This window comes from Cellvibrio sp. (genome assembly GCF_039207905.1).
Lineage (GTDB): Bacteria > Pseudomonadota > Gammaproteobacteria > Pseudomonadales > Cellvibrionaceae > Cellvibrio.
This window is the reverse complement of record NZ_JBCECX010000014.1, coordinates 57,672-104,102: the sequence shown is the minus strand read 5'-3', so window position 1 is coordinate 104,102 and position 46,431 is coordinate 57,672. Positions and strand designations below refer to the sequence as shown.

General features: G+C 45.6%; 35 protein-coding genes and 1 tRNA gene (1 of these 36 cut by a window edge). 26 read left to right on the top strand and 10 right to left on the bottom strand.

The genetic code is table 11. The annotated features are described in order from the left end of the window. A partial coding sequence (locus tag AAGC78_RS10620; RefSeq protein WP_435784054.1) for a methyltransferase domain-containing protein occupies positions 1-386 on the bottom strand: 386 nt, incomplete at its 3' end. Between the two features lie 160 nt (positions 387-546). Here AAGC78_RS10620 and AAGC78_RS10615 point away from each other — a divergent pair. The 6 genes from AAGC78_RS10615 to AAGC78_RS10590 all read left to right on the top strand — a co-directional run bounded on the left by AAGC78_RS10615 (position 547) and on the right by AAGC78_RS10590 (position 7,470). Then, entirely contained in the window at positions 547-2,343 is a 1,797-nt protein-coding gene (locus AAGC78_RS10615) for an EAL domain-containing protein (RefSeq protein ID WP_435784053.1), read from the top strand. A 79-nt stretch (positions 2,344-2,422) separates the two neighbouring features. After that, entirely contained in the window at positions 2,423-4,069 is a 1,647-nt protein-coding gene (locus tag AAGC78_RS10610) for a response regulator (RefSeq protein WP_435784052.1), read from the top strand. A gap of 2 nt (positions 4,070-4,071) precedes the next feature. Beyond that, positions 4,072-4,794, top strand: a complete 723-nt coding sequence (locus AAGC78_RS10605) for a sensor histidine kinase (RefSeq protein WP_435784051.1) — start codon at positions 4,072-4,074, stop codon at positions 4,792-4,794. Between the two features lie 90 nt (positions 4,795-4,884). Continuing rightward, complete coding sequence (locus AAGC78_RS10600) at positions 4,885-5,766, top strand: FHA domain-containing protein (protein WP_435784050.1); 882 nt, start codon at positions 4,885-4,887, stop codon at positions 5,764-5,766. 74 nt (positions 5,767-5,840) lie between these two features. Further along, positions 5,841-7,160, top strand: coding sequence for a DUF5610 domain-containing protein (locus tag AAGC78_RS10595; protein ID WP_435784049.1), 1,320 nt, complete (start codon positions 5,841-5,843; stop codon positions 7,158-7,160). A gap of 61 nt (positions 7,161-7,221) precedes the next feature. Then, a complete protein-coding gene (locus tag AAGC78_RS10590; RefSeq protein ID WP_435784048.1) occupies positions 7,222-7,470 on the top strand; it encodes a glutaredoxin family protein in 249 nt (82 codons plus the stop codon). 24 nt (positions 7,471-7,494) lie between these two features. Here AAGC78_RS10590 and AAGC78_RS10585 read toward each other — a convergent pair whose 3' ends face one another. After that, positions 7,495-8,721 (bottom strand): EAL and HDOD domain-containing protein, encoded by a 1,227-nt coding sequence (locus AAGC78_RS10585; RefSeq protein ID WP_435784047.1) that lies wholly within the window; start codon positions 8,719-8,721, stop codon positions 7,495-7,497. Positions 8,722-8,946: 225 nt separating this feature from the next. On the opposite strand from AAGC78_RS10585, the gene AAGC78_RS10580 reads away from it, so the two are divergent. Further along, positions 8,947-9,885, top strand: a complete 939-nt coding sequence (locus tag AAGC78_RS10580) for a chemotaxis protein CheV (protein WP_435784046.1) — start codon at positions 8,947-8,949, stop codon at positions 9,883-9,885. A gap of 79 nt (positions 9,886-9,964) precedes the next feature. Here the strand turns inward: AAGC78_RS10580 and AAGC78_RS10575 are convergent, their stop codons facing one another. Beyond that, a complete protein-coding gene (locus AAGC78_RS10575; protein ID WP_435784045.1) occupies positions 9,965-11,950 on the bottom strand; it encodes a transglycosylase SLT domain-containing protein in 1,986 nt (661 codons plus the stop codon). 234 nt (positions 11,951-12,184) lie between these two features. Here AAGC78_RS10575 and AAGC78_RS10570 point away from each other — a divergent pair, with 234 nt between their 5' ends. Beyond that, positions 12,185-14,110, top strand: a complete 1,926-nt coding sequence (locus tag AAGC78_RS10570) for an ATP-binding cassette domain-containing protein (protein WP_435784044.1) — start codon at positions 12,185-12,187, stop codon at positions 14,108-14,110. Positions 14,111-14,145: 35 nt separating this feature from the next. Here AAGC78_RS10570 and AAGC78_RS10565 read toward each other — a convergent pair whose 3' ends face one another. Beyond that, positions 14,146-14,604, bottom strand: coding sequence for a universal stress protein (locus AAGC78_RS10565; RefSeq protein WP_435784043.1), 459 nt, complete (start codon positions 14,602-14,604; stop codon positions 14,146-14,148). A gap of 79 nt (positions 14,605-14,683) precedes the next feature. On the opposite strand from AAGC78_RS10565, the gene AAGC78_RS10560 reads away from it, so the two are divergent. Beyond that, positions 14,684-15,178: a hypothetical protein gene (locus AAGC78_RS10560; protein WP_435784042.1), complete on the top strand. Its 495-nt coding sequence runs from the start codon at positions 14,684-14,686 to the stop codon at positions 15,176-15,178. Positions 15,179-15,182: 4 nt separating this feature from the next. Here the strand turns inward: AAGC78_RS10560 and AAGC78_RS10555 are convergent, their stop codons facing one another. Beyond that, positions 15,183-15,893, bottom strand: a complete 711-nt coding sequence (locus AAGC78_RS10555) for a hypothetical protein (protein ID WP_435784041.1) — start codon at positions 15,891-15,893, stop codon at positions 15,183-15,185. 334 nt (positions 15,894-16,227) lie between these two features. Between AAGC78_RS10555 and topA the strand changes: the two genes are divergently transcribed. The 3 genes from topA to AAGC78_RS10540 all read left to right on the top strand — a co-directional run bounded on the left by topA (position 16,228) and on the right by AAGC78_RS10540 (position 19,665). After that, entirely contained in the window at positions 16,228-18,849 is a 2,622-nt protein-coding gene (gene topA, locus AAGC78_RS10550) for a type I DNA topoisomerase (protein WP_435784040.1), read from the top strand. A gap of 67 nt (positions 18,850-18,916) precedes the next feature. Next, positions 18,917-19,441, top strand: coding sequence for a DUF6586 family protein (locus tag AAGC78_RS10545; protein ID WP_435784039.1), 525 nt, complete (start codon positions 18,917-18,919; stop codon positions 19,439-19,441). Positions 19,442-19,580: 139 nt separating this feature from the next. After that, positions 19,581-19,665 (top strand) — tRNA-Leu (locus tag AAGC78_RS10540). Positions 19,666-19,806: 141 nt separating this feature from the next. On the opposite strand, the gene AAGC78_RS10535 is transcribed toward AAGC78_RS10540, so the two are convergent. Then, on the bottom strand, positions 19,807-20,247 hold the full coding sequence (locus tag AAGC78_RS10535; protein ID WP_435784038.1) for a hypothetical protein: 441 nt from the start codon (positions 20,245-20,247) through the stop codon (positions 19,807-19,809). A 431-nt stretch (positions 20,248-20,678) separates the two neighbouring features. Between AAGC78_RS10535 and tig the strand changes: the two genes are divergently transcribed. The 6 genes from tig to AAGC78_RS10505 all read left to right on the top strand — a co-directional run bounded on the left by tig (position 20,679) and on the right by AAGC78_RS10505 (position 29,334). Further along, positions 20,679-21,992: a trigger factor gene (tig, locus tag AAGC78_RS10530; RefSeq protein WP_435784037.1), complete on the top strand. Its 1,314-nt coding sequence runs from the start codon at positions 20,679-20,681 to the stop codon at positions 21,990-21,992. A gap of 176 nt (positions 21,993-22,168) precedes the next feature. Next, a complete protein-coding gene (clpP, locus tag AAGC78_RS10525; RefSeq protein WP_435784036.1) occupies positions 22,169-22,807 on the top strand; it encodes an ATP-dependent Clp endopeptidase proteolytic subunit ClpP in 639 nt (212 codons plus the stop codon). A 117-nt stretch (positions 22,808-22,924) separates the two neighbouring features. After that, positions 22,925-24,223 (top strand): ATP-dependent Clp protease ATP-binding subunit ClpX, encoded by a 1,299-nt coding sequence (gene clpX, locus AAGC78_RS10520; RefSeq protein WP_435784035.1) that lies wholly within the window; start codon positions 22,925-22,927, stop codon positions 24,221-24,223. Positions 24,224-24,366: 143 nt separating this feature from the next. Further along, positions 24,367-26,787, top strand: coding sequence for an endopeptidase La (gene lon, locus AAGC78_RS10515; RefSeq protein WP_435784034.1), 2,421 nt, complete (start codon positions 24,367-24,369; stop codon positions 26,785-26,787). Positions 26,788-27,000: 213 nt separating this feature from the next. After that, positions 27,001-27,273, top strand: coding sequence for an HU family DNA-binding protein (locus AAGC78_RS10510; RefSeq protein ID WP_039914522.1), 273 nt, complete (start codon positions 27,001-27,003; stop codon positions 27,271-27,273). Between the two features lie 192 nt (positions 27,274-27,465). Beyond that, on the top strand, positions 27,466-29,334 hold the full coding sequence (locus AAGC78_RS10505) for a SurA N-terminal domain-containing protein (protein WP_435784033.1): 1,869 nt from the start codon (positions 27,466-27,468) through the stop codon (positions 29,332-29,334). A gap of 56 nt (positions 29,335-29,390) precedes the next feature. On the opposite strand, the gene AAGC78_RS10500 is transcribed toward AAGC78_RS10505, so the two are convergent. Then, positions 29,391-30,356 carry a sensor domain-containing diguanylate cyclase gene (locus AAGC78_RS10500; RefSeq protein ID WP_435784032.1) on the bottom strand — a complete coding sequence of 322 codons (966 nt, stop codon included), beginning with the start codon at positions 30,354-30,356 and terminating at the stop codon, positions 29,391-29,393. A 14-nt stretch (positions 30,357-30,370) separates the two neighbouring features. Further along, on the bottom strand, positions 30,371-30,988 hold the full coding sequence (locus AAGC78_RS10495) for a histidine kinase (protein WP_435784031.1): 618 nt from the start codon (positions 30,986-30,988) through the stop codon (positions 30,371-30,373). A gap of 273 nt (positions 30,989-31,261) precedes the next feature. On the opposite strand from AAGC78_RS10495, the gene AAGC78_RS10490 reads away from it, so the two are divergent. From AAGC78_RS10490 to AAGC78_RS10470, 5 genes are read left to right on the top strand one after another with little or no spacing between them, the layout of a single operon-like run. After that, a complete protein-coding gene (locus AAGC78_RS10490) occupies positions 31,262-33,364 on the top strand; it encodes a M3 family metallopeptidase (protein WP_435784030.1) in 2,103 nt (700 codons plus the stop codon). A gap of 31 nt (positions 33,365-33,395) precedes the next feature. Further along, the gene (locus AAGC78_RS10485; RefSeq protein WP_435784029.1) at positions 33,396-35,033 is read left to right on the top strand and encodes a peptide ABC transporter substrate-binding protein; all 1,638 of its coding nucleotides are present in this window, start codon (positions 33,396-33,398) and stop codon (positions 35,031-35,033) included. 3 nt (positions 35,034-35,036) lie between these two features. Next, a complete protein-coding gene (locus AAGC78_RS10480) occupies positions 35,037-35,972 on the top strand; it encodes an ABC transporter permease (protein ID WP_435784028.1) in 936 nt (311 codons plus the stop codon). Between the two features lie 3 nt (positions 35,973-35,975). Beyond that, complete coding sequence (locus AAGC78_RS10475) at positions 35,976-36,866, top strand: ABC transporter permease (RefSeq protein ID WP_435784027.1); 891 nt, start codon at positions 35,976-35,978, stop codon at positions 36,864-36,866. A gap of 3 nt (positions 36,867-36,869) precedes the next feature. After that, the gene (locus AAGC78_RS10470; RefSeq protein WP_435784026.1) at positions 36,870-38,483 is read left to right on the top strand and encodes an ABC transporter ATP-binding protein; all 1,614 of its coding nucleotides are present in this window, start codon (positions 36,870-36,872) and stop codon (positions 38,481-38,483) included. Between the two features lie 44 nt (positions 38,484-38,527). Here the strand turns inward: AAGC78_RS10470 and glgA are convergent, their stop codons facing one another. Further along, positions 38,528-39,976, bottom strand: a complete 1,449-nt coding sequence (gene glgA, locus AAGC78_RS10465; RefSeq protein ID WP_435784025.1) for a glycogen synthase GlgA — start codon at positions 39,974-39,976, stop codon at positions 38,528-38,530. A 20-nt stretch (positions 39,977-39,996) separates the two neighbouring features. After that, positions 39,997-42,204, bottom strand: coding sequence for a 1,4-alpha-glucan branching protein GlgB (gene glgB / locus AAGC78_RS10460; RefSeq protein WP_435784024.1), 2,208 nt, complete (start codon positions 42,202-42,204; stop codon positions 39,997-39,999). A gap of 381 nt (positions 42,205-42,585) precedes the next feature. Between glgB and glgC the strand changes: the two genes are divergently transcribed. From glgC to malQ, 3 genes are all read left to right on the top strand, one after another. Next, a complete protein-coding gene (gene glgC, locus AAGC78_RS10455; RefSeq protein ID WP_435784023.1) occupies positions 42,586-43,851 on the top strand; it encodes a glucose-1-phosphate adenylyltransferase in 1,266 nt (421 codons plus the stop codon). Continuing rightward, a complete protein-coding gene (locus AAGC78_RS10450; RefSeq protein ID WP_435784022.1) occupies positions 43,844-45,571 on the top strand; it encodes a glycoside hydrolase in 1,728 nt (575 codons plus the stop codon). Before glgC ends, AAGC78_RS10450 begins: the two co-directional genes overlap by 8 nt. 84 nt (positions 45,572-45,655) lie before the next feature. After that, positions 45,656-46,431, top strand: partial view of a 4-alpha-glucanotransferase gene (gene malQ, locus AAGC78_RS10445; RefSeq protein ID WP_435784021.1) — the 5' portion only. It continues 745 nt past the right edge of the window; the window shows 776 of its 1,521 coding nt (coding positions 1-776); its start codon is at positions 45,656-45,658; its stop codon lies off the right edge, out of view.

Below are 46,431 nucleotides of genomic sequence, written 5' to 3'. Positions count from 1 at the left end.
GATGCATTCTGTAAGTGCACATCCTGAATCCGGGCTTCAATTAATTCGACCGGTACTTCACCGCTATCCGCAGAGATTACTTGTTGGCAGCGAGCGATCATTGCGGCGGAATTGTCCACACCAATAATTTTGCAGTCAGCAGCCTGGATGCGATGGCGCATTGCCAATGTGGCCGCACCTAGCGAACAGCCGAGATCATAGCAATGGCTATTGGCCTGTGCGTAACGCTCGGCGAGGTTGCCGATCATATTGATGATAGTGGCGTATCCCGGTACTGAGCGTTTGATCATATCGGGGAAAACATCGACCACGCGCTCATCAAATGCAAAGCGGCTGACCTCTGCCAGAGGATTGGCATAAATGGTATCGGGGTTGGTATCGTGCATATGGATGACTGGTTAATGGCGAATTGGGCGAGGAAAACTAAGTGCCCACATTGTAACCGTCATTGATTCTGACAACAAATTGAGAAATTCATAAAACTGTCATATTTCCGCAGGAATATTCATCGTACTTACCCTAAGTCGATATTTAAGTTGTTATTTTATGTCTTTGCAGAGCCCTGTATTTAATCAAATCACCCTGCAAAAGGAATTACGTCGCTTGATTGAATTCAAGCTGTTAACACCGGTATTTCAGCCAATTGTTGCTGTGGAGAATCCGCGGATTATTGGCTATGAGGCTTTGATTCGCGGCCCCAGCGATAGCCCTTTGCATAAGCCCGATGCACTTTTTGCTATCGCGCGCGAATCACGCTTGCTGGCGTTGCTTGAATTTGCTTGTCGGGAGGTGTCTTGCGAGCGGTTTGCCGCGTTAAACCTACCGGGAAAATTGTTTTTGAATATGAGCCCTATCAGTTTCACTGATAGCCAATATCGCGACGGTGTTACGCGCGAAATTTTACAGCGCGTCGGTTTGAGTGCTGAGCGTTTGGTATTCGAATTAACCGAAAGTCAGCCGCTTGATGAGCTGGATTTATTGCGCGTTGCGTCAGACCATTTTCAGCGGCAAGGTTTCGCCGTAGCGCTGGATGATTTGGGGGCAGGGTATGCAGGTTTGCGTGTATGGAGCGAACTCTGTCCGGATTATGTCAAGATTGACCGGCATTTTATTAGTGGTATTGATAAAGATCCGGTTAAGCGAGAGTTTGTGCGTGCGATGCTCGACATCGCTCATCGCATGGGACACAAAGCCATCGCAGAAGGGATTGAAACTGCCGCAGAATTTAGCACGCTGGTTACGATGGGCGTTGAATACGCGCAAGGATATTTTATCGCTCATCCGCAAGCGCTACCGCCAACCGAAGTGCCCGATGCAGTTACCGGCGGCCAGGGTAATTCCGTGCGACGCTACCAGGACCATTTTACTCATACGGTAGATGAGATTGTTGTTGATTCAGCGTTTGTGTCCCCAAATACAAATGCAGAAACAGTGGTAAAAATGTTCCGTGCCGATGTGCGCCTTGCCTGTGTGCCCGTAGTTGATGGCGATACTCCGCTGGGAATGATCAGCCGCGCAGAAATTCTCAACGTTTTTTCCCAACGGTTTGCGCACGAATTACACGCACAAAAACCAATCCGGGAATTTATTAGCCCATCATCAATTATTGTTGATATCAACACTGACCTTAAAGTGGTCGGCCAATTAATTAGTGAAGATCCGCAACAAAACCTGAGCGTCGATTTTATAGTCTGCGATAACGAGCGTTATCGTGGAGTGGGTAAGGTGCGCGATTTGCTGCGCTCCATAACCGAAGAAAAGCTCCGCATTGCACGACATAGCAATCCACTGACCCAGTTGCCGGGCAACGTGCCCTTATACGAATGCATCGATCATTTATTGTTGCATCGCAAAGAATTTGTCGTGGCCTACTGCGATATTAATCACTTTAAACCCTTCAATGATGCTTTTGGATACAGCGCTGGCGATGATGCAATTTTGAGCTTGAGCCAGATTTTGTGCAGCAGTGTTGATATGCAGAAAGATTTTGTCGGTCACGTGGGTGGTGACGATTTTATTCTGGTATTGCGCAGTGCTGACTGGGAGCAGCGTTGCGAACACATTTTACAGCGCTTTGCTGAAGCGAGTCGCAAATTGCTTCCGCCAGAATCCACCGAGTATTGGAGTGTTGACCGTCAGGGCCAACGGCAAAAATTCGGCGCACTGACATTGGCAATCGGTTGCGTTACACCGGATGTCGAATTTTGCACAACCCATCATCAGGTATCGCAATTACTGGCTGAAGCAAAGCACAGTGCCAAAAGCCAGGGGGGCAACCATCTCTTCCAATCTCGTCGCCGTAAACCACAAGTGACCAAGGCCGAAGAATTGCCAATAGAATAGGGCGGCCGTGCAGCAACGCAGGTAGCAGCCTTAAAATCATGGTCTATCCTTAGTCTAATTTCCCGCAGGAGGTGGACTGATGGCCGATCTTGGCTACTACAAAATGCACGCGCTAATTGTCGACGATTTTGAGAATTTTCGCGGAACTCTGTACAAAATGCTGATGGACTTGGGGATCGGTAACGCCGATTCCGCAGCCAGCGGCGAAGAAGCGTTGCGTTTTTGCAAGGCGCGCAGCTACGACTTAATTCTCTGTGACAACAACCTGGGTAAAGGTAAAAGCGGTCAGCAAGTTCTTGAAGAGCTGCGCACCACTGATAACCCCTGTTCAGACAGTTTATTTATTCTGGTTTCGGCCGAAAGCAGCAAAGGCATTATTTTGGCAGCTTACGATTATGAGCCGGACGCTTATCTCGCCAAACCAATCAATCCCAAGGCGTTGGATCAACGGCTTAGCCGGCTTATCGAGCAGCGGGTAGAGCTGAAAGCTGTGCGTGCCGCTCAAAAAGCAGGCGATGATGAGTTGGCGATCAAGCATTGCAAAGAGTTAGTGGCAAAAGGCAGTCGCTATGCAAATACCTGTCAAAAATTGCTCGGCCAGTTGTATCTGGCTAAAAATGATGTGGCAGCAGCAGAAGAAGTTTATCGAGCGGTGCTCGATAATCGTGAGCTTGAGTGGGCGCAATTGGGAATGGTGAAAACCAAGCTGGCACAAAATGATCTGATCGGCGCGCAGCAATGGCTGGAGAATATCCTGCAGGCTAACCCTTTGTGTATGAAGGCTTACGATTTACAAGCAGACTTGTTTAAGCTGCAAAACGATACCGAAAAACTGCAGAGCGTATTGCAAAAAGCGACCGATATTTCCCCATTATCAATTCTTCGCCAACAAGCTCTCGGTAATGTTGCGCAACAGAATAATGATTTGTTGACAGCAGCCAATGCGCTTAAGCGCGCAGTTAAGTTGGGTGAGCATTCCTGTTTTGATCGAGCTGATGTGCACTCACTCTTCGCGCAGGCAACAATTGATTTGTATTCGGTGGACAAAGAATCTGCAAAGCCATTGGTGCGTGAAGCGATTAGTTGTGTCAACAGTTTGGAAGAAAATTTTGGTAAAACCAGCTTGCGCAAGGTTGAGTCATTACTATTGGAAAGTCAGCTGCAAGTCTGTGCTGGCGATCAGCGTCGAGCGCAAGAAGCCTTAGCAAGTGCACAGTCGTCATTCGGTGATAACAAGGATGCATCAGCATTACCCATTCAAATTGAAATGGTGCGTGCACTTCGCTTGCTAGGTAAAGAAGATGAAGCTCAACAGCGATTGAATGATTTGTTGCAGCGTTATGCCAGTGATGAGGATCAGTTGCAACGTTTAGACGTGTTGTTGGATGAGCCACGCAGTGAGAAAAACAAACTGATGGTGGCGGAAATTAACAAAAAAGGAATCGCATCCTACAATGCGAAAGATTTTGCTGGCGCAGCAGAAGCCTTTAAAACAGCACTGCAAAAACTTCCCAATCACATCGGCCTGCGCTTGAACTATGTACAGGCAATGATTGATAAGCTGAAGACCCGTTTTGATTTGGGTGTTAATGAAAGAATCCAGCAAACGTTTACTAAAACCAATGCGATTATTTCCCAGCAGCACCCGCAGTATCAACGTTATCGCCAATTAAACGATGTATACAATAATCTGGTTAGAGCTTATGAAAAAGACAAGCGAGGTTAATTGTGAATCCTTCAATTAAACAAAAAAGCGATAACACCGAATACGGGAATGTTCCTATCGACTTTTCTTTTGTCTTGGCATCCAGTGTTCACGACATGAAAAATTCGCTCGGGATGCTGCTAAACACCTTGTCCGCCATGATGGAAAACTCCCCGCCGCGCGACGCAGACCAAGCGCGTTTTTTTTCCACACTTGAGTATGAAGCTGCGCGTATTAATGGAGAGTTGGTGCAGCTATTGTCGCTCTATCGTATGGATGAGCAGACAATGATGGTGGTGATTGATGAGCACCATACTATCGATATTATTGAAGAGCAGGTCGCACGTAATGACAGCTTGTTAAAATCCCGCCACATTGAAATTCAAGTGGATTGCGATATCGATTTGATTTGGTACTTTGACCACGAATTGGTGGGCGGTGTGCTAAACAATTTGATCGTGAATTGCGCGCGCTACTGTCGTAAGCAGCTATTGGTAAGCGCAACGGAGGAGAGCGGTTTTCTGTGCATTTCGGTGGCCGATGACGGGCAGGGTTATCCGGACAATATGCTGCTCGGCCCTTTGCCGCAGGGGTCTGTGTCATTTGGTTCGGGAAATACTCGGCTCGGTTTGCTATTTGCACGCAAGGTGCTGGAGCTTCATAAGTCCAAAAAAGGGCAGGGCTATATGACGATTGCCAACGATGGCCCACTGGGTGGCGGGATATTGAAACTCTATTTGCCTTGAGCTGTGTTGAACATATTGAAGTGTTGAAATCACTCGATACCTATTGCATTATCGCCGCTCATTTCTGTTTTCGTGTCCAGGTTAAATTTTATGCTTAAAATCCGCTTTAAAGATAATAAGTACAATGCGGTATGGTTGGTGGAACCCAAGATTACCATCGGTCGTTCAGCCACTAATGCACTGGTTATTGATGACCCTGTTGTCAGCGATGTTCATCTGGAAGTGCTCGTAGATAACGAACATCTCACATTACGCAATCTTATTCCTACACAGCCAGTAATTGTTAATGGTCAATCGGTCACTGGTGCTTGTGAACTTAAACCGGATGATCAAATAACCTTGGGCAAAGTTGAGTTGATCGTTATAGATCCTAAACGAGAAGCCAAGATCATTGCGGAGGAATCCGCCAATGTCACTCAATTACGTGCGCCTAAATCTACTGGCTGGTCATTAAAGGCAAATCATACTGCGTTGGCCAATCGGGTTTTTCCGTTGAAAGAAATTAATGTTGTAGGGCGCGCTCACGAATGCGACATCAGCCTTGCTGCCGCGCACTTATCTCGTCGTCATGCACAGTTACAAATCATTGATGGCATGCTATTTGTGAAGGATCTTGATTCTGCTAATGGCACTTTTTTAAATGGTAAGCGGGTTGCAGAAGCAAGAGTAAAGCGTGGCGATGAACTGAGGTTTGATGCGCTCACTTTTGGTGTAATGGGGCCATCGGATGATATGGCTAAAACCACTGTCCGCCCGACATCTGCAAAGGTTGAAGTGTCAGAGGCAAAGCCGAAAGCGGTTGTTCGCGAAAAGCATGTTGCCCCAACGCGGGCATCATCACCCAATCGATCAAACCTGAACCCTCAAGCTAAACCTGCGCCCGAAGCCCACTCAAGGGGTAAATTTGGGTTGATATTTATCGCCATTTTGGCTGCCGTAGTTATAACGACCCTCATTTTAACGCGCAAATAAGTATTTAAGCTTTGCGGAAACTGGTCGATAACCTGTGATGCAACAGACAGGTATTGCCGCCCAAAGGTGAATTTATGAATATTTCGTCGCTTAACAACCCTTCTGTTAATAACCAAACTATTAACAGCAATCTGCCGTCTCAGGCAAATGCCACCAATACGGCTACCCAAGGGGGCGCCGGTAAGGCACCTGAAGTCGCTCGCACGGAGACGACCAGCATTCAGGACAAGCGTCAGGCTGCATTGCAGATTGTTAATCGCACGCTTACTGCTGCCTATGAAAAAATCGCCTCGCGCGGTCAGGCTGCCAGTGCCGAATACGAAAACTTTGAGCCGCTAACCTCAGAAAAGGTGGCGAATAACATTCTTGGCTTTATCGAGCGTCGCTTGCAGATGGACGTTGCCGAAGGCGCTTCACAAGAAGATTTGCAAGCTCGACTGGAGGCTGGTTTGGCGGGCTTCAAGAAAGGTTTTGCTGAGGCGAGCGAAAAGCTTGAAGCGTTGAGTTTGTTATCTCCGGAAATTAAAAGTGATATCGGCAAAACCTACGACCTGGTATTGGAAGGCGTCGATGAGCTGCGCTCCAAATTTATCCAGTCTACCCAGCCAACCGAAGAAGCTCCCAAAACTGCACCAACCACAACAGATGTTATTAAGACAACTGATGGCAAAACCTCTGGTACTGGTAAGCCAGCCACCAAATTGGAAGTACCTGATTTTATACCCGCGACCAGCAATTATGTCGGTTATGGCAACTATGAATACGGTCGCGCACGCGAGTTTAGTTTTGAATTGACCACTAAAGAGGGTGATAAAATCACCATCAAAGCAAGCTCCAGTGAGGGCTTGGCATTGGAAGCAGGTCGCGCCGGACGTGGTAATAGTTCAGTTGGTGGCCTTAACGCCAGTTACAGCTCCAGCCAATCATTCTCGCTGTCTGTTGATGGTGATTTGAACGAAGCTGAGCTAACGGCAATTAATGATTTACTTGGCCGTGTAAATGATCTTGCTGGTCAATTCTTTAACGGTAATTTGGATGCTGCTTTCGATCAGGCGATGAACATGGGCTACGATGCTGAACAAATCGGCAGCTTTTCATTGAATCTTGCGCAAGTAGAAATCCAGCAAGTGACTCAGGCTTATCAAACATTCGAGCCTGGCCGTGCCTCTGGTGGTTCGGACACCAACAAACTCTTGGCTGATCAATTATTGCCGCTGGGTAATTTCATTAAGGATTTACTTGCCAGTTTGGATCGCGCCTCGGAATTTGGTGAACCTAAATCGCTACTGACCAATATGGCTGAAAATATCACTGGCGAAACAGAAGTCGATCAAGCCCAAGGCAAACGTTTCCGCGACTTTATGGAAGAAATGTTAGCACTCGAATTACGTTAACTTTTCAGTGAAGTTGCTCTTGCAGAACTGATAAACTGCCATTTTTCCCGGGCAGTGATCTATGAAAACTATTTACCTTTATTCAACCCCTGGCTGTCATTTATGTGAGATGGCCAGGGATATTGTTTCCCCGCTCTTAAATGACTACTCATTACAATTGGAAGAAATTGATATAGCAGAGTCAGATGAGTTGATCGAGCGCTACGGCGTAAGAATTCCTGTCTTAAAATCCCCTCACCATATCGACGAACTAGGTTGGCCGTTTGACTCTACGCAAGCTGCTGCTTTTCTTGTGCGGATTAACTGTTAATTATTTTTTTGAGAGTTTTGCGGCTTAACTAATACCCAGCGTATTCATAGTTTCAGCAACCCAATACAGTGAATCTACATATATTTCAGCCATTTTTTCTGTAGTTAAACCCAGTTCGGCAAGATGATCCCAATCGATTTCTTGCCAGTGGCCTTGTTCGTGAGCTTGTACAATCTGCAGCACCATCCCCTCTGGACCCGAATGATTTAGCATGGCCTGATTCAGTTGTTCGCTGAGTGAAAGGGTGCCCAGCAATTCTTCCAGAGGAGAATCCAAAAATGCATCCAGTGTCGACAGCAATCCAACCGTAAAGTAAGAATCTGGTCGGCTGCGTTGATTAATCACAGCGGCAATCTTTTCGCACATCCGCGCGCGCGTAAGCGCGGCAATACTTAATTCGTGTGGCTTACCGCTCAGGTTAGATAACGCAAGCAGGTTGACCCAGTTACGCAGCTTGTTCATGCCCAGCAACATAATTGCCTGACGCAAAGACTCAACGTTGCGGGACAGCCCAAACGCAGCTGAATTGACCAAGCGCAATAGTTTAAAGCTCAGTAATGTATCGCGCGCGATCATGCGTTCAATCTTGTCGATAGGCGCATCGGCATCATGCAGTGCCGATAATAATTGCAGTACCGATTGTTTATTCTCGGAAATTTTTCGGCCAGTAATGACACGCGGTTTCGCTAAAAAATAACCCTGGAATAAATCGAAACCCAATGCTTTGCATTGTTCAAACATCTCATAGGTTTCAACTTTTTCTGCAATCAGCGTTACACCAAATGGTTTTAGGTAGGTGATATGTTGTTGGAGTTTTTCTGGTGTAAGAGCTAGTACATCCAGCTTGATAATATCGGCATAAGCGACGAGGTTTTGGCTGTTCTCATCTAACTCAAAATCGTCCAGCGCGATGGTGTAACCCTGTTCGCGCAGCTGTTTCAATGAATGCAACATCGCCGCATCCACCTGCTGCCCCTCAAGTACTTCGATCACCAGTTTTTGCTTGCTAAAGGGCGGTGGTGAGTTCAGCAAAGTGCGAGTGAAATTAACAAAGGCTTTATGTTTGCCAACGACCTGCTCAATCGGCAGCTCGGTAAAAGCATTGAGCAGCACTTGGGAGCTGGCGGCATCTCCATCGGTAGTGGAGATAAATTTCAGATCGTTATTTCGACAGAGTAATTCATAGGCAACGACTTGCATGTTGCCATTGAAAATAGGCTGGCGAGCGAGAAGAGGTATGGCTTCGGTCATAATGTAAACGGATTGATTAATAGTTGTGTTTAGGAAGATCCGCTTTCACAGAAATCTGCGTATGTTAGGAGAGTGTAGCTGGCCGCAGCCAGGTTACAACCGCAATTCTGCACCTCGATTACATCTTTACCGGTCAATTCCCGATCCTTCGCCAAATCTTGCCTATACTCATAGTGTTTTTAAGCATGGGCTCCCGCTGGGAACCGCGAAAATTGATGGTGTTGTATGTCCAAACTATTAGATTCTATTGATCAGCGAACCCGTCTGGTGGGTGAAAACCGCCTTGAGTTACTGATGTTCCGATTAGGTGGTCGTCAGCTATTTGCGATCAATGTATTCAAGGTTCAGGAGGTGGTGAAGGTTCCTACCTTGCGCCATGTCCCGCACAGTCATCCTCATATTCGCGGTGTGGCACATTTGCGCGGCCAAGCAGTGCCAGTAATCGACTTGCGCGCTGCAATTGGCATGAGTGAATTGAAAGAGGCCGATAACGCGAATTTAATCGTTGCGGAATATAACCGTTCAGTACAGGCATTTTTAATTGGTGCGGTAGACCGAATCATAAACCTCAACTGGGAGCTTATTTTACCGCCGCCAAAAGGCACTGGTCGCAGCCATTTTTTGACCGCTATTACTCGCGTGGATGAGCAGTTGGTAGAAATTCTGGATGTTGAGCGCGTGCTTGCCGATATCATTCCCTATAACACTTCCGTCTCAGATGATGTGCTGGATTCAGATCTCGCAGAAGAAGCACGCAAACGTAAACTCAAAGTGTTGTTAGCGGAAGACTCACCTACCGCGGTTAAGCAGGTGCGCGAAACTCTGGGTAATATCGGAGTAGAGGTTTTATCGGTACAGGATGGCTTACAAGCGCTGACGATTTTGCGGCAATGGGCTGCGGCCGGTCGTAAGGTTACCGATGAAATTTTAATGCTGATAACTGATGCAGAAATGCCGGAGATGGATGGTTATCGTTTAACTGCTGAAGTACGGAAAGATCCGGCATTGGCAAACTTATATGTAGTTTTGCACACATCACTTAGCGGAAGTTTTAATAAGGCGATGGTGGAGAAGGTGGGTTGCAATGATTTTCTATCCAAATTCCAGCCAGACGAATTAGCGGCTGTTGTGCAGAAGCGGCTGCGAGAATATCTTAAAAAATAATCTATCTTCAGTTACAAAAAAAACCGCGCCTGAAGCTCAGGCGCGGTTTTTTTATTACACTATTATTTACCGCCGATTTTTACAGCTGACGATTAGCTTCCGCTGGAGTTACAAAACTGGTTTGTTCACCCAATCGGTAGGCATAAATCACCGAGAAAGACAGTATGTTTTGCACGTAACCGCGTGTCTCTTTGTATGGGATAGTTTCGATCCATACATCGTAAGGTAATTGCGCCTCTTTTTCTTTGTTCAACCATTTCTTCACACGGGTTGGGCCTGCGTTATAAGCGGCTGCGGCCAGGATCCGGTTGCCATCAAATACGCCGAGCAAATGGTTCAGATAGCGGCTTCCCAAGGCGATATTTTTCTCAGGTGTGATTAAGTCCTGCACGTTATAGCTAATGCCATTTTTCTGCGCAGTTTGTTTGGCAGTTGCAGGCATTAATTGCATTAACCCAAGTGCACCTACAGGTGATTTTGCATCGTGCATAAATGCACTTTCTTGCCGTGCAACTGCAAAAATCAGCAGCGGGTTAACGGAAGTTTGTTTTGCAGCTTTATTTACGTGCTCTTTGTAAACAACCGGGAAACGCACCTGTAAGTCATCCCAATATTGCGCATCTGCCATCACCTGGATGCCCAAGCGATACCAACCTAACTTTTCTGCAAGACGGCCAGCAATCACCATTTGTTCGGTTGTCATCCTGCGTGTAGTATGAAAATACTCGCGATTTGCAGCTGCAACTTCACCGCGCGCATAAAACTCGCGCGCGCGCAAAATGCCCTGTGCATTCTCTACATCGTGAACTTGTTTTTCGGTAAACGTCAGCGGGCGATCCAATAAGTGGTAGTTAATACCGGTCTTATCAGCAGCAAGGAAACCGTAGAAGCTGCGCGCAGGTGCAACACTGTTATAAATACTGTCTGCAGTCTCACCATTAATTTCTTTTATTTTTAATTCTTCCATGGTGCGCGCTTGCCAATAGCGCCAGCGCTCGGTTTGGCGAGTTTCATCAGGCAAACGGGTTAACCATTCGTTTACTCGCTCCCAATCCTGCTTGCGTAATGATTCGCGCAGCAACCATTCCAGCAAATCTGCACGAGTGAGGTTTGGTGTTGATGCAACCAGTTTTTCTGCTTCAAGATCGTGATTTTGATGGAGCAGGCGCAATGCAATTTGATACTTGATGTTGATTCTGTCTTCATCGCTAAACAATTGTTGCGCGTCATAACGATGCCACAACGCAAGCGCCTCTTTTGCATCAGTGCGGGCTAGCTTGTCCAGACCATACAGAATCACATCCTTCATGTAGGCGGTTTGTTTTGAGTAGTTACCGGTTTGTTTAAGCAGGCGCGGGTTTGCATCAACTTGCTGCAGCAAGGTTGCCATAGCGCGATCACCGCTTGGCAGTTGAGTGGTCAAATAACTGACCATGCCTTTATTGCCAGCCTTAACTGCTTTTTGATGCCGCTCCCAAATAAGCTCAGGTGTCATCAAGCCCGCTTTTCGCCATTGATCAAAAACCGGGTCGCAGGCTTTCGATTGTGCTTTATCGATATTCCAGAGTGGGGCTACATCAGCAAGCGCTGTTTTATCTCCTGTCGCCAAACGCGCGCGCAGGTTAAGGCAGGCAAGCTCTGGGTCAGTAAGGCGCTTATCGTAAAACTGGCGATAGTCCGCCCAGCGTTCGCGCTGTGCAAGGGTGCGCAGCCAGCGATGCATCAATCGCTCAGATAAAAAGGATTCAGGATAACTTCTGAAAAAATCCTGCACTTCGTCTTTAGGCAGTGAAATCAGTCGATTGGATAGTTCTTGATATTCGAGATAGGGCAGCAGCGGATAATTTTGTAGCTGTTTCACCAAGCGCGAATACTCAGGCATATTTTTGGCGTTGAGCGCCTTTTGTGCCTGCTCATACTTTTGCCGTTCCAGTTGGCGAGGTGTTGGTTTGGATGCGGTTTTTGCTGCGGTGTCTGCCGCTGCGTGGGCGCTAGTCAAGGCGATACTGCCGACGAATACGCTGGCTCCAACGACAAATGGCCAAAGTATTTTCGAAAACCTCATGGATACCTCAAAATTATTATCAAACCCTGGCGGGTTGGTTATGCCTTTCTGGTGGGATATGATGCGGCACTTTTTACTTTTGCCGGATTGTTCTCGCTTACTGATCGCTTCGATGCATATCACTAGCTACGCGAAGCACTTTAGTGGCTCGCTAAATCTACTTTGAGAATACCAGCCCATTGGTGCTTCTGCCAGTATCATTTTCGTTGAAAAATTACCTGAATTATTCCTTCTATGTCTTTGATTAAAATTGAAAAAGCCGGACTAAGCTACGGTCTGCAAGTACTTCTCGATGATGTTGAACTGACAATTGAGCGAGGCCAGCGCCTGTGCTTGATCGGTCGCAACGGAACGGGCAAATCCAGCCTGTTAAAAGTGATTGATGGTGAGGTCGATCTGGATAAGGGTGAAGTTGTTCGCCAGACCGGTATTCGCATCGCTCGTCTTGAACAGGATTTGCCGGAAGCGGACGACCGTTTAGTGTTTGATGCCGTCGCTGCCGGGGCAAAAGGCGTGGGTGAATTATTGGCGGAGTACCGTTTACTTTCACATGCGCAAGATATTAGCGACGAGCATTTAGCGCGTATGGCGCAGCTGCAGCATCAAATTGAAGCTAATGATGGTTGGGCGTTGCAACAAAAAGTTGATGAAATTATTTCGCGCCTGGATTTACCCGCTGAGCGCTATATGCGTGAGCTTTCTGGCGGCTGGCGTCGTCGGGTTGCATTGGCGCGAGCGCTGGTGATTGAACCGGATGTATTGTTGTTGGATGAGCCGACGAACCATCTGGATATCGCCGCAATTGAGTGGCTGGAAAAACAGTTGCTAAATTACAATGGCGCATTGGTTTTTATCACCCACGATCGTTCATTGCTGCAAGCACTGGCGACACATATCGCGGAGCTTGATCGCGGCCATTTGCGTTACTGGGCGGGAGATTATGCGAGCTTTTTGGTTTATCGCGAACAAGCCTTAGCGGAAGAAGCTCGTCACAATGAATTATTTGATAAGCGTCTTGCGCAGGAAGAAGTATGGATTCGCCAAGGCATTAAAGCCCGACGCACACGCAACGAAGGTCGCGTTCGTGCATTAAAGGCGCTGCGCGAAGTTCGTTCGCAAAGACGCGAGGTGGTGGGTAAAGCAAACTTCACGCTGGCATCCGGTGGTGACTCTGGAAAGCTGGTTGCTGATTTGGCTAATGTCTCTTACTCCTGGGGCGATAAAAAAATTGTCAACAATTTTTCTACTCGAATTATGCGCGGCGACCGCATCGGTTTGGTTGGTGCAAATGGAGCAGGAAAAAGTACCTTACTGAAATTAATTCTGGGCGAGCTACAACCACAGTCAGGTAGTGTCAAATTGGGCACCAATCTTGAGGTGGCTTATTTTGACCAACTGCGCGACCAATTGGATCTCGATAAAAATGCGGTGGACAATATTGCCGGTGGGCGAGAGTTCATTGATATTGATGGAAAGTCCAAACACATTTTTTCTTATTTAAGCGATTTTTTATTTAGCGGTGAACGGGCGCGTACACCACTGCGGGCATTGTCAGGCGGTGAGCGCAACCGCGTGCTGCTCGCCAAGTTATTCAGTAAAACCGCTAATCTTTTAGTGCTTGACGAGCCGACCAATGATCTCGATGTGGAAACGCTCGAACTGCTGGAAGATATCCTTACCGAATACTCAGGCACACTGTTGCTGGTAAGCCATGACCGGGCATTTCTCAACAATATCGTTTCCAGTGTTATTGCGTTTGAAGGACGCGGTAATGTGCTTGAATATGTTGGTGGTTATGACGATTGGATTCGCCAAGGCGGCAAATGGACGCAGGCCGATGAACTGCCTGCGGTGACCGAAAGCACAGAAACGCAAGAGCCAAAGGTAAGCAGCACTGTCGAAGTTGCGGCAGTAAAAGTTCCGCCAAAGGCGAAAAAACTGAGCTACAAATTTCAAAAAGAATTTGATGAGCTTCCGCAAAAAATTGAGCAACTTGAAAAACAACTGGAGGCGTTGCAAGCAGTCACTAATGCTGCTGACTTTTATAGTCAAAGCTCATCAACAGTGGAAAAAAAATTACAAGAGCTCACGCAAGTGCAACAACAACTTGATGACTGCTTCGATCGTTGGGCTGAATTGGAAGATATGCAGCAGGAATAAAAGCCCCTGCTATAAATGAAGGGGCTGCAGTGCGATTAAATTTCGGTGGGTGTTTTTTTTACCAGCACGGCTAGCACATCACATGTTGCGCCGTGTAAAACACTGTTAGGTGTAGAGCCAAGTAGTAGCGCAAAACCTTTCCGCCCATGGCTTCCCACTACGATCAAGTCAGCCGCTTCCTGTTCAGCAAGGTAATGTAATTCTGCCGCAGGTTGTCCAACCAACACATGCTGTTGCTGAATGGGATAATTAGTCGCTTTTGCAAGCTGCGCCAGCTCGGTTTCCGCTTTTTGTACCTGCTGCTCTTGGATGCCGGTTAAATCCACTGGCATATCACCGCCATACGCAAATGCAATTGGCTCAAGCACGTGGGCGAGGGTGAGTTTTGCATTACAGGCTTGTGCGATAGCGGCGGCACGATGAATTACGGGGGGGCAATCTTCGGAGAGGTCCACTCCCACAATGATATGTTTGTAGCTAATGGATTCTGTCATGGCGTCCGTCCTCGTCGAATGAGATGTGTCGTCTACCAATATAGACTAGTAGTTCTCCCTCAAAGTTTTAAGGATTCTGATGAATATTTGGTTTTTTGTTCTGCTACTGCTGGCTTTCGCTTTAGTGATTGGGCCTATCTCAATGCTGAAACCAAGCCCGGCGCAAAAACGTAAGGAGCAATTGCGCCTGTACGCTGCCAAATTCGGACTGCGCTTCAGCATGCGACAGTTGCCCAAGCTGAAAACCGAGATAGAACGGTCGCAACCAATGCCCGTGTACTATCTGCCGCCGCAAGATAAATCTCGTGCCATTCCAGAGTGGATACTGGTTCGCACCAGCTATGAACATGAGGGGAATTTTTATCGCGAATGGGATTGGCAAACTGATGTTCGGCCGGCAGAAAACATTTGCGCGCTGCTGAAAAACTATTTGCCTCAATTGCCCGCGTCAGTGTCCGCAATTAGCCAGGGAGGTTTAGGTACTTGCGTCTTCTGGACTGAAAAAGAGGGGGCAGAAACTTTGGACTTATTAGCGAAAATCCTGACTGAAATTCATCAGGTAGGCGACATGTAGCAGGCTACATGCTCATGGCGGCAGAGGAGGGCTCGCGCAGGTCACGGCTCAATCCCACCCGGCCTCCATCTACCATTTCGCTCAATTCCTTAATCATTTTCAAACGACGCGGATCTTGATGCATAGATTCCATCAATAACTGCTGTGCCTTGCGATAGAAAGCCTGTGCAGAGAACCTATCGCTAATGGCCATGGATTTATCACCTTGGCCAATGTATGACATTACCGACACCATCAAATGAGCCCAGCGCAGCTCGATCAGATAGGCATCCAGCTCAATCTCATTAATAGTACCTTGGGCAGCGAGCTGGGTAATGAGATGCATGGTTTCATTGATGTGTAACTGGGTTTTGGCAATCTGGGCATCGCTTTCGCGCTGGTAGCTAATGCTTTGGCGATTTTTCGGGTTAATCAGTTCTTCCGAGTAAAGCTCGCTTTTCTGGATCGCCGCCTCGATATGTTCTGGATGATTGTCCTCAAGCGCTAACATTTGCTGCTGCAGAGCAATAATCATATCGTTGATATGCTTGGTGATGGCGCGATTGGGTAGTGTTTGCTCCAGGCAAGCCACAACCTCGATGAGTTCTTCTGCTTGAATGCGCAAGCGGCGCTGCTGCAAACGACGAAGACGTTGGCGTTGCTGGATGCGGCCAATCACGCTCACGCCAAAAAGTGTTATCAGCATCAAAAAAACGAGAATCACAATCAGGGTCATGCGGAAATCTACTTGGCAAAGTAAGTTAAGGTTAGGGTTTTTATCAATTTCTTATCCCTAAGCTTTTTAAAAAATAAAACTCTTTATAAAACATCTAATTAGGTTGATATTTTAAAGTGATATCCGCACCGCCAAAAAGGTATTTTTTGCACTTGAGGCGCGCCTCTACTATAAGACATGTTGGAAATTATAGCTTGACCCCTAGAGATTCAAGACTTATATATGCGCACCTTCGCAACTAGTTTACCCCGTCTTGGGGGCGATGTTGCAATCATTTGGCGCATTTTTCAGCTTTCTACACAGCCTTCCTTATATAGAGATAGTTCTAACCACCATGGGTAAATCCTTAGTTATCGTTGAGTCGCCGGCCAAGGCGAAAACCATCAATAAGTATCTGGGTAATGACTTTATCGTCAAATCCAGTATCGGCCACATTCGTGATTTACCTACCAGTGGCGGCGCCAAGCCAGTCGATGCCAAAGAGCGAGCCAAACAAGCAGCCGCTACCCGTAAAATGTCAGCCGAGGACAAGGCTGTTTATCAGGCGAAAAAAAGCAAAAGCCAGCTGATAAACCGGATGGGAATTGATCCGGAAAATGGATGGGAAGCACAATACGAAATCCTGCCCGGCAAAGAAAAAGTGGTTGACGAGCTGAAAAAGCTCGCAGAGAAGGCCGATATGGTCTATCTCGCAACCGACTTGGATAGAGAGGGGGAGGCCATTGCGTGGCACTTGCGCGAGTCTATTGGTGGTGATGAATCCCGCTATCGTCGCGTAGTGTTTAACGAAATCACTAAAACTGCGATTCAAAACGCATTTAAAACTCCCGGTCCTATCGATCAAAATCGTGTTGATGCGCAGCAAGCGCGCCGCTTCCTTGATCGTGTTGTGGGGTACATGGTTTCTCCACTGCTTTGGGAGAAAGTTGCACGCGGACTTTCTGCCGGCCGCGTCCAGTCAGTTGCTGTGCGCTTGGTGGTAGAACGCGAGCGTGAAATCCGTGCGTTTGTACCTGAAGAATATTGGACATTGTTTGCAGACTTGCAGGCAGATAAGAGTCAAACCGCCAGTTTTGAAGTGAAAAAATTCGGCGATGAGGCTTTCAAGCCTGTGAATGAAATTCAAACGATGACTGCCGTCAATGCTCTGCAAGGCGCGGCTTATAAGGTTATTAGTCGGGAAGATAAACCAACTCAATCCAAACCTTCGGCTCCTTTTATCACATCCACCTTGCAGCAGGCGGCAAGCACCCGTTTAGGCTTCGGCGTGAAGAAAACAATGATGATGGCGCAACGCCTGTATGAAGCTGGTTACATTACATACATGCGTACCGATTCGACCAATTTGAGCAAAGAAGCTGTCGACTCTTGCCGGGAATATATTCTGGAAAATTTCGGTAAGCGTTATTTGCCTGAATCACCAACGTTGTACTCAAGCAAAGATGGTGCGCAAGAAGCGCATGAAGCGATTCGCCCATCCAATGTGAGCGTACAACCCAATCAATTAAGTGGCATGGAGCGCGATGCTGAGCGCTTGTATGGATTGATTTGGCAGCAATTTGTTGCCTGCCAGATGACACCAGCCGAATACACCAGCACCAGCGTGGTAGTAGCTGCTGGCGACTACGAGTTGCGTACTCGCGGTCGTGTTATCCGTTTTGACGGCTACACCAAAGTGACACCGCAAGTCGCCAAAAAAGATGAAGATGTTGTGTTGCCGGATATGAAGGTAGGGCAAGTTCTGCCTCTGGTAAAACTTAATCCGCAGCAACATTTTACTAAGCCAACTGCGCGTTACACAGAAGCAAGCTTGGTAAAAGAGTTGGAAAAGCGCGCTATCGGCCGCCCATCAACTTATGCATCGATTATCTCGACTATTCAGGAGCGCGGTTATGTTCGTCAGGAAAACCGTCGCTTCTACGCCGAGAAGATGGGCGACATAGTCACAGAGCGTTTGGTTGAAAGTTTTGATGACCTGATGGATTACGGTTTCACTGCAAGCATGGAAGAGGCTCTGGACGTAGTTGCCCAGGGTGGGAAAAACTGGCGCGCCTTGCTGGATGAGTTTTACGCTGGCTTCAGCAAAAAACTGACCCTGGCATCCAGCGCAGCTAAAGGCATGCGCGCAAATGATCCTACCGATACTGATATCGCTTGCAGCCTGTGCGGTCGACATATGCAAATTCGCACGGGAAGCACCGGTGTTTTCCTCGGCTGCTCCGGTTACGCATTGCCGCCAAAAGAGCGCTGCAAAAATACTATGAATCTTGTATCCGGTGATGAAGTCATCGACGCGGATGCGGATGAAGAAGCTGAATCCCGCCAGTTGCGCGCTAAACATCGCTGCAAAATTTGTAATTCAGCAATGGATTCCTATCTGCTTGATGAGAGCCGTAAGCTACATATCTGCGGAAATAACCCTGATTGCTCCGGATATGAAGTGGAGCAGGGCAGTTATCGCCTGAAAGGCTACGAAGGCCCAACAATCGAGTGCGACAAGTGCGGCAGTGAAATGCAATTAAAGACTGGCCGTTTTGGTAAATACTTTGGCTGCACTAACAGCGAATGCAAAAATACGCGCAAGCTACTTAAAAGTGGTGAAGCGGCACCGCCAAAAGTTGATCCTATCGTGATGCCGGAATTGCGTTGCGAAAAAGTCGATGATCACTATGTTTTACGCGATGGCGCTGCTGGATTGTTTTTGGCGGCCAGCCAATTCCCGAAAAATAGGGAGACGCGTGCGCCATTGGTTGAAGAGCTGCTGCCATACAAAGATCAAATTGATCCCAAATACCATTTTTTATTATCTGCCCCGGTAAAAGATCCGGAAGGTAACAAAGCCATTATTCGTTTTAGCCGTAAAACCAAAGAGCAATACGTGCAAACCGAAGTCAACGGTAAAGCGACCGGCTGGAAAGCATTTTACGAAAGCGGTAAATGGAAAGTGCAAAAATAGTACCCTTGGGCTAACCACCTCAAGTGGTTAGCCCAACTTCCCCTCTCAAGTATTTAATCAATGAATTATGTCTATCAATCATTTACAGCTAGTAAATCAAAAGCTGGCCTTTGCTAGTTCCATTATCGCTAGTCTGGTTGCTGACACATCAACAGATTCAAGTCTTCTGCAAAAGGCATTGAAAGATTCCGTCGTATTTCACTTGGCCACCGCTTTGCACTTTTACGTACGTGAACTTGCTGAGCATCAGCGTATAGTGAATATGCAGTCAATTAACTCAGTGTCCGATTTGGCATCAACTCTCAAGGAGCTCGACAAGTATTCGTCAGAGGTTTCAGAGTTAGTTGAGCTTGAGCAACTTAGCAGCTCCTGGTTGAATCAATTGACTCGCTATTACGAACAATTATTGAGCTCGCCCGCAAAGGAAAAAGAGAAAAAAGCGTTTGGCCAGGAAAACATAATCAATGTAGTTGAACTGGCTGATGCTGACGAGATTGCAATGCTAAATCTGACAACAGATGTATTGTCAGCTTGGGCATCTAGCTTTCGCTCGTTAATTGCCCGCCAGCGAGAAACATCAGCTGAGTATTGATAAAAGGTTGAACCGCAAAATCACCTGTGGCACAATTCGCACCCTCGCAATATGAGCTGTTGATAGCATAGAAATCAATAAGTTAAAGCTTGCGAGATTAGGTCAGTGTCTTCTAGCAACACAGTGAAGACAACCAAATGCGGACGTGGTGAAATTGGTAGACACACCAGGTTTAGGTTCTGGCGCCGCGAGGTGTGAGAGTTCGAGTCTCTCCGTCCGCACCATACATAGTTAAAGAAAAAGAGGCTTAGTAATAAGCCTCTTTTTTTTGGAAAATTTTTTAACTTTTGCCTCAGAAAAAGAAAACCCCATACACTCAAAATGCATGGGGTTTTCTTTTTTTGAGCTGAGCACCAACAACTTGATTACGACATATTTCTGATCTTGGACAGCGTCTCAATCATGTAAGGAAAGTTCTCGTAGTAGGTATCTGAGTTACAAGTATCCTGAACCTCCTTCATCGTTTTGATTAGCGCATCTGCCTTTTCCGGTTGCTCGCTCGCAAAATTAGGATTGCTAAAAATAAACTTCCTTTTGGCCTCGTACCACGTGATTAGCTCAGGGCATTTCGCAAATGTGTCCTTTAGGTAAGTGCTATTCATGATTTTGAGGTAATCATTACATTCAGCTGAGTTAATACCCTTTACTTTTCTGGCATCAAGCATCTCATCACAATGCAAACCCATCTGATTGGCATGAGCAAGCCTCGCTTTGAGCGCACTGACTTTTTTGTTTATGGGAGCAAGGTCTGTATTGGCGAATGCAATTGCAGGCAAGAGGGTGAGCAGGAGGGCTATCTTTTTCATTGCGGTACCACATTGATTTTCTGGATTTATCAGCTCGTTAACCTAACTGATTGGACTGAATAAGTATTACTGTTTAATTCGGCAACAGCAATACGAGTATTAATCTTTGAAAATCAACACACGGCAAAGTGATTTATAAGTGCTTGAATCAATACAAAAACTGGCTATTTGAACTGGGTGGGTTATCTGTGTATCATTCGCGCCCTGTTTGCCTTACTTTCGGCCTTTTAATTGGCGAAATTGGGGCTTAGTAGACTGAGCACGGAAGATATACAAGCTATAAAAATCAATGAGTTATGTTCCCTTGTGGTTCTTTTCGGATTCTGTGCTTGTAGTTCAAATCTCTCGGTTCATATCATATTTTCACGACACCCTGCCTGCAGGGTGCTTGTTCAACCGCTACATATTTTAAGTTATTTTACGAGGCATATATGCAGGTTTCACTCGAAACGACTTCTGGTTTGGAACGCCGCTTGACTGTAGGCGTACCCGCGGAGCAAGTAGAAAACGAAGTTGAGAATCGCTTGAAGCAAGCGGCGCGCAATGTAAGCCTTAAAGGCTTCCGTAAAGGCAAGGTTCCAATGTCTGTTGTTAAGCAGCGTTTCGGTGCCGGCATTCGTCAGGAAGTGGTGGGCGATGTAATCAGCCGCTCTTTCTACGCAGCAGTGCAGAAAGAGAACGTGAAACCAGCAGGTCAGCCATCCATTCAGCCAAAGCAGTTGGCTGCAGGCAAAGACCTTGAGTACGTTGCTACATTTGAAGTTTATCCAAGCGTTGCTTTGAGCGACTTATCTGCATTTGAGATAACCAACTTCAAAGCAGAAGTGACTGAAGCCGATGTGGATAACATGATTGAAGTGCTTCGCAAGCATCAGGCAACCTGGTCAGTAGTGGAGCGCGCTGCAGCTGAAGGCGACCAAGTAAACATCAACTTCGTTGGCACCAAAGATGGTGTTGAGTTCGCCGGTGGCAAAGCAGATAACCACAATTTGGTTCTCGGCTCCAAATCAATGATCCCAGGCTTTGAAGAGGGTATTGTTGGTGCAAAGGCAGGTGAGCAGAAAGTTATTTCCGTAACCTTCCCTGAAGATTATCAAGCCGAAGAATTGAAGGGCGCCGCTGCTGAATTCACAATCACTGTTAACAGTGTTTCTGAAGCGCAGTTGCCAGAGCTGAAAAAAGAATTTTTCTTGAAGTTTGGCGTAGAGAAGGGTGGCGAGAAGCAATTCCGCAAGGAAGTAAAAGCCAATATGGATCGTGAGCTTGCTAATGCCCTGAAGGCAAAAGTTAAGGTGCAGGTCATGGATGCTCTTATTGCTTCGCACACCACTGACGTCCCTAAAGCATTGATTGCCAACGAAATTCAAGTTTTGCGCAACCAAATGCTGCAGCGTTTTGGCGGCCAACAACAGAATTTTGATGTCAAAACTTTACTTCCAGATACCATGTTCCAGGATGAAGCTTCACGTCGCGTCACCTTGGGTTTGATTGTTGGTGAAATCGTTAAGACCGCCAAGCTGAAGCCTGATGCCAAGCGCGTTAAAGCGATGATTGAAGAAATCGCATCCACCTACCAAGAACCAAAGGAAGTTGTTGAGTATTACAATAACAACCAAGAGCTGATGGGCGGTGTAGAGTCAGCGGTATTGGAAGATCAGGTTGTTGATCATATTTTGTCGAAAGCTAAGGTTTCAGAAGTCGAAACTAATTACGACGAAATCATCAAGGCCAACGCTCAACGCTAATCGCTTAAAAAAGCCGCAAAGCGACTGTTTTGCGGCTTCCCCTTCTGTGAACACCTCGCAAAATTCCTCTTTTGACTGGCATATAATCCCATCACAGGTTAAGCTCTGTAGTGTCAAAATTCCTTTGTTTTCAATATTGGCGATGCTATTAGCCCGCTTAAGGACAGAAACGCACGATGTCATACGAACACATGAATTCCCATTTATCTCTTATTAATAATGGCCTGGTGCCAATGGTTATTGAGCAGACCGCGAGAGGGGAGCGCTCATTCGACATATATTCTCGCCTGCTCAAAGAACGAGTGATATTTTTGGTTGGCCCAGTTGAAGACTACATGGCAAATTTAGTGGTTGCGCAGCTTCTGTTTTTGGAGGCCGAAAACCCCGACAAAGATATTCATCTATATATAAACTCACCCGGTGGTTCGGTAACTGCAGGCATGTCTATTTACGACACCATGCAATTCATCAAGCCGGATGTAAGCACCATGTGCATCGGTCAAGCATGTAGCATGGGAGCATTTCTTTTAAATGCGGGCACTAAAGGAAAGCGTTTTTGCCTCCCTAATTCCCGTGTGATGATTCATCAGCCAAGTGGCGGAGCCCAAGGTCAAGCATCCGACATACACATTCAGGCTCAGGAAATATTAAAAATTCGTGCGCGCCTGAACGAGTTGATGGCATTTCACTCTGGTCAGCCCATTGAAAAAATTGAGGTTGATACAGAGCGCGATAACTTTATGTCAGCTCATCAAGCTAGGGATTATGGTCTGATTGACGCTGTAATTGAGAAACGTATTCAGCCAGCAAAGTAAGATCAGCGGGTGGTAATCGCTATTTTGTAAGTAAGTGCGACAAAATATTGTTTGCCCGCTTGAAATCTGGTCTTTTGGCCTGACTATTGTTATAGAAATTTAGATGGAGTGGGTTCAATGACTGATCACACCAATGATGCAAGCGATAAAAACGGGAAGCTGCTGTATTGCTCTTTTTGTGGCAAGAGTCAGCATGAGGTCCGCAAACTAATTGCTGGACCGTCAGTTTTTATATGCGATGAATGTGTTGACCTCTGCAATGACATTATTCGAGAAGAAATTCAGGAAAGTGCTTCAGAGGGGAGCTCGGAAAAGTTACCCAAACCACATGAAATCTCCGCCATCCTGGATCAGTATGTAATTGGTCAAAAGCGCGCGAAGAAAGTATTGGCGGTTGCTGTATACAATCACTATAAGCGTCTGCGCTTCGGCGAAAAACTGGGCAAAGACAAAGAGCCAATTGAGCTAGGTAAAAGCAACATTTTGTTAGTTGGGCCAACTGGTAGCGGCAAGACATTGCTTGCTGAAACCTTGGCGCGCTTACTTGATGTTCCATTTACTATCGCAGATGCAACGACGCTGACTGAAGCCGGTTATGTTGGTGAAGACGTAGAAAATATTATCCAAAAACTGTTGCAGAAATGCGATTACGATGTTGAAAAGGCTCAGCAGGGTATTGTCTATATCGATGAGATTGACAAAATTTCCCGCAAGTCCGACAACCCTTCAATTACCCGCGACGTATCGGGTGAGGGTGTACAGCAGGCTTTGTTAAAGTTGATCGAGGGGACGGTAGCATCGGTTCCGCCTCAAGGTGGGCGCAAGCACCCTCAGCAAGAGTTTTTGCAGGTGGATACATCCAATATTCTTTTTATCTGCGGCGGGGCTTTTGCCGGATTGGATAAGGTCATTCGTGACCGTTCCGAAAAAGGCGGCATAGGCTTTGGTGCTGAAGTTAAAAGTAAAGATGAAAAGCGCAACTTTGGTCAAACACTGCAGGATCTCGAGCCAGAGGATTTGGTTCGCTATGGCCTTATCCCTGAGTTTGTAGGCCGCTTGCCTGTTATAGCCACCCTGGATGAATTGGATAAGCCTGCGTTAATCCAAATTTTGACCGAGCCTCGCAATGCTCTCACCAAGCAATACGCGCGACTGTTCGAGATGGAGGGGGTTCAGATAGATTTCCGCGCCGATGCGCTTGACGCCGTAGCTGAGCGAGCTTTAGAGCGCAAGACTGGCGCGCGCGGGCTGAGATCTATCATGGAGTCTGTATTGCTGGACACCATGTACAAAATCCCATCCGAAGAGAATGTCGTCAAAGTCGTTGTTGATGAGTCGGTCATTAAGGGAGAGTCCGAGCCCTTATTAGTTTACGAAAACACAGACAAACCAGCAAAGGCTGCATCGGAAGATTAAGCCTTGAGCATGATGAACAAAAAGAGCGCTATTAAGCGCTCTTTTTGTTTTTTGCGGCCTAATAACTTGTAATTCCCCACTTTAGACCCCAATCTTGTTTATATGGCAAGGTATTGTTGCCTTCTTGAAATAGAGAGGAACCAATGGTCGCTGAAACTCTGCATGATCTTCATATTACTGAAATTCCTTTACTGCCATTGCGTGATGTAGTCGTATATCCGCATATGGTAACTCCATTATTCGTTGGCCGAGGCAAGTCAATTGAAGCGCTCGAACGCGCTATGGCTAACGATAAGCAAGTCTTGCTCGTGGCGCAGAAAAACCCGCAGCAAGACGATCCTCAGGCAGAAGACCTTTACAGCATAGGCACAATTGCCTCAATCCTACAATTGCTGAAACTACCTGACGGTACAGTTAAGGTATTAATTGAAGGAAGAGAGAGAGCTAGCATTGAAGTGATTGAGGATGCTGGTGGATTCTTTAAAGCAACCGTAGATGTTATTACCAGCTCGCCGGTAGAGGCAGCAGAAGGGCGCGCATTAGTTGCATCAGCAATTGGGCAATTCGAACAGTATGTAAACCTCAGCAAAAAAGTTCCTGTAGAAGTAATCACTTCACTATCAGGCATTGATGAGCCGGGTCGTTTGGCAGATACAATTGCTGCACATATGTCACTCGATTTACCTAAGAAGCAATCCATTCTTGAAATGGCTGATATTCACGAGCGTATTGATCACTTGCTCGATTTGATGGATGCAGAAGTTGATTTGTTCCATGTTGAGAAAAAAATTCGCGGTCGCGTTAAAAAGCAAATGGAGAAAAGTCAGCGCGAGTACTATTTGAATGAGCAAATTAAAGCCATTCAAAAAGAGCTTGGCGAATTGGGCGAAGAGGTGAGCGAAGCTGACGAACTTGAGAAAAAAATCGTCGCCGCTGCAATGCCAAAAGATGCCGAAGAAAAAGCGCGCACTGAGCTAAACAAACTCAAAATGATGTCACCAATGTCCGCTGAAGCTTCGGTTCTTCGAGCTTACATTGATTGGATGATAAAGGTGCCTTGGAGCAAAAAAAGCAAGGTTCGCCATGATCTCACCAAGGCAGAGGAAGTTCTCAATAAAGATCACTTCGGTCTCGAAGAAGTGAAAGAGCGCATATTGGAGTATCTGGCAGTTCAACAGCGCGTTAAAAAAGTGAAAGGTCCCATTTTATGTTTGGTGGGGCCTCCTGGTGTAGGCAAAACCTCTCTTGGGGAATCTATTGCTCGCGCGACTAATCGTGAGTTCGTTCGCATGGCGTTAGGTGGTGTGCGCGATGAGGCCGAAATCCGCGGACACAGGAGAACTTACATCGGCTCATTGCCAGGCAAACTGATTCAAAAGATGGCGAAAGTCGGCGTCAGAAACCCGCTATTTTTGTTAGACGAAATCGACAAAATGGGAATGGATAATCGCGGCGATCCAGCTTCAGCCCTTTTAGAAGTGTTAGATCCTGAACAAAATAGCCATTTTAGTGATCACTATCTTGAGGTGGATTATGACTTGTCGGATGTGATGTTTGTATGCACATCTAATTCGATGAATATTCCAGGTCCGTTGTTAGATCGTATGGAAGTTATTCGGATTCCGGGTTACACGGAAGATGAAAAATTAAATATTGCCTCGCGCTATTTGATTCCGAAACAGATGAAAGCAAATGGCCTTAAAGAATCTGAAATCAAAATCAGTCCTGAGGCAATTCGAGACATTATTCGCTATTACACTCGCGAAGCAGGTGTACGTGGCTTGGAACGCGAAGTGGCGAAGATCTGCCGTAAGGTTGTTACGCGTCATGTTAAAGGTAATAAGGTCAGCGCAGATGTTGTAGATCCCGCATCGCTTGAAGACTTGCTTGGTGTTCACAAGTTCGATTTCGGCAAAGCCGAGAGCAAAGACCAGATCGGCCAAGTAACCGGGCTAGCTTGGACCCAAGTTGGTGGTGAGCTGCTAACTATTGAAGCTACAGCAGTAGTTGGAAAGGGGCGCATAATCAAAACCGGTTCTTTAGGTGATGTTATGCAAGAATCCATTCAAGCTGCTTTGACTGTTGTCAGATCCCGCAGTCAAGCATTGGGGATTGCACCGGATCACCACGAAAAAGTGGATATTCATATTCACGTTCCGGAAGGTGCAACACCAAAAGATGGCCCTAGTGCGGGTATATCTATGTGTACAGCACTGGTTTCTGTGCAGACTGGTATTCCTGTCCGAGCCGACGTTGCTATGACAGGGGAAATTACACTGCGCGGTGAAGTGTTGCGTATTGGTGGATTGAAAGAAAAGCTTCTTGCAGCACATCGTGGTGGGATAAAAACAGTTATTATCCCTGCCGATAATGAGCGGGACCTGAAAGAGATCCCCGATAATATCAAAGAGGATCTCACTATTAAGCCGGTGAAGTGGATTGATGAGGTTCTTGCGATTGCACTGCAATCCAGTCCAAAGCCGCTCAGTGATGAGGAGTATCGGGCGCTTGAAAAAGCAGCACAGAAGTCAACAGAGAGTGATGCTCGCCTGAGCACACACTAGAGGATGAAGGCTCGATCGGATTTGAAAATCAAAACTATTGCCTGTTTTGTGATCAGATCCGATAGGGTTTTGTATAAAGCTGCAAGCTTTCCTTGACCCTCTGTGGCTCTGTTGGTATAAATCGCAATTCATTTGCTGCACAGAAAACGTAGGTTAATAGCGACATTAACTTGTGCTGTGTTTTTAGAAACAAATAATCAAAAGGGGTTAAGTGTGAACAAAACTGAACTGATTGAAGCCATTGCCGCATCTGCGGATATTCCAAAAGCTGCTGCCGGTCGTGCCTTGGATGCAGTCGTTGAAAGTATCACCGGTGCCCTGAAAAATGGCGACTCTGTAGTTCTGGTGGGTTTTGGTACTTTTGCAGTAAAAGAGCGTGCTGCACGCACTGGTCGCAACCCTCAGACTGGTGCAGAAATTAAAATTGCTGCCGCAAAAGTTCCTGGATTTAAACCAGGTAAAGCATTGAAAGATGCTGTTAACTAATAAGTGCTTTTTGCAGATTTTTATCTGATTAAGAAAGCATAAAAAGGCGCATCTAGGTGCGCTTTTTTTTTAGTGTAAGTATTTTTTATAAACGAGGCGCACGCCTTATCAAACCTCGAATAATTAAGTATTAAGCTGTCTGTTAACGCCAGTTATCTGCGCAAGGCATCTTCATCCTGCTAGGAGTTTAAAATGTTACAAAACCTCAGAGACAATTCCAGAGGTGTTATCTCTTTTATCTTGATTGGGTTTTTGGTGATCATTTTTGCCCTTACGGGTGTTGAAGCACTATTTAATTGGGATGTGTCAGCCAATCAGGCGGCGAAGGTAAATGGCGAAACAGTTACCGAAATGGATGTTTCCCGAGCTATAGGTGTGCAAAAGCAACAGATGCTAAATACCTATGGCGATCAAATTCCTGCTGAATTTTTAACTGACGAATACTTGCGTAAACCGGTCATTGAAAATTTGGTTCAGCGTATGGTGTTGTCCCAAGCTGCAAAAGGCTCCGGGATGCTGGTTGGCAATGCCTACATACATGATCAAATCGCAAGTGCCCCACAGTTTAAAAATGAGGCCGGTGCATTTGACAATAGCCGATACCAACAAGTCCTCAACAGTATGGGATATACCCACGGCACCTACACCAAGATTTTGGCCGATGAATTAGTGATCAATCAATTGCAAGCAGGTATCAGTGCAACTGCGTTTGCCACACCGGCGCAACTGAATGATGTTGTTGCTCTAAGTTTTCAGGCTCGCGATATTACTTACGCAGTGCTTCCAGCAGCAAAAGTACGTGATTCAATTGCGATCGATGCCGCCGAAACACAAGCTTATTACGATGCAAATCAAAAAATGTTCACGAGTGAAGAGCAGGTTGCTGTTGATTTCATTAGCTTGAATGTTACTGATCTGATGAAAGATATTTCGATTTCAGATGATCAGGTGCGTAAACAATTCGATCAAAATCTTTCGACATTTGTTGCTGCTCCAGAGCGTCAAGCTGCACATATTCTTGTAGAAGGTGATAGCCAGGAAAAAATTGCAGCTATCAGCAAGAAACTGGCTGCTGGCGAAGATTTTTCTGTTGTTGCAAAAGAGTTTTCGGATGACTTGGGTAGCAAAGAGCAAGGTGGGGATTTGGGCTTCACCAAAGGTGATGCGTTCCCAGCCGAGTTTGAGCAAGCTCTTGCGAAGTTAAAAGTGGGCGAGGTATCAGGTGCAGTGAAAACTGATGCAGGAACTCACTTTATCAAGCTTTTAGCAGAGAAAGGATCTGAGCCACCTTCATTTGAAGAGCAGAAGGCAAGTATTGAAGATCAGTTAAAGCGCGCCGAGGCAGAAACACTGTTTGTTTCTCAGTTAGAAAAATTGCGTGACCTTTCTTATAACGCAGATTCTTTGGCGGATGTTGCACAAGAGTTGGGACTTAAAGTAGAAAACTCAGGTCTTTTCGAGCGCAACAAGGGTAAGGATTTGATGGCTAATAGCAAGGTTGTTGCGGCAGCTTTTTCCCCAGAAGTTTTGCAAGAGGGTAGCAGCAGCGAAGCAATAGAGCTCGACTCAAGTAATGTAGTTGTATTGAAAAAGACCGACTACAAGCCAAGTCAGGTTAAACCTATTGCTGATGTTCAAGAGCAGATATTGAATACTCTAAAAGATCAAAAGACCGCGGCTTTGCTGAATGAGCAAGGTGCAAAATTGATTGCTGACTTAAAATCAGGCGCTAATTTTGCTGAGCTGAGCAAAACTGCTGCAGTTGAATTGAAGAGTGTGGAAGCGGCAACCCGTAGTAATGCGGAAATTAATCCTGATGTATTACGTTTTGCATTTTCAATGAGCAAGCCAAGTGCAAACACATCATCTTTTGGTAGTGTGTTAACCTCAACTGGCGATCTTGCAGTAGTGGCAGTTGGAGCCATCACTCCAGGGAGTTTCGAAAAAGTGACTCCTGAGCAAAAGACTGCAATAGTTGCACAGCTTGGTAGTATTTATGGGAAAAATGATTTCTCAAGCTATCAAAAGTTTTTGAAAGATGCTGCTGATATTACACAGTAAATATCTCAGCAAATAAAAAAGGCTCCGAAAGGAGCCTTTTTTATTTGAGTTAAAATTTACGGATGCATAGTGCAGCGATTGCGCCCTGACTCTTTTGATTTATAAAGTGCGTGATCAGCTTTTTCGATCCAATTTCGATGATCATGAATTTGATTGGTTAGCTCAGATATTCCCAAGCTGACTGTGAATTTAATTTCGTGGCCTTCAGTGTAAATCGTTAAATGTTCGATAGCTGAGCGCAATCGCTCAGCAAAAACACAGGCTCCATCACCGTTTGTGTTGGTAAGAACTATGCCAAACTCTTCTCCACCATAACGCCCCGCAATATCAAGATCTCGCACCTGCTCTTTAATTGCACGGCTTACCCCCCGAATTGCTTCATCTCCGATAGTGTGGCCATATTTGTCATTAATTTTTTTGAAGTGATCAATATCAAGCATGATCAAACTTGAAGGCTGCTCATAGCGATCAAACCGCTTAAACTCCTGGATCAAACGTAGCTCCCAGTACCCTCGATTAAATAAGCCGGTGAGATGGTCTGTACGACTGAGATTCTGTAATTGTTTGTTGGCTTGCTGCTGAGCTAGTTTGTTGACAGCGGAATCAGTGACATCATAAATAACGAGACAAATATGCCCAACCTCGCCCTTAGTGTCGACCAATGGGATGATTGTGCTGTTTTGATACATGTATTCAGCAGTACCCGTAATAGGGCGATAATGCGGAAACCGGAAGAGGTAAGGGCGCTGCTCCCAGGTTGTAAACGCAGTGTTTTGCAAAACAAAAACAGACTTGGATTTATGCCTGAACCACTGCTCTGATAATTCCGGAAAGACAGAAAACAGGCTCTTATTAAGGACATCTTCAGGAGCCTTGCCGCTGTGGTTTTGCATGAAGCTATTCCACACTTCGATCGTGTAGTCAGGGCTCATTACCACCAGGCCTACATCTATGTTTTGCAGAATGTCCATTTGCCAATGAACATCTTTAAGCATCTTGTTGAGGTCTTCGCTAATTGCCATCGCTGTTATTCAACCTAGTCGAGTAGGTAGTTGAGTTTTTCGGTTAAACCGAAAATAGAGTGCTCTGCAACTACCAGCAATAAATCGCAGTTAATTTTGTGGTTTTCAATAGAGTAATTAATCTCTACCACCAGAGCTTGTTTCCACTTCATGTTGTTGTTTTGCAGAAGATCAGTAATGTTGCAATGCTGACCTAACAGCATGGGAGGGCCAAAACTGAAATGTGTGTCCAATTGCTCTGCCAAGCCTCTTAAGCAGGCGCCGTTTAGCACATTGGCCGTATCCATGAGTAGTTCGTATTGTGCTTGCTCATCAGCCACTCGATCATATTTAAGTAGCTTCGCAAGATCATCAAAGTCAGTTTCATGGAAGATAAGCATTGCCTCACCCGCAATTCCTCCCCCTATAAAACCCTGGCAAACACCATGAACTATGTCATTGCGGCTCTCACGGTTTAGCGATTGCAAGGCCATAGCTATGTCAGTGGGGTTCAATACACTTACATGAGGTATTGATAATACGACGAAGACATCGAGTAGGCGCGCCAGATGTGAGCCTGCCTGGCCCATGGCAACATTAGTGATTTCCTGAAGGCAATCGCGTTGATCTTCGGTAAGCAAATAATCTGGCATAGTTCAGATCTTGTTATAGGTATTCCGAAAGGGATTTAAGTGAAGCTTAGCAGCAATATGCAAGTTTGGTGGGAAACATCGCAGGAAGGCTGCAAGTTAGTGACGCAGGTCTTGCTATTGAGCATCTAGGCGCCAAATTCTAAACCGGTAAGTATATGTAAAATATGGTTTTTTAGATTGCTTTGTTTGCTGGTTAAAGTGTACTAACATGCAATTGCCCCAGCTAAAAAAGGGGATTCAGACACCTAAACTTTTTGATACGCAGGGGTAATTATGGCGTTCCTTGATACCGTCTACAAAAGAATCAGAATTAGCCATTATTTCAAGTGCCCGCAGGCAGCCTTACTGTTGGTTCTTTCCCTCTTGTTGGTAAGCTGCTCATCAAAACCACCCACATCAGATGCTTCCACTGCAAGCAACTCATCCCTTGACGTAGATTCGAGCTGGCAGTCATCCCCAACCGATCCTGAAGCAGCTATTTATATCAAAGAATGCCAAAAAGACTATCAGGTAGTGTCTGCACAATTGGCAGAGTTTGGGCTACCCGATAAAAGATATACGGCATCCACATTGCTTAACGCCATCAATAACATGGATATCATTCTTGACCGACAAATGAATTTATCCAGCCTTTATGCCAATGTGCATCCAAATTCCGAGTTGCGTACAAGCGCTGAACAGTGCGAACAAAAATTTGTGGAATTGATTGGTGAAATCAGCTTGTCTCGACCGCTTTATAATCACATAAAACAAATAGATGTTGCGGCACTTGACGCGCTTGATCAGCGGTTAGTCGAACATATGCTACGCGACTTTAAACGTTCAGGTGTTGATAAGGATGAGGCCACACGCAATCGAATTAAAAAACTCAACGAAGAAATAAATCTTATCGGACAGTCATTCGATAAAAACATCCGCGATGGTGCTCGCCAATTAGTTCTGAATTCACCTGCAGACCTGAAAGGTCTACCGCAAGATTATATTGATGCGCACAAGCCAAATGAGCAGGGAAAAATTGTGTTGACCACTGCTTATCCAGACTATATGCCATTTATGCAATATGCCGAAAGCGATGAATTACGTAAGCAGTTTTACATTATATTCAGGCAGCAAGCCTACCCTGAGAATAAAAAAGTCCTTCACGAACTACTTAGCAAGCGTCATGAATTGGCCAACCTTCTGGGCTATAAAAATTATGCTGCATTTGTAACTGAAGACAAAATGATTGGTTCTCCAGAAAATGCTCAAACTTTTATTGATAAGGTTTCAAATGTTGCCACACCACGCGCGCAAGTTGAATACAATCAATTATTAAAACGCTTGAAGAAGATTGACCCAAAGGCAACAAAAGTAGCTGATTGGCAAAAAATCTATCTCGAAGACTTAGTCAAGAAAGAGCGATATCAAGTAAATGCGCAAGAGGTTAGGCAGTACTTCCATTATGAAAATGTTCGCAAAGGGATATTTGATTTAACACAAACGATGTTTGGCATAACGATTAAACCTTGGGACGCCAAGGTTTGGCATGAATCAGTGAAAGCCTACCAAATTTTTGACGGCGATAAAGTCATTGGTCGGTTCTACTTGGACATGCACCCACGCGATGGAAAATACAAGCACGCGGCCGAGTTTACTGTTATCAATGGTATTAATGGATTGCAATTACCTGAAGCAGCATTAGTATGCAATTTCCCCGGCGGCGATGGCAGCTCAGGCTTAATGGAGCATACTGATGTTGAAACCTTTTTACATGAGTTTGGGCATCTGTTACACAATATTTTCGCGGGCACAGATCAACGCTGGATGTATTTCTCTGGTATAAAAAATGAATGGGACTTTGTGGAGGCTCCATCTCAAATGCTGGAGGAGTGGGTGTGGGATGCACAAACCTTAGCAAGCTTCGCGCGAAATGATAAAGGTGAAGTAATTCCTCCCTCCCTGGTTAAAAAAATGGTCGCCGGTCGTGACTTCGGAAAAGCGATGTGGACCAAACACCAATTATTCTACGCTGCTCTATCTTTAGGTGTTTATAACCAAAACCCTGCGTCAATGGAGCTTGATCAAGTGATGGAAAATATCCAATCAACTTATTCTCCATTCGGTTACGTTGATGACACTTATTTTTACGCAAGTTTTGGTCATTTAAACGGTTATTCTTCAATTTATTACACCTATATGTGGTCCCTTGTAATCGCCGCAGATATGCACAGCGAGTTTGCTAAAAAAGGCCTACGCAATCCTGAGGTTGCTCATCACTATCGTAAAACGGTGCTTGAGCCTGGCGGGAAAAAAGACGCGGCGGATTTGGTGCGGGACTTCCTCGGCCGCCCCTATAATTTCGAGGCATTTGCTAATGATTTGGCGGAGAAGCACTAGAATGCTGTCCAGTAGAACCAAGATATTCTCGGTGAATTTCAAACCGAAATTTTTTCTGTCTGTTTTTTTACCATTAGTTTTTTTACTGGGGTTATCTGCATGTGACCGAAAAACGCTGGTGGATTTGGGTACAGAGCAGCAAATACTTTATTACGGCAATGGAACGGACGTTACAGGGGTTGACCCTCATGGCACTAATGGGATGCCAGAAGCCCGTATTATTGCTGCAGTTTTTGAGGGGTTAGTTGCTAAAGATCCTAAAACACTTGAGGTGGTTCCAGCAGTAGCTGATAGCTGGGAGGTATCTGAAGATAATATGAGTTACACCTTCCATATTCGCGAAGATGCAAAGTGGTCAAATGGAGATCCAGTTACAGCCCATGATTTTGTAAATAGTTGGTTGCGCGGTTTGATGCCCAATCTTGGTAACGAAACAATTACGGCGCTGTTTGTTTTCAAAAATGCCGAGAAATTTTATCACAAGGAAGTTGACGTATCCGAGGTCGGTTTTAAAGCATTGGATGATCATCATCTGAAAATTGAATTGGAAAATCCAACACCTTATTTCTTACAGTTGCTCGATTATGTAGCCTTATTTCCAGTTCATACTCCAAGTATTAAAAAGTTTGGCGAATTGGATGACCCCGCAAATCCTTGGTCCAAAGTTGGCAACTTTGTTGGGAATGGTCCATTTACATTAAAAGATTGGATTCCCGGACGATCACTGATTGTTGAAAAAAATCTGCACTACTGGGACGCAAAAAGTGTTCGCTTGAACGAAATCCACTTTATGCCAATTGACCAACTGTTGGTTGAAGAGCGTATGTTCAAAGCCCATCATTTGCATCGAACAGAATGGATGCCTTATTCAAAGATGCCAGCATACCGCGATAGAAATGATCCTGAATACAATCATTATCCGTACTTCTCCACCTATTTTTACGTGCTTAACGTAACCAAGCCACCGCTAGATGATGTTCGAGTGCGCAAGGCCTTGGCATATTCCGTTGATCGTAAAGCATTGACCGAAAGTGTTACTAATAATGTGCAAATACCGACGGGTTCGTTAACCCCTCCGAACACATTAGGCTACACATCAAGAACTCAAATAGCTTTCGATCCGCAAAAAGCACGAGAGCTGCTTGCAGAAGCAGGTTATCCGGAAGGCAAAGGCTTCCCCAATATAACGCTCTCCTTCAATAGCTCGGAAGATCATCGAAAAATCGCCGAAGCAATTCAACAAATGTGGAAGAAAAATCTAAACATTAATGTGCAGCTGAAAAATCAGGAGTGGAAGGTTTATCTACACGAAATAAAAAGTTTGAACCACAATATTGCACGTATGGGATGGGTGGGGGACTACATTGATCCTAACACCTTCCTGGAAACACTGACGAGTATGAGTGGCGACAACCGAACAGGCTGGTCGAATAAACAATATGATGATTTGATCAGAAAAGCGGCCACTATTGTAGATAAAGCCGAACGTTTTGAAACTTTTCAACAAGCTGAGACAATTCTGCTAGATGAGGTTCCACTTATTCCGCTTTATAACTACACCACAAACAACCTCGTTTCCACACAGTTGAAGGGATACCATCAAAACATATTGGATTATTACTCCTACAAACATTTGTACCTTGAATCCGATAAAAAGGTGTCTGAGTAAATTATGTTATTTTTTATAATCAAGCGCTTATTGCAAGCGATTCCGGTTTTGCTTCTGGTGGCGACTGTCACGTTCTTTATGGTTCGAGCCGCGCCAGGAGGCCCCTTTGATAAGGATCGCTCAATACCACCAGAGGTAATGACACAACTAAATAAGCGTTACCATCTAGATGATCCGCTCTGGAAGCAGTATGTAGATTACATGGGTAATTTAGTGCAGGGAGATTTTGGCCCTTCATTTAAATATGCGAGCCATTCGGTTACTGAATTGATAATGGCTGGCCTTCCTGCAACCTTGGAGCTTTCTTTTTACGCAATATTATTCGCGCTTTTTGTTGGTTTACCTGCAGGTATAGTGGCTGCGCTAAAACGAAACACATTACTTGATTACCTTCCCATGTCCACTGCAATGATTGGTATTTGCATGCCGACGTTTGTTCTTGGGCCAATCCTTTTACTTTTTTTCGGCATCTGGCTGGAGTGGCTGCCTGTCGCAGGTTGGGGGCAAATTGCCGGCGATAAGGTTCTTCCATCTATCACCCTGGGCTCTGTATACGCTGCTTACATTGCGCGAATTAGCAGAGGAGGGATGCTTGAAATTTTATCGCAAGATTATATTCGAACGGCAAAAGCAAAAGGTCTATCAACAACGAGAATTGTTTTTGTGCACGCACTCCGTGGTGGTATCACTCCCGTTATTTCATTTTTAGGACCTGCGATCGCAGGTCTACTTGCGGGCTCTTTTGTTGTTGAATCTATTTTCCAAATTCCCGGCTTGGGCCGTTTTTACGTGACGGCTGCTTTTAACCGCGACTACACCATGATTCTCGGATGCACCATTTTCTTTGCCTTCCTGATTATTTTGTTTAATTTATTGGCCGACATTATTCAAGTCTGGTTAAACCCTAAATTGCGACAAGAAGTGGAGGCGAGGGGATAAGTCATGTCTAATATTACCCACACCTCAAATATCGCGAATGTCGAGAAGGGCCGATCCTTAACTCAGGATGCAGTTGCTCGTTTACGCAAAAACAGAATGGCTATGATAGGGTTTTATTTTCTTTTAGGTCTGGTAGTGATTGCCATACTTACGCCTTGGATTGCCCCGTATAGTTATGAAGAACAAAATCTCGCTTTAGGTGCATCTGCACCTTCCGCACAACACTGGCTTGGGACAGATATTTTAGGTCGCGATCAACTAACCCGAATCATGTATGGTAGCCGCATTTCACTAATGGTTGGATTTATTGCAACAGCAGTTGCATTAACCATTGGTGTTTTATGGGGAGCCATTGCCGGGTTTGTCGGCGGCAGAACTGATGCATTTATGATGCGCACAGTTGATGCACTTTACGCACTTCCATTCACTATCTTTATTATTTTATTAACCGTCGTATTTGGTAGCAGTATGTTACTGCTATTTCTTGCCATAGGAGCAGTTGAGTGGCTGACTATGGCGCGTATCGTTCGCGGGCAAGTGCTCACCATAAAACGCCAGGAGTTTGTTGAGGCTGCTGTATCTATGGGGCTGTCGCCTTGGCGAATCATTTCCCGTCATTTAATTCCCAATGTGCTCGGTCCCGTCATTGTTTACACAACGCTCACCATTCCTAGCGTTATTTTGCTTGAATCCTTTTTGAGCTTTCTTGGTTTAGGTATTCAACCTCCTGCAAGCTCATGGGGGTCGCTAATATCAAACGGGGTTGAAACAATGGAAGAGTATCCCTGGCTGTTGTTTTTCCCTGGATTGGTTTTAACAATCACTCTTTTCTCGCTTAATTTTTTGGGTGATGGTTTGCGTGACGCGCTAGATCCCCGAGCCTCCAAGGATTAAGACATGAACAGCGAAACTTTATTAAACGTTGAAAATTTACGCGTCGTTTTTAATACGCGTAACGGTCAAACTGTAGCAGTAGAAAACCTCTCATTTTCGCTGCATGCGGGCAAGGTATTGGGAATTGTAGGTGAATCAGGTTCAGGTAAATCAGTTGCTTGTTATTCATTATTAGGACTGATTCCTACCCCACCGGGTAAAATCGAGTCTGGTTCCGCCTTGTTTCGGGGCAGAGATCTATTGCAAATGGATGAGCGAGAACTGCAGCAGGTGCGTGGCAATAAAATCGCAATGATTTTTCAAGATCCAATGACCTGCCTTAATCCTTATATGAGAATCTCTGATCAATTAATTGAGGTTCTTTTACAGCACAAAAAAGTCGATAAAAAAGGTGCCCGCGCAAAAGCTATAGCCTCTCTGGTTGAAGTCGGAATTAGTGATGCAGAAAAAAGAATTAATGAGTATCCACACCAATTCTCCGGCGGTATGCGTCAGCGTGTGATGATCGCGATGGCATTACTCGCAGAACCAGAAATACTGATCGCCGATGAGCCGACAACTGCTCTGGATGTGACCGTTCAAGCGCAAATTCTTGCGCTTATCAAGAATCTGCAAAAGAGCCACAATCTCGCTGTTATTTTCATCACGCATGATTTGGGTGTCGCCTTGCAAATGGCGGACGATGTTTTAGTGATGGAAAAGGGGCGGTTAGTCGAGAAGGGCGGAGCTGAAACCATATTTACATCACCGTCTGAACCCTATACGAAAAAACTGCTGAGTGCCGTTTTGACAACAGCGAAACCTGTACCAAGTGCCGTAAGTGAAACTGAATCTCCACTGTTAGAGATCAAACAACTCCGCGTTGGTTATGCATCGCAAGCAGGTGGCATTTTTAATCGTACAACAACGTTTGCACGCGGTGTAGATGAAGTAAGCATCAGTGTTTACCCTGGCGAAATTTTGGGAATTGTCGGTGAGTCTGGCTCAGGCAAATCCACTTTAGGTAGAAGTGTAATTCGCTTGGTTCATGCGCAATCGGGAGAAATTCTTTTCAATGGAAATAATCTGCTCGCACTGTCCCTGGGGGATATGAACCCGGTACGTCGCGATATCCAAATGATTTTTCAGGATCCCTATGCCTCTTTGAATCCACGTATGACAGTATTCGATACACTGGCAGAGCCGCTTCTATTTCACGGAGTAGCAACTCGTGACAATGTATTAGATCGTGTTAATGAACTGATGGATGATGTCGGACTAGATAGACAGTTCATTCGCAAATACCCTCATGAGTTTTCGGGGGGGCAGCGGCAACGCATCGCAATTGCACGTGCCATTGCGTTAAAACCGAAACTCATTATTGCGGACGAACCTGTATCAGCATTGGATGTAACTATTCGGGCACAGATACTTGCGCTATTACTGGAGCTCACGCAAAAGCACAATTTAACGATGCTATTTATTTCACACGACATGTCAGTCGTGCGTTATTTGTGTGATCGCGTGGTGGTTATGCAAAAAGGAAAGTTGGTTGAAGAGGGTAACACCGAAGAATTGTTTTCTTCCCCCAAGCAGGAATATACGCAGCAACTATTGGCTGCTATCCCGAAACTGTAGGAGTGAAAAAAAAGGGCCTTAAGTTGCCCTTTTTCTTTTGACGATTATTGCAAAATAATCTTGTCATAAATGGCCAGATATTCTTTGGCGCTGTTATCCCACGAAAAATCTTTGGTCATTGCATTAATTTGCAATTGCCGCCACAAAGCCGGTTGCTTAAAAACTGAAATTGCTCTTTGGATTGCAGCGAATAACTCGTCAGCGCTGGCAGCATGAAACACAAAACCATTTGAATGTTCAGACAACTTATCGGGCGCTTGCTCAAAGACTGTATCTCGCAAACCACCCACTGCATGAACAATCGGCAAGGTACCATAACGCAAGCTGTACATTTGATTTAAGCCGCAAGGCTCAAAAATAGAGGGCATTAAAAATATGTCACTACTTGCTTCTATTCGATGTGCAAAAGATTCATTGTAACCCAGAGTTACGGCCACTTTAGATGGATGTTGCTCGGCAATATTTTTAAGTGCTTGTTCGTAGTAAGGGAAGCCGCTTCCAAGCACGACCAACTGGCAATCCTGATTCAACAGTTGATTCATTTGCGCCAAAATTAAATCGACACCTTTTTGATCTACCAAGCGCCCTACAAATCCGAGTAGGGGAATATCCGCACTCACGGTTAGTCCAAGCTCTTCCTGCAATGCCAATTTGTTTTTGGTTTTATTGCCAAGGGTACGCCGATTGTAGTTGCATGTCAGATGGGAGTCGGTACCCGGATTCCATTCATCGGTATCTATGCCATTTAAAATACCGGCAACAGAATCATTTCGATAACGGATTAACCCATCTAGTCCACAACCAAATTCGGGGCGCTGAATTTCCTGCGCATAAGTTGGACTCACTGTTGTAATGAAATCCGCAAATCCCAGCCCACCTTTAATGAATGACATCTGTCCGTAAAATTCCAACCGCTCGTGATGCCAAAATCCTGCAGGTAAATTTAATTCCGAGAAAGCCTGATAGGAAAATAATCCGCGATAGGCAAGATTGTGGATAGTAAAAACAGTTGCGGGGTGATTGGGTTGTAAAGAGAGCAGAGCAGGAATCAAACCGGTCTGCCAGTCATTGCAATGCACAACGGTAGGTTGCCAGTCGAGATTGGCGTGATTCAAAGCGATTGATTCTGCCACTCGCGAGAATGCATAAAATCGTTTGTGATTGTCATACCAGTCGTTGCCATCCGGGCCACAATAGGGATTGCCTTCGCGCCCGAAAAACTCGGGAATATCGACCAACCATACCGTAACGCGCGTCCCCGGCAAGCGAGTTTGTTTAATCGATACCGATAAACCATCGATCTCAAACCGGGATACTTCTTTGATTCCGCATTCAGATGCCTTCTCTAAAACGCTGGCATAAGCGGGAAGCAAAATTTTTACATCTTGCCCCAGTTTTAGCAGTGCACGCGGCAAGCTTGCAGCAACATCAGCAAGCCCGCCGGTTTTGATCAGCGGATAAACTTCACTGGTTACAAATAAAATTTTCTGCATGAATGATCCTTCGTTCTGAACTACGCAAGTTTTAAAATCAGAGCACCTAAAGGTGGAAGATTGATTTCCAATGAATGTTGGTGATTCATCCAAGGCACAGGCTGCGAATAGATCGGATTGGAGTTGCCCCAATTGCTGCCGCCATAAAAACTTGAGTCGGAATTCAACACTTCGTGATAAGCGCCAGCAACAGGAATGCCAATACGATAATTGCTACGAGTTACCGGTGTGAAATTTAAAATCACTATGCTGAAATCGTTATCGCTTTTACGAATGTAACTCACAATCGACTGAGTGCTGTCATGGCAATCAATCCATTCAAAACCATCACCGCGAAAATTGCGTTGATAAAGTGACGGCATGCTGGTGTAGCAATGATTCAAATCTTTAACCAGCGCGTGCATACCTTGGTGCGGTGCATAATCAAAAAGATTCCAATCCAGTGCACGGCTTTGCGCCCATTCACTCCACTGTGCAAACTCGCTCCCCATAAATAGCAATTTTGTGCCGGGGTAAGTAAATAAATAGGTGTAAAGCAGGCGCAAGTTAGCAAACTTTTGCCAATCGTCACCGGGCATTTTGTTGATCATACTGCCTTTGCCATGCACCACTTCATCATGCGAAAACGGCAACATAAAGTTTTCGGTAAAGGCGTACATCATGCCAAAGGTTAATTGGTTGTGATGGTACTGGCGATGGATTGGATCTTTACTCATGTAATCGAGCGAGTCGTGCATCCAGCCCATGTTCCATTTCATAGAAAAGCCTAGTCCACCAACCCATGTCGGACGAGTAACTTGCGGCCATGCAGTCGATTCTTCAGCAATTACCAGCGCGCCCGGATGTTGCCCGTGGCAAACCTCATTCAGTTTTTGCAGGAAGGTCATCGCTTCCAGGTTTTCGTTACCGCCATGAATATTAGGAATCCACTCACCGGGTTCGCGCGAATAATCCAGGTGCAGCATTGACGCCACTGCATCGACACGCAATCCATCAAGATGATATTCCTTCAGCCAGAACAAGGCGTTCGCCAACAGAAAGTTACGCACTTCATTGCGGCCATAGTTATATATCAAGGTGCCCCAGTCGCGATGTTCACCCAAGCGCGGATCTTCATGCTCATAAAGCGCAGAGCCATCAAAGCGGGCGAGGGCATGTGCATCTTTAGGAAAGTGAGCAGGCACCCAATCAAGGATAATCCCGATATTGTGGCGGTGTAGGTAATCGACAAAGTAACGGAAGTCATCAGGTGTACCAAAGCGACTAGTCGGAGCGTAATAGCCGGTTGTTTGGTAACCCCATGAGTCATCAAGCGGATGCTCACTGACAGGCAAAATTTCTATATGGGTGAATCCCAAGGGTTTGATGTAATCAACGACCTGATGGGCGAGTTCACGGTAATTCATAAACTCGCCAGCCCAACCGCGGCGCCATGAGCCTAAGTGCATCTCATAAACAGATAGGGGTGATGACTGCCAATCCCAATGAGCACGTTGATTCATCCAATCGCCATCCTGCCATTCATAACGAGATGGTGCTTCAACGATTGAACCTGTTTGCGGGCGCAACTCAAAGGCTTGGCCGTATGGATCTGATTTAAGGAAAACAGCACCAGTGGCGCGATTGCGAATCTCAAACTTATAAAGTGCGCCGGGTTTAATGCCGGGTATAAACACCTCCCACAAGCCGCTGCCACCGCGTACGCGCAATGGATGTTGGCGCCCATCCCAATCATTGAAGTCGCCAACGACACTGATGCGCTCTGCATTGGGCGCCCAAGTAGCAAACAAAACGCCTTCAATGCCATCAACTGTGCGTGGATGAGCACCCAAATGTTGATAGATGTTCCAATGTTGACCCTCTGCAAACAGATGCATATCGACTTCGCCCAGTTGTGGTGCAAAGGAGTAGGGGTCGTATTCGGTGTGCTTCACATTGTGGCGATCATGCCACTGCACTAAATAATGATCTGGTAGCAGGCCAGCCAAACCCTTCCATTCAAAGAAATCGGTGCCCTCTATACGGTTTAGTGGGAGCTGCTGTTCGTTCACTAGCAAATTAGCCGTGCGTGCTCCGGGCAAATAGACGCGGACAAATGTGTCGGCGGTAGCGGTGGAATTTGCTCCTAATGAATGACGTCCGAGTACTTCAAAAGGATCATGGTGAGTGGCGGTAACTATGCGCAACATCGCGTGAGATAAAGGGTTGTCCTGCTTCACATTCAACATTCAATCGGTTCCTGGAGTGATTATTGTGGCACTTGATTTTGCATATTTACGATTATGCCCGATTTTGGGCTACATAAAATCGTCATACGATTCGGCTCTACTAGCTTAGCCATTATTGATTTCATTTGATGCACCATTTTTTTGCAAAAAAATGACATCTATAAAACACATTTGCAGATTCAATGCCAAACTTGTAGCTACAATTAACTTTGCATTTAAATTGAGCAGGTTTGCGATATTAAATGCACCATAAAATTTTTGTGTTCTGCTCGGGTTTGAGTCAAATCAATTTATTGGCACTGATATTGCTCTTACACTGGTCATAGCGCTGTAACACAAAATTCACAGTTCAGACACAATAGCCATAAGGAATACGTATTAATGAGTACACCAACATCGGGGCGTTTTGTTAGTCGTCTTACGCGGGAAACTTTAGCGGTAATTCTTGCAGGCGGGCGTGGTTCCCGGTTGCATCAGTTAACAGACTGGCGAGCAAAACCTGCAGTGCATTTCGGTGGTAAATTCCGCATTATCGATTTCCCTCTCTCCAATTGCGTCAACTCCGGCATTCGCCGCATCAGCGTGTTAACCCAATACAAATCTCACTCACTCGATCGCCATGTACAGCGCGGCTGGGGATTCCTCGGCGGTGAGTTAGGTGAGTTCGTAGAATTATTGCCAGCACAACAACGCCTGAGTGAATCATGGTATGCAGGCACTGCAGATGCGGTATTACAAAATATCGACATCATTCGTCGCCACAATCCCGAGTACGTATTAATCCTTGCGGGTGACCATGTTTATAAAATGGACTACGGCACTATGATCGCTGCTCACGTTGAACGTGGCGCAGATATCACTGTAGGTTGTATTGAAGTTCCGCTTGAAATTGCACATGCATTTGGTGTGATGGACATAGATAAAGAGCATCGAATTGTAAAATTCACAGAGAAGCCTGCAAATCCGGAACCGATGATTGGTAAACCAGACAAAGCATTGGCCTCGATGGGCATCTATGTTTTCAGCACTAAAGCCTTGTTCCGCGAATTATTAAAAGATCGCGACAATCCAAATTCATCGCATGATTTTGGTAAAGATATCATCCCATCAATGATTAAAACCCACCGTGTCAATGCATTCCCATTCCGCGATCCGGTCTCTGGTGGCGACGCTTATTGGCGTGACGTGGGTACCGTGGACTCACTGTGGGAAGCAAACCTTGAATTAACGGGCATTACTCCAGAATTGGATTTATACGACGCCGCCTGGCCAATTTGGACTTATCAAGAGCAAGTAGCGCCGGCTAAATTTGTGTTTAACGATGAAGGCCGTCGCGGATATGCAGTTGATTCTTTAATTGCAGGTGGCTGCATTATTTCCGGTTCGGCAATTAAACACTCTCTGCTGTTTCCGCGAGTGCGCGTCCATTCGTATTGCGAAATTGAAGATTCAGTTTTATTCCCTAGTGTAGAAGTAGGGCGTCGCTGCAAGATTCGCAAAGCGCTGATTGATCGCCGCTGCAAAATTCCTGAGGGCACCGTCATTGGTTACGATCTCGAAGCCGATAAAAAACGCTTCCACGTATCACCAAAAGGTGTAGTGCTGGTTACTCCCGACATGTTAGGACAGGATGAAGTCAATGGTTAATAATGGCAAAACGAAGGTTGTTTTTCTTTGGCATATGCATCAGCCCGATTATCGCGATATTGTAACGGGCGAATATTATTTCCCCTGGACTTACCTTCACGCCATTAAAGATTATGTTGATATGGCTGCGCACATAGAGGCGCAGCCAGCTGCAAAAGCAGTGGTGAATTTTGCGCCGATTCTGCTTGAACAATTGGATGACTATGCGCAGCAAGTTGCTGCGCATTTAAAAGACGGCAGCAAAATTAAAGACGCCGTTTTAGCGTCGCTGGTCGAACCCATTTTGCCAGCACCTGGCACTATGGCATTCACCGATCTTGCTAAAAAATATCTGCGCGCCAATCAAGAGCGAATGATTAATCGTTTTCCCGTATATCAAGAACTCGCCAATATAGTAGGTACATTTGATGAAAAACCATTCATCAGTCGCTATCTGAATGAACAGTTTTTGATTGACTTGGGTATGTGGTATCACCTGAGTTGGATGGCCGAAATTCCTCGCCGCAGTGATGAGCGAATTCAAAAGTTGCAGAACAAAGAACGTAATTATACGTTTGATGATCGCCGTGAGTTGTTGCAAATAATCGGTGAGCTGGTTGCATCAATTGGCCCCCGTTACCACAAACTCGCAGAGTCGGGCCAGATTGAATTGTGTATGAGTCCATACGCGCACCCAATAGTCCCCTTGCTTATCGACTTAAATAGCGCCAAAGAGGCAATGCCTGATGTGAGCTTGCCCAATGCTGCTTTTTACCCCGATGGGCGCAATCGCGCCAAATGGCATCTGAACGAAGGCTTCAAAACATTTGAGCAATATTTTGGTAAACGTCCGCGTGGTTGTTGGGCATCTGAAGGCTCACTCAGTGATGAAACATTAAGATTGCTCCAAGAAGCCAAGTTTGATTGGGCTGCAACAGGTGATTCTGTTTTACATAACAGTCTTCGCGCCAGCGAAAATCACGCTGTTGCCCAGCAAATAAAAGCCGATAATCAGTCACTCCATCGCGCATACGAATTTGCCAACGTTAAGATCAACACCTTTTTTCGTGATGATGGGTTATCTGACCTCATCGGTTTTAAATATGCCACATGGCATTCTGACGATGCAGTTGGTGATTTAATCAATCACATGGTCAACATCGCCAATGCGAGCAAAGACCCAAAAAATACTGTTATCTCCGTCATTATGGACGGTGAAAATGCGTGGGAATATTTTCCCGAAAATGCCTACCACTTTTTGCACAACTTGTATGAACGCTTAACCACACATCCACAGTTGGAACTATCAACTTACAGTGAAGTTATTGATAACCAGCAACCAACTCCGGTAACGATGCCACACCTGGTTGCTGGTAGTTGGGTGTATGGAAGCTTTTCAACCTGGATTGGCGACAAAGATAAAAATCGCGGATGGGATATGTTGTGTGATGCAAAACAACAAGTAGACCATGCGCTGAGTAAACGCAGTTTCTCTGCTGCACAATTGACGCAAATCGAAAAACAGCTGGCGCTTTGTGAAGGGTCAGACTGGTTTTGGTGGTTTGGTGATTACAATCCGGCGCAAAGTGTTAGTGACTTTGAATATTTGTTCCGTCGCCACTTACTCAATTTGTATTCGCTTATTGAACAACCAGCGCCTGCTTATTTGCATCAAGTGATAAGTGTTGGTGGCGGCGATCCTGCTACAGGCGGAGTAATGCGCCAAGGTCACGCAAACTGATAAGTGCAGTTTCATTTTTGCAATTATTATGTTTAGAAATATCCGCATCTGTTTTTTGTAACGCGTAAAAAGGGAAGGGCATTAATGGCAGACAAATCACCGTTATTTCAACGACGCACAGCTGGTGTTTTGTTGCATCCAACCTCTCTACCTTGCTCAGAATCATGCTGGGGAAAAAATAGTAAAAATGCATTCGGCACTTTAGGAAAAGACGCCTATTATTTTATAGATCTGATTGCACAAGCTGGGCTGACGATTTGGCAAATGCTCCCGACGGGGCCAACACAAGCCGATATGTCTCCTTATCAATCCATTTCTGCCCATGCAGGTAATCCTAATCTGATAAGCCTTGATTGGTTATTGGAAAAAGGTTGGATTAATGCTGAGGATGTGCAACTAGTTGGTGAGCAATCCTTAGGTGACGCTCATCAACAGTGCGCGCTTTCATTTTTCAAGTATTTGGAAAGCGACAAAGGCACAGAAACTCGCGAACTATTTCAGACTTTTTGTTCACAACAACATTACTGGTTAGATGATTTCGCGCTGTTCTGTGCGCTTCGGTCGGAATTCAAAGGTGCATCCTGGGTTTCTTGGCCGAAGGAATTGCGCGCTCACGATCAAGCAGCACTAAAGAAAAGCCGTGAACAACTTAAAGTAAAAATAGATTTCGTTTTATTTGAACAGTTTGCTTTTTTTACCCAATGGCAAGCACTAAAAAAATATGCCAATCAAAAGGGCATCTATTTGTTTGGTGATATGCCTATATTCGTTGGGCATGACAGTGCTGATGTCTGGGCGCAACAACATTATTTTCAGTTGGACGAAGAGGGCAATCCACTAACTGTTGCTGGTGTTCCACC

Excerpts from the sequence above, each read along its gene's own strand:
- AAGC78_RS10615 (WP_435784053.1), top strand. The coding sequence starts at position 547 with ATGTCTTTGCAGAGCCCTGTATTTAATCAAATCACCCTGCAAAAGGAA.
- AAGC78_RS10610 (WP_435784052.1), top strand. The coding sequence starts at position 2,423 with ATGGCCGATCTTGGCTACTACAAAATGCACGCGCTAATTGTCGACGAT.
- AAGC78_RS10600 (WP_435784050.1), top strand. The coding sequence starts at position 4,885 with ATGCTTAAAATCCGCTTTAAAGATAATAAGTACAATGCGGTATGGTTG.
- AAGC78_RS10595 (WP_435784049.1), top strand. The coding sequence starts at position 5,841 with ATGAATATTTCGTCGCTTAACAACCCTTCTGTTAATAACCAAACTATT.
- AAGC78_RS10590 (WP_435784048.1), top strand. The coding sequence starts at position 7,222 with ATGAAAACTATTTACCTTTATTCAACCCCTGGCTGTCATTTATGTGAG.
- AAGC78_RS10585 (WP_435784047.1), bottom strand. The coding sequence starts at position 8,721 with ATGACCGAAGCCATACCTCTTCTCGCTCGCCAGCCTATTTTCAATGGC.
- AAGC78_RS10580 (WP_435784046.1), top strand. The coding sequence starts at position 8,947 with ATGTCCAAACTATTAGATTCTATTGATCAGCGAACCCGTCTGGTGGGT.
- AAGC78_RS10575 (WP_435784045.1), bottom strand. The coding sequence starts at position 11,950 with ATGAGGTTTTCGAAAATACTTTGGCCATTTGTCGTTGGAGCCAGCGTA.
- AAGC78_RS10570 (WP_435784044.1), top strand. The coding sequence starts at position 12,185 with ATGTCTTTGATTAAAATTGAAAAAGCCGGACTAAGCTACGGTCTGCAA.
- AAGC78_RS10565 (WP_435784043.1), bottom strand. The coding sequence starts at position 14,604 with ATGACAGAATCCATTAGCTACAAACATATCATTGTGGGAGTGGACCTC.
- AAGC78_RS10560 (WP_435784042.1), top strand. The coding sequence starts at position 14,684 with ATGAATATTTGGTTTTTTGTTCTGCTACTGCTGGCTTTCGCTTTAGTG.
- AAGC78_RS10555 (WP_435784041.1), bottom strand. The coding sequence starts at position 15,893 with ATGACCCTGATTGTGATTCTCGTTTTTTTGATGCTGATAACACTTTTT.
- topA (WP_435784040.1), top strand. The coding sequence starts at position 16,228 with ATGGGTAAATCCTTAGTTATCGTTGAGTCGCCGGCCAAGGCGAAAACC.
- AAGC78_RS10545 (WP_435784039.1), top strand. The coding sequence starts at position 18,917 with ATGTCTATCAATCATTTACAGCTAGTAAATCAAAAGCTGGCCTTTGCT.
- AAGC78_RS10535 (WP_435784038.1), bottom strand. The coding sequence starts at position 20,247 with ATGAAAAAGATAGCCCTCCTGCTCACCCTCTTGCCTGCAATTGCATTC.
- tig (WP_435784037.1), top strand. The coding sequence starts at position 20,679 with ATGCAGGTTTCACTCGAAACGACTTCTGGTTTGGAACGCCGCTTGACT.
- clpP (WP_435784036.1), top strand. The coding sequence starts at position 22,169 with ATGTCATACGAACACATGAATTCCCATTTATCTCTTATTAATAATGGC.
- clpX (WP_435784035.1), top strand. The coding sequence starts at position 22,925 with ATGACTGATCACACCAATGATGCAAGCGATAAAAACGGGAAGCTGCTG.
- lon (WP_435784034.1), top strand. The coding sequence starts at position 24,367 with ATGGTCGCTGAAACTCTGCATGATCTTCATATTACTGAAATTCCTTTA.
- AAGC78_RS10505 (WP_435784033.1), top strand. The coding sequence starts at position 27,466 with ATGTTACAAAACCTCAGAGACAATTCCAGAGGTGTTATCTCTTTTATC.
- AAGC78_RS10500 (WP_435784032.1), bottom strand. The coding sequence starts at position 30,356 with ATGGCAATTAGCGAAGACCTCAACAAGATGCTTAAAGATGTTCATTGG.
- AAGC78_RS10495 (WP_435784031.1), bottom strand. The coding sequence starts at position 30,988 with ATGCCAGATTATTTGCTTACCGAAGATCAACGCGATTGCCTTCAGGAA.
- AAGC78_RS10490 (WP_435784030.1), top strand. The coding sequence starts at position 31,262 with ATGGCGTTCCTTGATACCGTCTACAAAAGAATCAGAATTAGCCATTAT.
- AAGC78_RS10480 (WP_435784028.1), top strand. The coding sequence starts at position 35,037 with ATGTTATTTTTTATAATCAAGCGCTTATTGCAAGCGATTCCGGTTTTG.
- AAGC78_RS10475 (WP_435784027.1), top strand. The coding sequence starts at position 35,976 with ATGTCTAATATTACCCACACCTCAAATATCGCGAATGTCGAGAAGGGC.
- AAGC78_RS10470 (WP_435784026.1), top strand. The coding sequence starts at position 36,870 with ATGAACAGCGAAACTTTATTAAACGTTGAAAATTTACGCGTCGTTTTT.
- glgA (WP_435784025.1), bottom strand. The coding sequence starts at position 39,976 with ATGCAGAAAATTTTATTTGTAACCAGTGAAGTTTATCCGCTGATCAAA.
- glgB (WP_435784024.1), bottom strand. The coding sequence starts at position 42,204 with ATGTTGAATGTGAAGCAGGACAACCCTTTATCTCACGCGATGTTGCGC.
- glgC (WP_435784023.1), top strand. The coding sequence starts at position 42,586 with ATGAGTACACCAACATCGGGGCGTTTTGTTAGTCGTCTTACGCGGGAA.
- AAGC78_RS10450 (WP_435784022.1), top strand. The coding sequence starts at position 43,844 with ATGGTTAATAATGGCAAAACGAAGGTTGTTTTTCTTTGGCATATGCAT.